Origin of the sequence: Novosphingobium olei (assembly GCF_012927405.1) — a bacterium.
Lineage (GTDB): Bacteria > Pseudomonadota > Alphaproteobacteria > Sphingomonadales > Sphingomonadaceae > Novosphingobium > Novosphingobium olei.
The window spans coordinates 225,442-268,893 of the sequence record NZ_JABBGM010000006.1 but is presented as its reverse complement, the minus strand read 5'-3'; the positions used below and the strand labels follow the sequence as shown (position 1 = coordinate 268,893).

Below are 43,452 nucleotides of genomic sequence, written 5' to 3'. Positions count from 1 at the left end.
GAGGCGGTCACCAGCCCGGAAATCTATTTCGGCTCGGACTACAAGGTCGGCGTGAATCCCTGCTCACCTGACCAGATGTATCTGTTCGCGAACGTGAAAATGCCCGGCAATCCCCATATTCCCTATGACGAGTTGCTGCCCCGGATGCGCGAACTGCTTCCTCCGCTCGCCGGCACGATCAGGACCGTGCACGACGAGCTGAGCGTGCGCTCCTTGCGTTCTCCTGCTTAAGGCCCCCCCCCCGATTGCGGCCGGTTCAGGCAACGGTGAAATACGCGCCAATTTTAAGCCCGATCACACGCACCGCTTCCAAGCCACCTTCTGTAGAAGGTACCGCGGTTGAGCGGACTGGCCCGCATCTCTCACCACCTTTCGAAAGTGCGCGCACCGGTATCACAGTTCGATTGTCCAGTGGAATTTGGGCGTCCTCGAAACTTTCCTTTATTTTCAAAGCGTAGCGTACTCAAAAACAAAATTTTACCTGACATTTCCTGACAAAATTGGACAAAATTGGACATTCTCTGCTCCGGAGACACGCGCCGAGGCCCGCGGAATCGCACGGTTGGTAGCCGTGTTTCTCTGGTTCGCTGAAATTCCAGGACTGCTTGGCGGAGCGGGAGTCCGCCTAACTAGCGTCCAGCCGCATCCGAATACCTCCACGATAACGGCTAAAATAGGCGAATTTGGTGGGGCCTGCACGTTCGCTTGTCCGAATGCGTCCCGTTGCGTTCCCATAAAACCGCGCTATTATCGGGGAACAGTTTTGGGAACGCGGTGCCGCGACGCCATTGGGGCAGTCTAGGGGCAGGTTCGGTTCCCTGACAGGGAGCTATAATGCCCAAGAAGCTCAGCAACGTGCTCACGCCCTTGGCGGTGAAGAATGCAAAGCCCGGTCGCCATGCCGATGGTGGCGGGCTGCATTTGCTGGTGAAGGAAAGCGGTGCCCGATCATGGGTCTATCGATTCATGCTCAGCGGCAAGTCGCGGGACATTGGTCTTGGCGCGGCTGGACCGGACGGCATTCCCTTGTCGCAAGCCCGCGATGCCCGAGACGCGCTGCGCCTCAAGGTCAAGGCGGGGATTGATCCCCTTGAGGAACGCCAGCGGGAGGCCGCTGAGGCCCTTGCAGCGGCTCAGGCGGCACAAGTCGCCGGAATGACGTTCAAGGCCGTGGCGGAAACCTACATCGGCGCGAATGAGGGAAGCTGGCGCAATGACAAGCATCGCCAGCAATGGAAGAACACGCTCGCCACTTACGTCTATCCCGTGATCGGGGAGTTGCCCGTTGCCGAGGTCGGAACTGCGCACGTCCTGAAAATCCTTGAGCCGATCTGGAAAACAAAGGCCGAGACTGCCAGCCGCGTGCGCGGTCGCATGGAAACCATCCTCGATGCCGCCAAGGCGCGGGGATACCGGGAGGGCGAAAATCCTGCCCGGTGGCGCGGCCATATCGCGCAAATCCTGCCTGTCCGGTCCCGGCTCACACGTGGCCACCACAGGGCCATGCCCTATGAAGCGATCCCGGTATTCGTCGGCGCGCTGCACAAGCGGGAGGCCATCGCGGCGCTGGCGCTGGAATTTACGATCCTGACCGCTGCCCGCACCGGGGAGGTGATCGGCGCGAAGTGGGATGAGGTCGATTTGGAGAAGGCAATCTGGACGATCCCTGCCAGCCGCATGAAGGCGGGCAAGGAACATCGCGTGCCCCTGTCGCCGCGCGCGGTGGAGATTTTGAAGGCCACGCAAGGGCTGCGCAAGGAATGGCTGTTCCCGGCGACCAAGGGCGGGAAAATGTCCGGCATGGCCATGGCCATGCTGCTTCGCCGGATGAAAGTTGACGTGACTGTGCACGGCTTCCGCTCGGGCTTCCGCGACTGGTCCGCCGAATGCACCGGCTATGCCCACGAGGTTGCGGAAATGGCCTTGGCGCACACTATCGAGAACAAGGTGGAGCGGGCCTATCGGCGCGGCGACCTGTTCGACAAGCGGCGGCGGCTCATGGATGATTGGGCCACCTATTGCGCCACGATCCCGGCGGCTGGTGCTAACGTCACGCCTATACGAACTGCGGTCTAGCCAGCGGTGGCAATTTCCTCCCTGAGTCTTTCTGCCCCAACGTCGGCATCATCTTGTTGTATAAATCCACGCTCAACCATCATTCGCTGCGCTTCGTGAAAAAGCGCCTTTCGAGCGGTGCCGCGTCCGCTCAAAACCCCGCGATAGGTGTGGAAGTGGCCGCTCCCCAAATCTCGACCACAGAGATTCACGATCAGGTTTAGCGCAACATGCAACGGCGGCAACCCATCAACGATAACCTGCCGCTTGACCGTTTCGGCATTGGAATAAAGCGCATCAATTGCAGCTTGGGCAATCTCCGAAAACGAGAGATTGTTGCCAAGCGGGCCGTCATTCAAACTGCTGATGGCATACGCAACGTCGCGGACTTCTTTTGCAGAAAACAAACTGCGGAGTATCGACATTTCGCCGCCTTTCAATTGATCCAGGGTCGGTGCAGAGGATTCACAATAGCGTCCATCACTCTGCTTGAGGACTTTGCGCTTCGCTACCATATTTCGGCGGGGATAGGACGGCCATCCGACAAGCGCGCTTCCCACGTGCTTCCCCGCCCACCTTTGGGGAGCCGCTAGGGAGGCGGTTGTATGGCAACGCATGGGGGCAGTGTCCGCCCCAATTCAATATCTTGCCGGGATGCGATCCGCGAATTGCACCAGCGCGTCAAAGCTGCGGTGCCTGATGCCGATCCCGCGCCATGGCTCGATGTTTCGCCCGTCCTTATCGAAATGTTTTCCGAGGACGATGAAGTCGCATTTGTCCGCCGAAAGAAGATGGAAGATCGTTCCATGCTTGTGTTGCAGCGAGGCCTGCTCGCGGGCGCGGTGCGGGCGCATTTCAGCGACGGATTGGAATCCCGCGATGTTCCGGGCTGGGCATGGGTAGGGGCAGAGCGGAATGAGCATGTCTGGTTTGAGGGGCGTTTGCCCTTGGACGTGTTCCTGCCGGACGAATGGCAGCGCTGGTCATGTCACTCGGTATATCTGGACCGCGACGCTTTCACGAAGTGGATGGATAGCCAACCCTTGCATGATCCCGCCGACTTGCCCGCACTCCCGCTCCCGTATGATGCCCAATCGAAGCCGGAGCCGGTCAAGAAACGGCTTCCCTCGGATGCGCCGTTTGTCACGCTGTCCGAGGCATTGACGTGGATCGCATTCGGCTTTGCGCTGGACCGTGACAGCCTCGACCGCGCAATTTCCGGAAACGCCTTCGATGCAACCGATCCTCAGGCAGCGCTTTCCGATGCCATTGCTAGGCTGGCAATCCGGGCAAGCGGTGGCCAAATCGCGGCGCGCGGCAAGTATGTGGAAAGCAATTCGACTGACGAAAGCAAGGTGCTCACTGCTCCGATTGACCCGGTGCGATTTGAGGATTTTGCTCAATTCGACATTCTCTATGACGGCTTGCGATACGGCACGGGCGTGACTTGGAACAAGGAAGGTAGCGCCCTTGAACGAGTGTTGCAGGATCGCAGGGACGCGTTCCGCTCGGTCAAGGTTAGCCGCGCCGACCTATTGAAGCTGTTTCCCGATCAGGACGATACGGCGCGGGCGTTCTTTGTCCCGTTACCAGCGGCATTGCCTGAGATTGGCACCGTCATGCCGCTGGACGAAGCGTTGTCATGGCTGGCGCATGGCAAGCCGTCACACGACATTGAGATTTGGCAGAATGCTGCTGGCGATTTGATTTTTCGCGATCCAAGTGGCGCAGTAATCGAGCCGCGCGTGGATGGCTCTCCCCCGCCGTTCATGGAGACGTATCGCCAAGCCAGCCGCACCCTCCACGGCGCGCTACGGGAGGGCAGTTTGCCAGCCTATGTTGCGCCGACGAATGGCGGTCCGCTGCTTGTGCCTCGGTTCTATTGGAATGGCGTAAACCCGGAAAGCCTGCACCACGTCTATCGCGGGATGGCACCTGCGGATCATGGCGCGGGATGCCCCATTCTACTGTCGCGACTGGCATTTGGTGACTGGCGAGCGGCAATGGCAGCTTCCCCAAGTGCATTTGTTGATCGTGCGCCATCTGTGAAGGCGGGCCGTCCGCCGAGCGATGACGAGATTCTGGCCAAGGCGGATGAAATGAAAGCTCGCGGTTTGGATGGACGGACAATTGCCAAAAGGATGCGGCTTGAGCCGGGCTTTGCTAACGTAGCGACTACGACAGTGAGGTACTTAATAAAGGGACGGTGGAAGCCTGCCGGGAGGCCCAAAAAGGACGCATGAAAACCGGCATACCCTTCCGCACATGGGCAATTTGCTGCGGATTTTTCAGTGTCGCTTGATTGCCTCGGTTCAAACCAAACCGAGGTAATCCAATGCAATCCGTCAAGCACGATCCCCCGAAGATCGGTTACAGCATTCGGGAAGCCTGTCAGGCGTCCAGCCTTGGCAGGACCACGCTCTACAATCACATTTCGGCTGGTCGCCTTCGCGCTGTTCGCGTCGGTGGCAGGACGATTATTCCGGCAGAGGCTTTGCACGCCCTGATTGCGGGGGAGGCTTGAGCCATGCCCCTGAAAAGCAAAACCCCGGCTGGCACCGGGGCTTCGCGCAATCAACTTGGTGGCTGGTTGCGTACCCCCTCTACCGCATCGGATTGGCAGGCTCAAACGCTTTCCTCCCGTTTCTGCCTCTCGCCATGGATGGCGCGGGATATGGCGCGGCTCTGCTTTGGGGAGGGCCGTTGCAATGACTAATCGCCCCTTCCCCGATCACCGCGCAGCGGCCCTTGCCCTGCTTAACGGCAATTATCGGCTCAGCCGTAAGGCCGGGCAATTCCTTGGCCAGCTTGCCGTCGATTCCACGCCCATGAGCAAAGCGCAGGCCGATTGGCTTGCGAAACTGCTGGACCGCGCGGGCTTACCGCCGTTGGCAGAGGAGGGCGCGGCATGAGCACCTATCCCAATGCACCGGGGCACCGGAATGTGGAAACCTCGATTGCCGCTGCCGATGCCCTTGCGCCTAAGCTGGGGCGGCTCCAGCGCATGGCAGAGGGCGCAATCCGCGATGCTGGCGCGCGTGGTCTGACTGCAGATGAACTGGCGGCACGGCTCGATATGGACCGCTGGTCTATCCAGCCGCGCACCAGCGAATTGAGACGCAAGGGACTTATCCGTGACAGCGGGCAGCGCAGGCCGAATAGCACCGGCAAGCTGGCCATTGTCTGGATTGCCGCGTGATGGCCACTGCCGTTGCTTCGCGCATTCCGCGCGCGCGCGACGGCAGCGCTTTGAAACTCCACCGGGATTGCGGTTTCGGTGGAGTTTCAATTGCACCGCTCCATCCGCAGTCACCAGCAAATCCGCCGGTTGCTCGAACTGGCACGGCGCTTGCGATTAATTACCTTACCTCTGGTGTGGCAGCCCTTTCCGCTAGCACCAATGGCAGAGGTGGCGCGCGCAACCGTGCCGACCGGGAGAGCCATGCACTGACAGCCGCTCAGATTGGCAATCTCAAGGCCGCTGAGCGCCACGCCGAAAAAATCGGGCTGCCCTTTACCCGCATGATCTCGATTCACTGGCAGGCCGCTGGAGTGCCCTTGGCGGGCATGGCGAAGGCCACCTACCGCTTTACCGATCTGCTGACGAAGGCGCTGGCCCGGCATGGCAGCCGCACGGCGTGGCTCTGGACGCATGAAAACGTCCCCGGCAACACCCATGACAAGGGCGGGCACTGTCACTTGCTCATACATGTACCTGCCGATCTCGTGCCCATTGTTACGGCGCTACAGCGGGGCTGGCTTCGCCGGATCACCGGGCAGCCTTATCGGGCGCGCGTGATCCACAGCAAACCGATAGGCGGGCGGCTGGGGCTGGAGACGGGCAATCCCGATCTCCACGCCATCAATCTGGGGGCGGCGCTTACCTATGTCCTGAAGGGGGCAAGCCATGATGCCGCGCAACAATTCAACCTGGAGCGGCTGGAGCCGGGCGGGCGCGTTATCGGCAAGCGTTGCGGAACCTCTCAAAACATTGGCGCGAAGGCGCGCAAGACAAAGGGATGATTATGGCAAAGGGCAAGAAAGCCGATGATGGCATGAAACCTGAAAACGTCCTGACCGTGGAGCAAACACCCACGGAAACCGGCGCGAGAGCGATGGCACGCAAGCTGCTACAGCCTCAACTGCGCAACGCGGCGACTGCCTCAACATTCGCCATGAAGGTGCTGGGCGATGACGTCGAAAAGCCCGGTATCATGGACTTCCTCGACCACGTGCAAAAGGCGACGGTGAAAGCAGAGAGCGGCGATCTGGCGATTGCCAGCGCGATGCTTGCCTCACAAGCGGTCACGCTCGACGCGATGTTTACTGAACTGGCCCGGCGCGCGGCGGTCAATATGGGCGAATACATCAACGCTGCCGAGCGGTACGGGCGCTTGGCGCTGAAGGCTCAGAGTAATTGCCGGGCAACCTTGGAGGCATTGGCGAAGCTACACCAGCCGCGCGAGCAAACCGTGCGCCACGTGCATGTGAATGAGGGCGGGAAGGCCGTCATTGCCGATCAATTCCACCATCACGCCGGGGGAGCGGAAAATGGAAAAGTCGCCGATCAATCCCATGCAGCCGGAGCGGCTGGCACAAGCCCCTCGCTGTCTTGCCCGGACGCGTTTGGGAACGGAGTGCCAATCCCCAGCCGTGAAAGGGCGGAAGCGGTGCCGTATGCACGGGGGCACGAATCCGGGTGCGCCTGAGGGGAATTGCAACGCACGGAAGCATGGCGGGCGGTCTGCCGAGGCGATGGCGGCGGCTCGATACCTGAGGGAGATTGCGCGGCTGGTGCAGGAAACCGGCAAGGTGTTCAATCAATAGGGACAGGGCAATTGGCAGATTGGCGGCAGCGCGTTAGGCGTCGTTCAATATGGCGTTACCCTATCATCCCCGCCCCGGAACTATCGTCGTTTGTGATTACGCCAAAGGCGGTTTTCGACCGCCGGAAATGGCCAAACGCAGGCTTGCGGTAACAGTGTCGCCAAAACTGAAGCGCCGGAATGACCTTGTAACTGTTGTTCCGCTTTCGGCCACCCCACCGTCGCCCGTGGAGGCGTGGCACGTTGCCCTAGAACTGGCTGTGCCGGACCCTTGGGGCGACGTGCCTCGATGGGCAAAATGCGACATGGTGGCGACCGTTGGATATGATCGGCTGGATTTGCCTCACTTCCGACACCACGTTACCGGCTCTAGGCAGTATTGGCAGCATGAACTTTCCGCCGAGCTTGTCGCCGAATTGCGGCGTGCCGTCGCCAGCGCGCTCGGCATCGTCATTGCAGGTTAAGCATTATCGGATTATATGCACAGTGTTCCTGCGCTGCCGAAAGGCATCAGGCTTAAGTCCAAGGAAACTTGGCATGACCCTCGGCGATAACAAGCAGGGGGTCCGTTCCGGCCCCGAGACCCTTTGGTTTCGGGGCCGTTTTCGTTTTGGCGCACTCCGCCCGCGCCTATCTGCGTTGCCTCGACACCTGAGCGGGATTCTGCGGCTGGTTCGGGAAGTGCCCCGCGCCTAACCTTTGTGTTTCGCTAGCGTCGCTTGGAAGGTGTGAACCTCATCCCCGGTTCGCACCTCTATGGTGATCGGCACCGGTGCCTTGCTGGACCGAACCGTCGATGGAATCATATACTGGACGATGCCCCCAAAGGCCTGCCCAGGATCAACGGTGGTCATTTTCATTATCTGAGCCAAGTCCTCGCGCCTTGCGGCTTGGCCCAATTGCATCGCCTGTAGGTCGCGCTGGTTTTGCTCATTGGCGACCGACTGCGCAGCAAAGGCAGCGCCAGCATTGTAGCCCGAATAGGTCGCCGTCCCGTAGCTGTTGGCGGTGTATGGCGTGGACCCGAAAGACCCGTAGGTATTTCCGGAGTAGGTCGCTGAGCCATAGCTATAACCGGCTTGGCTGGCCTGCATGTTCCGGCCAGCGGCGGCCAGTCCGACCGCGAGCGCTTGCCACGCTTCCCGACGCTTCTCTTGCTTGAGCAAGTCCTGATAGGTGAGCATCGCAATGGTCGTGCCGTCCTGCATTTTGACCGTGATGCTTTCGGGTCCGAAATTGAACGGCTTTCCGCTGTTGTTCACGACATAGACGCGGAAGCCGCCTTGCTTGGGAGTCTGCTGCCGAGGTTCCAATATGCGGACGGAACTTGTCGGCGTTGCATCGTCCACGGCTTCCCGGCCATCTTCAAATCGTGAAGTTTGCTCAGGCTTGGCGGTCACGTCCAAAACGTATTCCGCCGCCATTGCCGGTGCGCTGATAGACGCGACGGCGAATATCGACGTTGCAAGAATGCCCCGTTCCATGTGATTCCCCCTGTAGCGTCCACGATACTATGGCGGGGGCAATCCATCGGCAACATTTGTAGCCAGTCGATATTGATTGGTCTGCATTGCCCGGTTTTCCGCGCTTTCAGTCATATCCAAATCACAAGTCACTTTTGACTGAGAAGCTGCCACCGCTCGAAACCCGCACAATCCAGCCATTTCCAGCCGCGATTTGTCGCGTTCGGTGTGTGTGTGTATGGGTTTCCAGCTTCCACGGCTGGCACCGGCATGGCTGCCCGATTAGCATGACGGACGCTAGCCCCGCCCCTGTTAAAAAGTGTTGAGGCCCGTGCCGAATGAGCGAATCCAGCCGCTGGCGTTCGCCTCAAGCGCAGCGCCTATCGGGGAGCGGTTATGGGAACCGGCGGCATAGCTTGAATTTAATCCAGGAAAATCAATGGCCGGTGGCGGAGCGGGAGGGATTCGAACCCTCGATACGCTTTTGACGTATACTCACTTTCCAGGCGAGCGCCTTCGACCACTCGGCCACCGCTCCGCACGAGCCTGATCGGTTCGTGACCTGCACGGACCGTGAATCAGGCGACCATCCAATCGCACTGGAACGGCGCCCCTAGCCGCACGGCGGCGCTTTCGCAAGGGCGCGAAGGCTGGCACAAGCGTTTCATGCACAAGCCGCTTCTTGCCGCCGCCCTGCCCCTGCTGGCCGCCCTCGCCCCGACCCTCGCCGCCGCCGCGCCCGCTAGCGAGCCCAAGCCGCTCGCCCCGCTCGAAATCGTTGGCCAGGCGCCCGTCGCAGACTGGAGCGCGATCGCGCCGGCCGACCTGCTCGTCATGGACCTCGCCCCCGATGCGGCGGGCAAGCCCCGGCGGGTGGTGATCCAGCTGCTGCCGGCGCCCTTCTCGCAAGGGTGGATCGGCAACATCCGCACGCTCGCCGCCGCGCGCTGGTGGGACGGCACCAGCATCAACCGCGTGCAGGACAACTACGTCGTGCAATGGGGCGATGCCGATGGCGAGGATGCCGCGAAGGCGAAGGCGTTGCCGCAGGGGCTGCTGGTGGTGCCGCAGGACCAGTACACCGCCAAGGCCGCCCCGGAGGGCTGGGCCAACGCCCAGCGTGACGCCTATGCTGCCGGGACTGGCGTCGTACTGGGATGGCCGGTTTCCTATGCACCGGGTGGCGTCGCGCCCGTCCACTGCTACGGCACCGTCGGCGTCGGCCGCAACATGCCGCCAGACACCGGTACCGGCGCCGAACTCTACGCCGTGATCGGGCACGCGCCGCGCCAGCTCGATCGCAACATCGCCGTCGTCGGCCGGGTGATCGAAGGGATCGAGCACCTCTCCAGCCTGCCGCGCGGCACGGGCGATCTCGGCTTCTACAAGACCGCCGCCGAACGCACCCCCATCCGCGCCATCCGCCTCGGCACCGACGTGCCCGATCTGCCGCGCTATCAGTACCTCTCTACGGAAAGCGCCAGTTTCGCCCGCTATGCCGATGCGCGCGCCAACCGGCGCGATCCGTTCTACATCCGCCCGGCGGGCGGCGCCGACATCTGCAATATCCCCGTCCCCGTCCGCCGCGTGCCGTGAACCTGCCTGCCATGGACGAACTGCATGCATTGTCGCCGCCGCTGTGGCGCTGGACCGGCGGCAACGGCGGTGACTGGTTCTTCGTCACCATCGACGGCGCGGCGGGTGAAGCGCTCAGCGCCACCGCGCTGATGCGCCGGCTCGAAACCGGCCGCCGCGCCGGCTGGGGCTCGGTCAAGGTCGCAATCGAGGTGGGCGAAAGCCGCTGGTCGACTTCGGCCTTCCCGTCGAAGGACACCGGCTGGATCGTGCCGATCAAGGCCGCCGTGCGCCGCGCCGAAGCGCTTGCCGAAGGCGCGCCCGTGCCTTTGACGCTGCGGATCTAAGCCGCAGCGCGCCGCGTCAAATTCGCTCGGCCTGCGCCACGGCGTCGCTGGCGCGCAGCGCGCTGATGATCCGCGTCAGGTGCGCCAGATCGCGAACTTCCAGGTCTACCTCATAGGTATGAAACGGATTTTCGCGCTGCGTCATCTCCAGGTTGACGACGTTAGCGTGGTTCTTGGCGAAGATGCCGGCCATTTCGGCCAGCGTGCCCGGGCGGTTGTACAGCTCGGCGCGCAGGCGGCCGATCGCGCCGTCGGTGCGCGCATCCCAGCTAAGGTCGATCCAGTCGGCATCGACCCCGTCGGCCAGGCTCATGCAGTCGATCGCATGGACCTCCACGCCGCGCCCCGGCCGGCGCAGGCCGACGATGCGGTCGCCCGGCACCGGGTGGCAGCATTCGGCCAGCTGGAACGCCATGCCCGGGGTCAGCCCGCGCACGGCGATGGCGCGCTGCTGCTTGGGCCATTCCTCGCTCGCCGGCAGGTTCGCCGCGCTGCCCGGCACCAGCGCTTCCATCACCGCGCGGTCATCCAGCTTGGCCGAACCGATGGCGACCATCAGGTCCTCTTCCGAAGCCAGCTTCAGCCGCTTCACCGCATCGGCCAGCGCCTTCTTGCCGATCTTCGAAGGCAGCCGCTCGGCAATCTCCTCATAGAGCTTGCGCCCGATCGCGGCGATCTCGGCGCGCTCCTTCTGGCGCACGAAGCGGCGGATCGCGGCGCGCGCCTTCCCCGTGACGACGAAGCCCAGCCACGACAATTGCGGCTCGGAATTGCGGCTCTTGATGATCTCGACCACGTCGCCATTGGCGATCGCGGTGCGCAATGGCACGTGGCGGCCGTTGATCTTCGCCCCCACCGCCTGCGCGCCCAGGTTGGTGTGCACGGCAAAGGCGAAGTCGATCGGCGTCGCGCCCTTGGGCAGCTGGAACAGCGCGCCCTTGGGGGTGAAGGCGAAGATGCGATCCTGGTAGATCGCCATCTTGGTATTCTCGAGCAGTTCCTCGGCATCGTGGCTCGCATCGAGGATCTCGACCAGGTCGCGCAGCCAGCCCACCTGCCCATCGGGCCGCCCGCCCTGCTTGTAGGCCCAGTGCGCGGCGAGCCCGTACTCGTTGAGCCGGTGCATCTCCTTCGTCTTTATCTGAACTTCCACGCGCATCGCATTGCTGTAGATCAGCGCGGTGTGCAGCGAACGGTAGCCGTTCATCTTCGGCGTGGAGATATAGTCCTTGAACCGCCCGGGGATCATCTGCCAGGCCCGGTGGAGCACGCCCAGCGCCTTGTAGCAATCGTCCTCGCTGTCGGTCAGCACCCGGAACGCCATGATGTCGGTGATCTGTTCGAAGCTGACGTGCCGTTCGGCCATCTTCTTCCAGATCGAATAGGGGTGCTTTTCGCGTCCCGAAACTTCAACCTTCATGCCAGCTTCGGCCAGCACCTGCTTGATCTGCAGGGCAATGGCGTCAACCTGCGCGCCTTCCTCACTGCGGATCGCGGCGAGCCGGCCAGTGATCGTGGCATAGGCTTCGGGCTCCAGCTGCTCGAACGCCAGCAGCTGCATCTCGCGCATGTATTCGTACATGCCCACGCGCTCGGCCAGCGGCGCGTAGATATCCATAGTCTCGCGCGCGATGCGCCGGCGCTTGTCCTCGCTCTTGATGAAGTGCAGCGTGCGCATGTTGTGCAGCCGGTCGGCCAGCTTGACCAGCAGCACGCGCAAGTCCTCGCTCATCGCCAGCAGGAACTTGCGCAGGTTCTCGGCCGCGCGCTCGTTCTCCGTCATCGTCTCGATCTTGGAGAGCTTGGTCACCCCGTCGACCAGTCGCGCGACATCGCCGCCGAACAGCCGCTCGATCTCGTCGGTGGTCGCGAGCGTGTCTTCGACGGTGTCGTGAAGCAGCGCGGTTACAATGGTTTCCTGGTCAAGCTTCAGCTCGGTCATGAGGCCCGCGACCTCGACCGGATGCGAGAAGTAGGGGTCCCCCGAAGCGCGCTTCTGGGTGCCGTGCTTCTGCACGGTGTAGACATAGGCGCGGTTCAGCATCGCCTCGTCCGCATCGGGAGCATAGGCGAGCACACGTTCGACAAGTTCGTACTGACGGAGCATCTGGCCCTTAAAATGGAGGCAAAGCCCCCGCTTCCGCAAGGGAAAAGGCGGGCAAAAGGCTTTGTTTACCCCTTGTTTGCCATAAACGCCGGCAACCAGCGGCAATCCAGAGCGATCCTTGACGTCACCCCGTGCCATCCCTGCCCAGCCCGCCGCGCCGTCCGCCGCACCCCTGGCCGCGCTGCGCTCGCTTGCGTTCCTGAACCTTGGCCGGGTGCGCGCCTATGGCCTGATGATCGCGCTCGCCTACCTGCCGATGCTCGCCAAGGTCTATGTCGAGGCGACCGGCCATATCGGCAGCGATTTCCTCGCCTTCTGGGGCGCGGGCAAACTCGTTGTGGCGGGCACGCCTGCCCGGGTTTACGATATCGCCGCCGAACAGGCGGTGCAGGCGCTTTCGGGCACCGGGCAGCTCGTCGTCTTCGTCAATCCGCCGCCCTACCTGTTCGTCGCCGCGCCGCTCGGCCTGCTGCCCTATGCCAGCGCCTGGGTGGCATGGGTGATCGCGGGCTGGGCCGCCTGGTTCCTGCTCTGCCGACGCCTGCTGCCCGAAGCGCCCATCGCCGTGCTCGCCTTTCCCGGCGCCTATCTCGCGGCGAGCCATGCGCAGAACGGCTTCCTCACCGCGCTGCTGCTGATCGGCGGCTGCCTCGCCCTGCCGCGCCGTCCGCTGCTGGCGGGCGCGCTGCTGGGCGCACTTATCGTCAAGCCGCACCTTGCGCTGCTGGTGCCGTTCTGGCTCGCCGCCGGGCGCAAATGGAGCGCCTTTGCCGCTGCCGCCGCGAGCGCCATCGCGCTGTGCCTGGCCAGCTGGCTGGTATTCGGCAGCGTCACCTGGCTCGCCTATCCCGAAAGCTTCAAGGCCAGCGCCACGCTGATGGCCGATGACAGCGGCCCGTTCTTCCTGCGCATGGCGACCGTCTATGCCGGCCTTCGCTACCATTTCGACGCCACCACCGCGCTTGTCGGGCAGGGCTTCGTCACCATTGCGACCGGCGCGCTCACCTGCCTGTACTGGCGTCACGCCAGGGACGATCGCGCCGCCGGGGCCATGCTGCTCGCCGCCACCGCGCTAGCCTCGCCTTACCTCTTCTCCTACGATCTCGCCTTCCTCGCCCTGCCGGTGTTCTGGCTGGTGGGCGAAGCACGGCGCGAAGGCTGGCGGCCGTGGGAAAAGCTCGCGCTCGTCGCGCTATGGCTCGCCCCTCTCGCCACGCGCGCGGCGGCGCTGCCACTGCACCTCAACCTGATGCCGCTCGCCTCTGCGGCGCTGGTCTGGATGGTCTGGCGGCGCGGCGTCAGGCCACCGGCACGGGCCTGAGCACCGGCTGCTGCGGCGCGCTGTCTTCGGGCAGCACGCCGGCAAGGCGCGGATCGGGGAAGATCTCGACATAGCGGGCGAAGGGCACGAACCCCTGCCCCATGTAGAACGGCAGCGCCTGCGGCCCGTCGAGCGTGCAGGTGTGCACCCACACCCGTTCCACGCCCGATGCCCAGGCCAGCTGCAGCGCGCGGCGCATCAGCCACTTGCCCAGCCCCTTGCCCGTCGCACCCTTGACCAGCCCGAAGAAAGCGATCTCGCATTCGCCCGCCACCCGGAAATCAAGCTCGAGCATGCCGACCTCGACACCCGCGCGGTCGGCCACGGCAAAGACCTGCACCTGCGGATCGTGAATGATCGCGGTCAGCTCCTCGTCGCTTTTCGCCAGGCGCGACCACCAGATCCACGGCGACCCGACCCGGGCATAGAGCATCCGGTACTTCGCCGGCGCCGCCGCTTTCCACCGCACGAGTTGCAACGGCACCTCCGGCTCGGGCACCAGACGCCGCAATCCCTCGGGCGGCGCCCGCATCTCGAGCGCGGTCACCACGCAGGCAAGATCTCCCGGCGCCACGGCGTGATAGCCGGACGCCAGCGGTTGAGTATGGTCAGGCACGATCATGTGCAGCGCCATGCAACATTTGCCCAGCGGAGGGTAGAGGACCTGTCCAAAGAAGAGAGCGATCCTTCGACAAGCTCAGGATGGGCGGGGGTAAGCGTGGCGCCGACCTCCGCCCATAGTGTCATCCCAGCGAAGGCTGGGATCGCTGGCCGCCAAGCGCTTCCCAACCGTTCCGCAAACCGCCAGCGATGCCAGCCTACGCTGGCATGACGAGCCCGGAAGCAGACCACACCCCCTCCCCCCACACCGCCTGCCCTGAGCCTGTCGAAGGGCCGCCCTTGTTCTTTCAGGCGCAACAGCGAGACAGCACCCAACACCCCCCCAAAGCGCTGGCCTAGCGTCGGAAGACCTCCCGGGAGCGCGAGGGGGTGACCCCCTCGCATCTGTCTCTTCCTACCCAACCTTGACAAAACGTACCATATAGGTTATATGCCCGCCCACGGACCGGGAGCGGCATGGCCGGCTTGCTCTTCGCTCCTTCGGGCCAATCTCCACGCAGGGAAAGGCCCGACGCGACCGGCGCGGGTCGGCGCTGCGGGAGCCGCATTCCTCTCGGGGGATACGGCAGAGAGGGCGTTAAGCCCCAAGTCCCTCAGGGCAACCCAATGCCACTGCAACGGACGGGCGGATGTGGTGCGGTAGTTCAACCGCGTGTATGCGCTCTTGCGAGTCCGGTTCCAGTCCGGTCCGGCCCTTCATGCGGCCGCGACCAATCCCGGAACTTATCCTCGCGGGACTTATCGCTACGGACCGGGCCGCCTTGCGAGCCGCCGCCCGGGTTTCGAGCCCCCGTCCGAATTCAGGCTGAGCCGATCCGGGATAGCCAACGCCCCGCCGGCCACTCGCCACAGCGTTCCTCTTGCCCTCCACGCGCAGCGCCACGCATGGCGCCCGCGCCGGTCGCGCAGGTCCGTACACTTCCCAAAGGCGTTATCGTCCGGGCTCGCCGCCGGATGCTTTCTCATGCGCAGGCAGCGCGCGCTTCAGACCGGCCGCTTGCCCTCGTGCGACTTGCACAGCACGGTCGAGGCGATGAATTCGTCGAGCAGCCACTGCGCGGCGGGTCCGGGCGGCAGGTCGCGCCGCCAGATGCCCCAAAACCCGTAGAGCCCTTCGGTGCTGTCAGGCATGATCAGCCGGACCAGCGCGCCCGATTGCAAATCGCCTTCCACCATGTGCATCGGCATGTTGCCCCAACCGATCCCTTCCTTCAGCAGCGCGTGTTTTGCCGAAAGATCGGCCAGACGCCAGGTCTTGGGGCTGACCACCGAAAAGTCGCGCCCTTCGGTAAAGCGCGACCGGTCGGACAGGACGAGCTGCGTGTAATCGCGGGCGGCACCGGCCGGGATCGGATCCATCCGGGCGAGCGGGTGGTCCGGCGCCGCCACCGGCACCATCAGCGCCTGCCCTGCGGCGATCCGTTCGACCCCTTCGGTGATCGGGCCGGAAATGCCCACCGTCGCCTTGCCGTCGAGCACCATGGCGGTCACCGCGCCGAGCGCTTCGACATGGAGGCGCAGCTGCACGGTGGGGAAGGCCCGGGCGAATTCGCGCAGCACTTTGCCCAGGCGATCGGACGGCACCATCACGTCGACCGCCACGTCGATCTCGGCCTCCAGCCCGTCGAGCAGGCCCTTCACTTTCGCGCGCAGGCCATCGAACCCCGCCGCGATCGCCCGCGCCTCGGCCAGCAGCGATCGTCCCGCCGTGGTCAGCGTCGGCTTGCGCGTGCCTTCGCGGTCGAACAGCATGACGCCAAGCTGCGCTTCGAGGTTGGCGATGCCGTAGCTGATCACCGATACCGCGCGGTTGAGCTTGCGCCCCGCCGCGGCAAAGCTGCCGGTATCGACGATGGCCAGGAAGATGCGGAGCTGGTCAAAGGTCGGCGTGCCGGGATTGGCCATCAGATCGTTCCACTTTATCGAACATTTCGCATCATTTTATCCCCCTGATCAGAAATGCGCGCAAGGCCTATCTGGGGTTCAACGAAGCAAGGCGCTTCCGCCCGCTTCCCGCCGGAGACCACCGATGATCGAACTTCGACCCTTTGACAGCCTTGGCGGCGAAAACCACGGCTGGCTCGATGCCAAGCACCACTTCTCGTTCGCGGGCTATCACGATCCGGCCCGCGTCCACTGGGGCAACCTGCGCGTGTGGAACGACGATACCATTGCGCCCAAGACCGGCTTCCCGCCGCACCCCCACCGCGACATGGAGATCGTCACCTACGTCCGCGAAGGCGCGATCACCCACCAGGACAACCTGGGCAACCAGGGCCGCACCGAAGCGGGCGACGTCCAGGTGATGAGCGCAGGCACCGGCATCCGCCATTCGGAATACAACATGGAGGATGTGATCACGAAGATCTTCCAGATCTGGATCATCCCGACGCGCCAGGGCGAACAGCCGAGCTGGGGTTCGCGCCCCTTCCCCAAGGGCGATCGCACCGGGCAGTTCGTCACGCTGGCCTCGGGCTATGAAGGCGATGGCGATGCCCTGCCGATCCGCACCGACGCGCGGGTCGTCGCCGCTTCGCTGAAGGCGGGCGATACCGCTGAATATCCGCTCGGCGCGGCGCGCAAGGGCTACCTCGTCCCCGCCACCGGCAAGGTGCGGATCGACGAAGTGACCGTGAACGCCCGCGACGGCGCGGCGATCAGCGATCTCGAAGTGCTGCGCGTCACAGCGCTCGAAGACAGCGAGATCGTATTGGTCGACGCGGCCTGATCCCGTCTGGCCGACACATCCGGGGGGCGTCCCAACAGGCGCCCTCCACCCTCCTGCACGCGGATCCATGCCATGACGCCTGCCTCACCCCAATGGCCGCACCTCGCCCAGCCCGAATGGCACCGTGTCCGCCAGGCGATGCTGGCGATGGGCGAGGCCGACTGCCGCACGCGACCGGGATTTCTCTCGCGCGTACTAGGCCGGAAAGCACACGCCGATGAACGCGACGCGGCGGCCCCGCTCGACGTCTTCGTCTGTCGCTCGCGCCGTGGCCGGCCGACCCCACAATCGGTGGTCGATGCGCTGATGGCCGATGGCTTCAGCAAGGACCAGCTGGCGGCGATTGCCCTGCTGGCGCTTTAGGCGCGCGTTCAGGCCGGTTCGACCAGCGCGCCATCCTTGGTGAGCTTGAGCACCGGCGCGCGCCGCGCTTCCTTCAGCGCGTCCTCGAGCAGAGAGACGATGCCGCCGGGACTGCAATCACGATCGCAAGCAAAGTCGATCGAGCGACGCAGCCAGTCCCGCACATGCCCTTCATCGTCAAGTTCCACCTCATGGAGCACGAAATGCTCTCCGTGATCTACGATGCGGTATGTCCATGGCATTGGTACTAGTTCCTGGAATTCGATCCTTACTGCGCAATCCACAGCGATTACGATCGTTCCCACTGAGGGTTGCAACGTAACGTCAAATCTATGGTTTCTAAAGATTATTTAAGGAAACAGCACTGTTGATTGTCCCGACGTTCTGATAAGCCCCGGCAACACGCCAGCCCTTTGGACATGTCGCATGAGCTTTGATCTTCCGTCCGAAATGCACGATCGCGTCGGTCGCGAACACCGTCGTGCGCGGATCGTCCGCGCAACGCTCGTGACCGATACGGGGGAGGAGCGCGACGTCATCATCCGCAACCTGTCCGAATTCGGCCTTGGCGGAACCTGCCGCAGCATCGCCCCGGTCAAGGGCGAATCCGTGCTGGTCCGCCTGCCCGGAGACGTCGCGGTCCACGGCACCGTGCGCTGGGTGAAGGGACAGGCGTTTGGCGTGGCGCTGGACGACAAGCTGGCGGCGACCGATGTCGAGGAGGCGATCCATCGCAAGGCGAGCGAGCCCGCGCCGGGATCGACCTGGCAGATCGAGGACCGCCACCGCGTCTACACCCCGCGGGTCGACCCGACGCGCCTGCGCCGGGTCTGACCCACGATCAGGCCTTCAGCCGCTCGGCGTGCCAGGCGACGTGGTCGGCCATGAAGGTCGAGATGAAATAGTACGAGTGGTCGTAGCCGGCCTGCATGCGGATCGTGGCGGGTTGCCCGGCGCTGGCGCAGGCTTCTTCGAGCAGGTGGGTCTTGAGCTGATCGGCCAGGAAGCCGTCGGCATCGCCCTGATCGACCAGCAGGTCGGGCACCCGCGCCCCGTCCGCGATCAGCGCGCAAGCATCGTATTCGCGCCAGGCCGCCTTGTCGGGGCCGAGGTAGCCGCCCAGCGCCTTTTCGCCCCAGGGGCAATTGAGCGGGCTGACGATCGGTGAGAACGCGCTGACCGAACGGAAACGGCCGGCGTTGCGCAGGCCGATGGTGAGCGCGCCGTGCCCGCCCATCGAATGGCCGGTGATCCCCTGCCGCGCCATGTCGACCGGGAAATGCGCGGCGACAAGCGCGGGCAATTCCTGTTCGATGTAATCGCGCATGCGGAAGTTCGCCGCCCAGGGGGCTTGCGTTGCGTTGACGTAGAAGCCCGCGCCCTTGCCGAAATCGTATCCCTCGTCATCGGGCACGTCATCGCCGCGCGGCGATGTGTCGGGGCAGACGAAGACGATCCCGTGCTGCGCACAGGCCGCACGGAATTCGCCCTTTTCGGTGACGTTGGCGTGGGTGCAGGTCAGCCCCGAGAGATACCACAGCACCGGCAGCTTTTCGCCTTCGGCATGATCGGGGACGAACACCGAAAAGGTCATCGGCGTGCCCGTCGCCGTGCTGTGATGGGTGTGGACGCTCTGGATACCGCCGTGGCTGCGGTTGGCGCTGACCTGCTCGATCGTCATCTCGCTATCCGGCCGATCAGAACACGACGACCGAACGGATCGACTTGCCCGCGTGCATCAGGTCGAAGGCGGTGTTGATTTCCTCCAGCCCCATCACGTGGGTGATCATCGGGTCGATCTCGATCTTGCCGGTCATGTACATGTCGACGATCTTGGGCACGTCGGTGCGGCCCTTGGCGCCGCCGAACGCCGTGCCGCGCCAGTTGCGGCCGGTGACGAGCTGGAACGGGCGGGTCTCGATGGTCTTGCCCGCTTCGGCCACGCCGATGATGATGCTGGTGCCCCAGCCCCGGTGGCAGGCTTCGAGCGCGGTGCGCATCACTTCGGTGTTGCCGGTGGCATCGAAGGTGTAGTCCGCGCCGCCGTCGGTCATCGCCACGACCTTGGCGACGACGTCCTCACGGCTCATGCCCTTGCTGTTAAGGAACTCGGTCATGCCGAACTTGCGGCCCCACTCCTCGCGGTCGGGGTTGATGTCGACGCCGATGATCTTGCCCGCCCCGGCAAGCCGCGCGCCCTGGATCACGTTGAGACCGATGCCGCCGAGGCCGAACACCACGACATTGTCGCCCACCTGCACCTTGGCGGTGTTGATCACCGCGCCGACGCCCGTGGTCACGCCGCAGCCGATGTAGCAGCTGGTCTTGAACGGCGCGTCCTCGCGGATCTTCGCCACTGCGATTTCGGGCAGGACGGTGAAGTTGCTGAAAGTGCTGCAGCCCATGTAGTGGAACACGGTCTGCCCCTTGTAGCTGAAGCGCGACGTACCGTCGGGCATCAGCCCCTGTCCCTGCGTGGCGCGGATCGCGGTGCACAGGTTGGTCTTGCCCGAAAGGCAGCTTTTGCACTGGCGGCATTCGGGCGTGTAGAGCGGGATCACGTGATCGCCGGGCTTCACGCTGGTGACGCCCGCACCGACTTCGCGCACGATCCCCGCCCCTTCGTGGCCCAGCACCGAGGGGAAGATCCCTTCGCTGTCGAAGCCATCGAGCGTGTAGGCATCGGTGTGGCACACGCCGGTCGCCATGATTTCGACCAGCACTTCGCCGGCCTTCGGCCCTTCCAGATCGAGCTCGACGATCTCGAGAGGCTGCTTGGGAGCAAAGGCAACTGCGGCGCGTGTCTTCATGGAGAACCCTTTCGAGTGGATGCGCGCCGCTTAACATTGCTGCGGCCCTGCGATAAACCGTGAAATCCGATTTTCACTTTTGCAATCTGGGGACAATGCGGTGTCGCGATGGGACGGGCTCGACGAAGTGGTGGCGATTGCCGACACGGGGAGCTTCGTTTCGGCCGCACGGCGCCTGGGCGAATCCACCTCGATGATCAGCCGGGCGGTCGCGCGGCTCGAGGAACGGCTTGGCCTGCGCCTGTTCGAGCGCACCACGCGTTCGGTGGCTCTGACCGATGCGGGCCGCTCGATCGTCGAACAGTTCCGCCGGATCATCGAGGAGCGCGACGAGGCGCTGCGCCAGCTGCGCGCGCAGGGCGAGATGCGCGGCGAAGTGCGGCTGACGTCGTCCGTCGCCATCGGGGAGCGTTTCGTGGCGCCCGTGGTGGAGGAATTCCTGCACGACCATCCCGGGCTTTCGGTGACGCTGGAGACCACCAACCGCATCGTCGATCTGGTCAGCGAAGGCTTCGACATCGCGATCCGCACCGGCAGCCCGCTCGATGCGCGTCTCGCCGCGCGGCAGGTGGCCGAACGCACGCTGGTGACCTGCGCCGCGCCCGCGTACCTGGCGCAAGCCGGCCATCCTGCGCATCCTTCGGACCTGGCGGCGCACCAGTGCCTGGTGGGCACCAACACCAACTGGCACTTTCGCGTCGACGGGCAGCGGCTCAGCATCGTGCCCACCGGGCGGCTGCGCTGCAACAGCGGGGTGGCGGTGATGCGCGCGGCGCAGGGCGGGATGGGCCTGTGCCAGCTGCCCGCGTTCTATGTGCAGGATGCCATCGCGGCGGGTTCGCTGATCCCGGTGCTCGATGCCTTCGACGATCTGCCCGAACCGATCTGGGCGGTCTATCCCCAGCGCCGCTTCGCCGTGCCCAAGGTGCGCGCGCTGATCGACTTGCTGGAACGGCGGCTGCCCGCGCTGATCGCCTGAAGGATCAGCCCGGCAGCACCAGCGGTCGCCCGCGATAGGCGTGGGTCCAGCTGTCGAGATCGTCGGTCAGGAGCGCGGTGACCCGGCGCACGCGCAGCAGCAGCCGGTCGAATTCGACCGGTTCGGCCAGGATCGCCTGTTCGAGCCGGGCAAGATCGCGCTCCGTCGTGTGGCTGCGATCGGCCACCCCGGCGAAATCGCCCTGCATGCGGATGCCGTGGAGCGCCGCACCCAGCGCCGGGAACGCGGCGGTCGCCACGGTGACCCACACCGCCGCATGATGCAGCGCCTCTTCGTCCATCTGCACAAGATGGAGGCCGAGCAGCGCCTCCCACCCGAGGAACGCGGCGCAGACCAGCGCGGTGGCGGCAAACAGCAGCAGTCCGACGCGATGGAGACGATGATCGAGCCGGTGCATCGTGCGGCTTTCCCGCGCGAAATAAGCGCGCTGGCTTGCCATCAAAGACAGGAGATCGCCCCGCACTCCTTCCAGCCAGGGGCGATCGACGCGGACATCGGGCAGGCCGACCGCACGCGCGACGGCTCTGGCGCTGGCCTGCACATCGGCGGCGGTCCTTGCTCCGTGCGCACGCAGCCCAAGTTCGCCGAGCCGCGCCGCGAGGCCAAGGCAGCGCAGCCGCTCTGCCAGTTGCCGGCTTTCCATCCAGCGGCGGTGCCAGTCTTCGCGCGTGCCGATCCGCGTGATGGCGAGGATGCAGCCGATCAGCGCCAACTCGCTGGCGAGCAGCACCGGCTTGAACCCCACCGGGAACAGCAGCCCCGACAGCGCGACCAGCACCGCTGCGGCAGCGAGCGTGAAGTTCGCGACATAGGCCCCGCGAAACGCCGATCCCGCTGCGCTGGCAGTCCGGTCGGCGCGGCTGAAGGCCTCGGCAATTTCGGGGGCGAGCGGCAGTTCGGCATGGGCCGCCCCGGCCGCGCCGGGATCACGCGCGCCGGTCAGGCTTAGCATCAGGCGATAGGGCACGGCGAGGAGGCGCGCCCGCAAGCCCATCGCATCACTGCCTTGCGGCGCTGGCGCCGACGCGACGCCCGGCAGCGCACGCAGCACATCGCCGATCCTTTCGAGCGGAAGGCGCGCCACGGTCTGCAGGGTATCGCCGCCCGCATCGCTTTCCCCGCCGCTTCCCCACAGCAGGACCGGCGCGGCGGCGGCCGTGGTCGGCAGATGGACGACGGGGATGCCGTCGCCCACCGCTTCGGCAACGATCTGCCCGGTGCCGCCGATCCCGGCCGCGGGCCCGCCGTTCCATATAGCGATGACGATGTCCGACTGCGCCAGCATGACCCGGCCCGCGCGCTCGTACGCCTGCGCCGCGGCATCCGCATCGGTGCGCGCGCCATCTAGCGCGAAGGTGTGGGCTGCGCCTGCCAGCGTTGCGTCGAACTGCGCGCGCTCCGCCCCTTCCGCAAAGTCGAGCGCGAAGTCGGCGGGTGCGAACGGAATCACCAGCTCGTGCCGCCAGCCCAGATCGAGCGCGCAGCGCGCGGCCAGCTGGTCCGCCCCGGCAGCGCCGCACGAAACCACCGTGATGGCGGCATCGGGGCCCAGCTGCGCGGCGATGGCGCGCATCGTGGCGGTGATGCGGGTGCGCAGGTCGGCGGGATCGCACTGGTCCAGCAGCCGGGGGCGATGACCCGTGACGCCAATCCGGACAAGCGCAGCGCCGGCCATCTCCAACCTTTCGCAACGGGTTCGTGAACCTTCACTCCTTAACCCAGCGGCGGGCGAGATAAAGCCTGCTCGCTGCGTATCGGGCGTGGAAAAAACGATCGCCGGCAAAAGCGTGACCACCGTCACGCGCAGCGCGAATCGCACCGGCGTAGACGTCTCCTTGTCGAGGGAAACAACCCCGGCCCCAAGGACCCAGGAGACGCACGATGACCAAGACCTTCTTCCGCCCCGCCCTGATCGCCGCGCTGATCGTCGCCGCCCCGGCAGGCGCTTTCGCCCAGGCTTACGAAGCAACCGGCAGCCAGGCGATCAACATCGAACGGCTCACCCTTGCGCAGGCACAGGCGCAGATCGAGATCGCCGCGCGCAAGGTGTGCAAGCCCGCCGACCTCAGCATGGCCGAAGTGCGCGCTGCCCGCGATTGCTACCGCCGCGCCAAGGCAGGGGCCCAGGCCCAGCTCGCCAGGCTCGAAGCGCAGAAGAACGCCAATGGCCAGGCGCTCGCCGCCGCCACGCCGCGCACCCTGCCGGTCGGCAACTGACGGCCAGACCGATTGCCGGACCGGGCGGTCCGGCAACTGGACGGGAAAGCACCAGCCCGCTTTCCCGTCCAGCACGATTCCGGGCTGCTCAACCCAGGCGTGTTTGCACAATGGTGCTTCTTCCGGCATACCGCGCGCTCATGAAAATCGCGCAGCGAGCGCCGACCCTGGCGCAGGTGGTTACCGCAGCGAGAGCGGGTGCGCTGGGCCATGCGACCGCGCTTTTCGAGGCTGGCGGCTTCGGCTCTGCCACCGATGATGCCGCTGCGCTGGCGGTTGCCGGACGGCTTGCCCGCGACCGCGCGCTGCAGGCCCCCCAGGACCGCAAGCCGCGCCTGTTTGCCGAGGCGGCCGCCGCTTTCGCCGCCGCCAACGCGCTCGATCCGCAGGCCTATAGCCAGATCAACCAGGCCACGATGACCTGGCTTGCCGGAGAGCGCGAGCGCGCGCAGGAGCTGGCCCGCGCGCTGCTCGCCGCGCTCGATGGCGGCGGGCCATTGCAGGAAACGCCGAGCTGGCTCGCGGCAGCGCGGGCCGAGGCGCTGCTGCTGCTGGGCGACACTGCCGGAGCGAAGGTGCAGCTGGCCAAGGCCGCCGCGCTATCGCGCGACGATCCCGAAGATCACGCCGCGACGATGCGGCGCCTTTCGCTTATCCTTGCCGCCGCGGGCGAGGATGCCGCCTGGCTCGATGCCTATCGCCCCACCCGCGCGCTGCATTTTGCCGGCCATCTCGGCGTGGCGCAAAGCGCGGCTGCGGTGCTGGGAGAACGCGTGGCTGCCGTCATCGGCGATGAAAACATCGGCGCGGGGTTCGGCGCGCTGGCGGCCGGGGCGGACCTCGTCGTCGCCGAAGTGCTGCTCGAACAGGGGGCCGACCTGCACGTGGTGCTGCCGACGCCCCCCGATACCTTTCGCGCGCAATCCGTCACGCCTTATGGCCCGGCCTGGGAACGGCGCTTTGCCGACGCGATCGAGCGCGCGACGAGCCTGCGCTGGGTGACCACGATCGATGGCGGCTACCAACCGCTGGCGACACGGCTTGCCGCCGATGTGGCGATGGGCGCCGCCCGCGTCCATGCCCGCCGTCTGCAGACCGAGGCACACCAGCTGCTGGTGATCGACGATGGCGAAGGGCCCTTCGGCCTGGGGCTCAACACCCGCTACATGGGCGAGCGCTGGAATGCCGGGCGCGGCACCGGCGGTTCCGGCCAGGTGTGCCTGCGCGTGCCCCGCTCCGCCCCGGTCACCGCATCGGGCGCGAAGGCCCCCGAAGGGCGCGGCGACCTGCAGCTGATCGCGATGCTGCAGATCGGGTTCGAAGGGCTGGACCAGCTGGACGACAACGCCTTTGCCGATGCGCTCGATCTCGTGGTCGAACCCTTCCGCGCCCGCGCCGCGCGGATCGAGCCGCGCCCCGACCTGCTGCTGCCGGCCGGCAACGCGCGCATCGTCGCCTTTGCCGATCCCGACGCTGCCTGGCACCACGCCGCCCGCCTGCTCGATGCCGCGGGCGCTGCCGAAAGCTTGCGCATCGTTGGCCACTATGGCCTTGCCCACCGGCTGCGCGATCCCGATGCGCTGGTCGGCAATGCGGTGGCGCAACTCGACGCGCTGTCGCGCCGGGCGCTGCCGGGGGTGCTGGTCGCGACCGAAGCCTTTGCCGCCGCCGCCAGCGTCAATTGCGCCGAACAGATGGAAATCGAGGAAGTGGGCATGCTGGACGAAGCGCCGCTGTTCGCGGTGCGCGCGGCTCAATAGACCAGTTCTTCGAGCCGGCGCACCGAAACGATGCTGAGCGCACCCTCGTCGCGCCGGATCAGGCCCTTCTTTTCCAGCTGCGAGATCGTGCGCGAAACCGTCTCGCGCGTGCTGTCCACGCTCAACGCCAGCTGCGCGAGCACGGGCGCCGGAGCGATCTTCACGCCATCGCCGCTGCGGGCAAGGCGCAGGATTTCGGAACAGACCCGGCCGCGCACCGACAGCGTCGATCCTTCGGCAAGCCGCCGCTGCGCCTGATCGAGCCGCGCCACCAGCAGGCGCGAAACGGCAAGGGCCACGGCCGAGTAGGTGTTCATCAGCGACAGGAAATCGCCGTTGGCAAAGGCGCCGATCTGCGAATGGCGCACGGCCACAACATCGTGCGCCGAACGCGCTTCACCGAACAGGCCGCGTTCGCCGAACAGGTCGCCGTCGACGTAGTCCTCGATCACGCTGGAGCGCCCTTCCATCGCGATGGCGATCATCCGGGCGTGGCCATCGACGACGAGGTGGACGTGATCGGCCTCGCTTTCGCCAGCGACGATGGTGCTGCGCGGCCGATGCGCGCGAACGCGGGCGCGACCGGCGATGACGCCGGCAAGGTCTTCGGAACATCCGAACGTGCGGCGGACAATGGCGTGCAGGCCGTCGGTAGGGACGTTGTTCGCCGCTGTGGTGTGCTGCATTGTCCCGCCCCCCTTCGAGGGCGAAGGCTATCGCGTTGCGAAGGGGCGGACAAGTGGTGCGGTCGGGCCCTAGGCGGCGTTGACACGCCGCCTAGCAATTACGCTATTTCCCCGGTGTTCAGAGGAAGGCTATGCGGTCATGAAGCTGCCGGAAAACAGGCCATAAAAATCGGAGAGAAAATGCCAAGCGACGTTGCGGAATGGCTGGAATCGTTTTCGGGCGCGCTGGATTCGGCCGATGATGCGGCGGTTGCCGCCCATTTCGCACCGCACGGCCTGTGGCGCGATTTCCTGGCCTTCGACTGGACGCTGGCAACGCACGAAGGGCGCGAGGCGATTGCGGCCTTCGCCGCCCGCCGCGCCAAGATCACGCAGGCCCGCAACTGGACCAGCGAGGCAGCCCAGGGTGCGAGCGAGGGCTTCTTTTCATTCGAGACCGCGAGCGGGCAGGCCAGGGGCTATCTGCGCCTGGTCGATGGCGTAGCGCTGACCTTCCTGACCGTGCTGCGCGATCTGCGCGGGCACGAGTTCCCGTTCGGCCATCGCCGGCCGAGCGGCGCGGAGCATGATCCGACCGGACCCAACTGGCAGGACCGGTTGCGCGCCGAACAGGCCGCCATCGGGCGCGAGGTGCAACCCTACGTCCTCGTCGTGGGCGCAGGGCAGGCCGGGCTGGCGATCGGGGCCACGCTGCGCCTGCTGGGCGTGCCGCACCTGCTGATCGACAAGCATCCGCGGGTGGGCGACCAATGGCGATCGCGCTACAAGTCGCTGACCCTGCACGATCCGGTGTGGTACGACCACATGCCGTACCTGCCCTTTCCCGAACACTGGCCGGCCTACACGCCCAAGGACAAGATGGGCGACTGGCTGGAGCACTATGCCGCGATCATGGAAGTCAACGTCTGGACCGAGACCGAACTCGTCCGGGCGGAACGCAACGAGGCCGACGGCACCTGGATCGCGAAGATCCGGCGCGAGGGCGAGGAGATCGAGCTGCGCCCGGCGCATCTGGTGATGGCGGTGGGCAATGCCGGGTTCCCCGTGGTACCCACGATCGAGGGACAGGAAAGCTTCCGCGGGGCCCAGTACCATTCGAGCGCGCACAAGGGCGGCGAAGGCCTTGCCGGCAAGCGCGTGGTGGTGATCGGGGCCAACAACAGCGCTCACGACATCTGCGCCGACCTGGTCGATCACGGCGCGCTGCCGACGATGGTGCAGCGATCCTCCACCCACATCATCCGCCAGTCGACGATGAGCGAAGTGATGATGCGGCCGCTGTTCTCGCAGGAAGCCGTCGACGAAGGCGTGACGACCGAGACGGCGGACATGATGGTCGCCTCGCTGCCGCTGCGGCTGATGGAAGCGGGCAACCGCGAGGCGTGGAAGATGATGCGCGAGCGCGACAAGGACTTCTACGCCGGGCTGGAACGGGCGGGATTCCGGCTCGATTTCGCCGAAGACGGAGCGGGGATCGCCGCCAAGTACCTGCGGTCGGCGTCGGGCTATTACATCGACGTGGGCGCCAGCGCGATGATCGCGGACGGCCGCATCGCGCTCAAGACCGGGACCGAGATCAGCCGCATTACCGAAACCGGCGTCGAATTCGCCGACGGCACGCACCTTGATGCCGACATCATCATCTATGCCACCGGCTTCGGCGCGATGGAGCAGTGGGTGGCCCGGCTGATCGGCGAGGACGTGGCGGAAAAGGTCGGCCGGTGCTGGGGCTATGGCTCTGGCTTCAAGGGCGACCCCGGCCCGTGGGAGGGCGAGCTGCGCAACATGTGGAAGCCCACCGCGCAGGACGGTCTGTGGTTCATGGGCGGGAACCTGTCGCAGGTGCGCTTCTATTGCCGCCTGCTGGGCATGCAGCTGAAGGCCCACTACGAAGGGCTGCTGCCCGAACGCGCCTGACCCCGCCAGCGTCGCTGCCCCCGCAGGCAGGACGCGCGCGCCCTTTTCCGCAAACGATTGCCAAACGCTTGGAGCTGTGCCAGTTATCCTGCAAAACGGGATAAGGCTGGGAGAGAGCAATGAGCACGGGTCGACCGCACCTGCCATGGTGGCGCATCCTCGAGATGAACCTGGGGTTCCTGGGGCTGCAGTTCAGTTTCGGCCTGCAGCAGGGCAACATGGGGCCGATTTACAGCTACCTCGGCGCGGACGAGGCGGCGCTGCCGATCCTGAGCCTTGCCGGTCCGGTCACCGGCCTGCTGATCCAGCCCCTGATCGGCGCGATGTCCGACCGGACGCAGAGCCGCTGGGGCCGGCGTACCCCCTACTTCGTGGCGGGCGCGGTGCTGTGCGCGGCGGGGCTGCTGGCCATGCCGTTCTCCTCGTCGCTGCTGATGGCGGTGTCGCTGCTCTGGCTGCTCGATGCCGGCAACAACATCACGATGGAACCCTATCGCGCCTATGTCTCGGACCGGCTCGATCCCGACCAGCGCCAGTTCGGGTTCCTGTCGCAGAGCGCGTTCACCGGGCTGGCCCAGATGCTCGCCTACCTCACCCCGTCGCTGCTCGTCGCGCTGGGCATGAGCAAGGACTGGGTCGACGATCACAACATCCCCTATACCGTGCACGTCGTCTTCATCTTCGGCGCTGTGCTGTCGCTCTCGACGATCCTGTGGTCGGTGCTGCGCGTGCCCGAACTGCCGCTGGGGACTGAGGAACAGGCGCGGATCGCGGCCGCCCCGCGCGGCGCGGCTGCGACGCTTGCCGAAATCGGCGAGGCCATCGTGGAAATGCCGCGCGCGATGCGCAAGCTGGGGGTGATGAGCCTGTTCCAGTGGTTCGGCATGTACGGATACTGGACTTACGTCACCTACTCGATCGGCCGCACCGTCTATGCCACGGCCGATGCGCAGTCGCCCGCGTTCCACAGCGCCGTGCTGACCAATGGCGAAGTGGCGGCGTTCTACAACGCGGTGGCGTTCGTGGTGGCCTTTGCCATGGTGCCGCTGGTGCGCCGGCTTGGCCCGGGCATCGTCCACGCGCTGTGCCTGACGCTGGGCGGCATCGGCATGATCGCCCTGCCCCACATCGCCGACAAGGCGCTGCTGTTCCTGCCCGCCGCCGGGGTCGGCTTTGCCTGGGGCAGCATCATGGGCAACCCTTACGCCATCCTCGCCAGCTCGATCCCGGCCGAGCGGACCGGCGTGTACATGGGCATCTTCAACATGATGATCGTTATCCCGATGATGCTCTTCTCGATCCTGATGAGCTCGCTCGACCTCGGCTTCGTGACGCTGGGAATCGGGCTATATGGCAAGCTGCTGGGCGGCGATCCCGGACAGATGCTGACGCTATGCGGCGTTGCGCTGATCCTCGCCGCCTTGTCGGTGCTGTGGGTCAAGGAAGGGCGGCGCGCCTGATCGGGGCCGCCGGAAGGCTCGGCCGCCCGGAGCGTCAGTCGCCGAGCCAGCGGATCCACGCGCCATAGGGGTGGGCATGGGCCAGCACCTCGCGCGTGCCGGTGGGCCAGGTGGTGAGGACAAGCTCCACCACGCTGCGCGATGGCGTCCATTCGAGCGAAATGCGGGCCAGCGGCGCGGCCTCGGTCGCTGCTGCCCCCGCCTCTGCGAAGATCGCCTCGACGTCTGCCTTGTCCTCGTCGCCGAGATACTGGTGGAACATGGTGTGGACGATGCACTGGACGACGCCGCCGGTGCGCGGTGCGGCCAGCTTGTCGCGCAGCCATTCCACCGCGCTGCCGGCCTGAAGATCGACGGTGCGATGCCGGGCGAGCTGGATCGCCAGGCGCAGCCGGCGCAACCGCTCCGCGCGATCGGGCCAGACATAGGAAAACAGTCGTTCGCAATCGCCGGGATCGCGGAAATCGAGCGGCGTGCGATCGACCCCGCAGGCCTGCACGATGGTGGGCTGCGCACCGCGCGGGGCCTGCCCGGACCAGCGCGGGCGGATCACCAGGGGGCTCGCCGGATCGCCCGCGCGCACGCCGCCCAGATCGAACGCATAGCCATCGAGCAGCAGGTTGAGCCCCGCGCTCGCGCCCATTTCATGCAGGTGGATGGGCAGCCGGAAGCGCCCCGCCACGACCCGCAGCGCCGCCATCGTCGCGGCACTGCGCGCCACCTCGTTGGTCTGCGTCGGGCGCATCAGCCATGGCGCGATCATGGCATCGCCTGTCGCCAGAGCCAGGGCGACCGCCTGTTCGCAATCGGGATCGAGCGTGGCGAACGCGGCGGACAGTTCGGGGACGACGCCCCGGCGCGCCAGGTTGTGCAAGCCGGCGAGCAGCCGCAGCGGCAGCGCGGCGGAGCGGCGATCGCCGGACCAGCCTTCGAACATCGACAGGCAGAATGGAGCCTGGGGCAGATGGATCGCCGCTGCATCCATGACGCGGGCCGAGAACGGCGCGTGCTGCTGGCGCATGAAATCGGCTTGCCGCCGAAGATCGATCCCTGTCCACTCCTGCGCGGTCGCCGAGGTCAGATTTGCAAGTATACCCATGGCGTCCCACTGAAATTCAACGGAAAGCTATCGGTGCCGCGGTGCATATTTGAATAACCGGCGCTACGCAGAAGCCCCGCTTGCGCGGTAATCACCCGTTTCCCATCACGAATACTAAGATAAAATGCATACTTGCCGATATCCGCCGGCTTTAATCTGCGCCCTTATGCATGACGGCCAATCTCCAGCGAGGATGCAGATGGCAGCATGGCACTATCCACCGGCGACAGGGTGAGCGATCCGGCCCGCGGACCCGGCATTCGCCGACCCGGCACTCGCCTGCCCTGAAGGATCCGCGCTCCGATCCCGGACCCCTGACCCCGATCCTGCCCACGCGCTCTCGTGCGGATACTCTAGAAAACAAAGGTGCATCGTGTTCGATCGCATGAACATTCCCCGCCGGCTTGGCATGTCGTTCGTGGCCGTGATCATCTCCGCGGTGGCGATGATGCTGGTCTTCGGCATCAGCCTGGCGATGATTTCGCGCATCGCGGTCCGCAACACGGAAAGCCAGTCGATCCTGGCCGATGCGCTGACGCTGGAGACCGCGCTGCTGCGCCAGAACAGCCAGATGCGCGGCTATCTGGTCACGGCGGATGAGAGCTACCTCAAGTCGTACTACGAAGGCCGTGACGACTACGACAAGACGTCGCAGCAGCTGGAGGCGCGGCTGACCGATCCCGCGCGCCAGGCGCTGGTCCGCACCTCGCGCGAGGAAACCGCCAAGTGGCGCCAGGCCTGGGGCGACCGCTCGATCGAAACCGTCAAGGCCGGCCATCTTGACGACGCCGTCGCCGCGATCCGCGCCGGGGGCAAGGCCGTGCTGGTGAGCGATGCCGTCACCCCGCTGCGCGACCTGCGCAAGGCGCAGCAGGCCGAGATCGATTCCGACACCGCATCGCAGGAACGCGCCGTGTTCTTCGCGTGGATCGCGCTGGTGCTGGGCGGTGCGACGATGATCGCGCTGGCCGTGCTGCTGTCACGCAAGCTGGCGCAATCGCTGGCGACCCCGATCGGGCAGCTAACCCAGACGATGACTGCGCTTGCCGACGGCAACAACGCGGTGGTCGTGCCGGGCACCGAGCGCACCGACGAACTGGGCGACATGGCCCGCACGGTGGAATACTTCCGCGATGCCGCCATCGACCGGCAACGGGCCGTGGCCGATCGCGAAGCGGCGATGGCCAAGATCGGCGACAACCTGCACGCGGTGGCGATGGCGGATCTTTCGGTGCGCGTCACCGATGTGCCGCCGGCGTTCGAACCCGTGGCCCGCGATTTCAACGACGCCATGTCGCGCCTGTGCGAAGCGATGGGCCAGGTGCAGGAAAGCATCGGCAACATCGACCTGACTTCCAACGAAATCCGCCAGGCAACCACGGACCTCGCCAGCCGGAGCGAGATGCAGGCCGCCAGCCTGCAGGCATCGTCGAACGAGATGGACTCGCTCACCCGCCAGATCGAGGACTACGCCAAGATCGCCGCCGACGTCAGCACCTCGATGGTCGAAGCGCGCGGCCATGCCCAGACCGGCGGCGCGGTGGTGACCAAGGCGATCGACGCGATGGACAAGGTCGACCGCGCCAGCGCCGAGATTTCCGACATCACCGCGATGATCGACGGGATTGCGTTCCAGACCAACCTGCTGGCGCTCAACGCCGGTGTAGAAGCAGCGCGAGCAGGTGAAGCCGGCAAGGGCTTCGCCGTCGTCGCCTCGGAAGTCCGCGCACTTGCTCTGCGGGCGACCGAAGCTGCCAGCGCGATCAAGCAGCGGGTGGAAGCAGTGACGCAGCACGTTCGCGCGGGCGTTGCGCTCGTCAACGAAACGGGCGAGGCGCTCGAGACGATCATCGGCCAGGTCGGCACGGTGACGATGTCGATCTCCACGATCGCGGACACGGCGGGCCAACAGTCGGTTGCGCTGCGCAAGATCAGCGAATCGATCAGCGCAATGGACCAGATGACGCAGCAGAACGCCGCGATGGTCGAGGAAACGAATGCCGCGACCAAGAACCTGACGCAGGAAGCATCGCACCTGTCGAAGACGTTCGCGAGCTTCCGCATCGGCGACAGCGCGCCCAAGCCGGGCGCCCTGCCCGGCCGCGCGATCGGCGATCGCGCACCCGCAGTCGTCGCGTTCACGCCCCCGCCCCCCGTCTCTCCGGTGGCTCGCCCCGCGGTCAGCCGCAGCAGCCAGGCGCTCGCCGAGGACTGGTCGGAGTTCTGACGTCAGGCGACCGAGGTCGATTTCTCCTGGGCCGGGGCGGCGACCGAGTCGCGCTGGACCAGATGAAATTGCAAAGTGCGCAACGCCGGCTGGGAATCACGTCGATCGAGCAGGAAGGTCGCCGCCGCGTGCCCCATTTCCTCGATCGGTTGTGAAATCGTGGTGAGGTATGGCCACACCGATTTGGCGATCCAGCTGTCGTCGAACCCGCACAGCGACAAGTCGGCTGGAACCGCCACGCCCGCCTGGCTGCAAGCCACCATCACGCCCGCGGCCGAATCGTCGTTGGTCGCGAAGATGGCCGTCGGCTTGTGCTGCGCGGCGAGCAGCTGCTGACCGGCCGTGATCCCGCCTTCGAACGAGAAACCACCGGCGGCTTCGGCCACCGGTTCGGTTAGGCCGAGTCCCGACAGCATGTCGAGAAAACCGGCGCGTCGCTTTGCCGCGGCACCGTGCTCGACCGGGCCAGTGACCAGCCCGAAACGCCTGTGTCCCAGGTCCCACAGGTATCTGGCAACGCTGCCTGCGGCAGCCTCATCGTCGATCAGCACGCCGGGCGATCTGTCCACCTCGACCGAGGGTGCAATGCGAACGTAACGAACGCCACGTGCGTCGAAGAAATCGAGGACCTGCGGATTGTCCGTCAGCGGCGGCGTGAGGACGAAGCCGTCGCAACGGCTGTTGCGCACGATGGCATCCAGCCGCGATTCGAGCACCGCCGGCGAACACGACGAATCCACGTTGTCGATCCGCAGATGATAGCCATGCTCGGTGCAGGCGCGGTAAACCCCGGCCTGCAGCTTCATGGTGTAGTTCGGACTGGGATTGTCGAACAGCAGGCCGATGATGAACGTGCGCGATCCTGCGAGCGAGCGCGCAGCGATATCAGGAATATAGTTGAGGTCCGCGATCGCGGCTTCGACCTTCATGCGGAGCTTTTCGGAAACGTGTGGTTCCCGATTTACCACGCGACTCACGCTCTTGAGCGAAACCCCCGCATGACGCGCGACATCCTGCATGGTTGCATGCCCGGCACCCGCCAAATCGGATTCGATTTTAGCCTTCATGATCCTCTTCATGGTTCATCTTATGGCCGCTTGTGGGGCCGCCGTCACCCACCCTGCGAAAAAGGACAGCAATTGACAGCGCAATCTTGACAGCGTTGCCAATCGGCATCAAGACCCTCGCTCGAAGCGGACGAGACAGTCCGTCGATGGAGAGGACAGCCCCTATCCCGGCATGGCGATGCGACCGCATCTCGCCACGTCCGGACCTCCGCCGACGAGCTGCCTGACCGTTTCGATCGCTCGTGGGGAGCGATGGTTTGGCGGCTTGCGAGCCGTCGACAGCCAAGGGAGGAACAACCAATGAAGCTTATCAAGACCGCCTGCCTGGTCTCGGCGATCGCGCTTTCCGCGCCGGCCTACGCCCAGGATGCAGCGCAGACCACCGCGCAGCAGAGCGCCGATGCCGTGCCGACCGGCGACATCGTGGTGACGGCGACCCGCCAGTCGACCCTGTTGTCCAAGACCCCGATCACGCTTTCGGCCATTACCGGCGACGGCCTGAAGAGCTCGGGCATCACGGACGCGCGCGCACTGACCACCGCCATTCCGAACCTTGCGCTGACCGAAAGCGGCGATGCCGTTCGCATCTCGATCCGTGGCGTGACCAGCACCGACACCACCGAAAAGGGTGACCCTTCGGCCGCCTTCCTGCTTGACGGCATCTACATCGCCCGCCCCGCCGACACGCTGGGCAGCTTCTACGACGTCGAGCGCGTCGAAGTCCTGCGCGGGCCGCAGGGCACGCTCTATGGCCGCAACACCACGGCGGGCGTGATCAACGTCATCGCCAACCGGCCGGTCGATGCCTTCCACGCCTCGGTCGATGCAAGCTACGGCAACCTGAACACCGTCGATGCATCCGCCATGGTCAACGTCGGGCTCGGCAACGGCCTCGGCATCCGTGCTGCCGCCAACTATCAGCGCCAGGACCCGTACTACACCGTCGAAGGCGCGTCTTCGCGACTGAACCCGTTCCGCGACGTGCTGTCGGGCCGTCTCTCGTTCGGTGGCGAGACCGGCAATCTCAAGTTCGTCATTCGCGGCGACTACACGCAGACCCGTGGCACCGGCACGAACGGCAATCTCGTCACGCTTGATCGTTTCTTCGATCCCGCGACGGTGACCCCAACCAACAACCCGGTCTATGTCAATCGCAGCAGCGATGAACAGCGCCTGCTCACCGTCAACCCCACCTATCGGAACTGGCGCAACAACAAGGCCTACGGCATCATGGGTGAGTTCACCTATGATTTCGGTCCGGTCCAGCTGACCTACCTCGGTTCGTATCGCAAGACCGACCGTGACGACACGCGCAACCTGCTGCTGTTCAGCGCGCTCAACAATCCCGCGTTCTTCTTCGGCCATTTCAAGCAGGACAGCCACGAACTGCGTCTGGCGTTCGGTCAGGGCTCGCCGCTGCACGGTCAGGTCGGTGGCTATTACTTCCACGAAAAGTCCGACCTTGAATTCAACCTGGGTGCCCCGCTGTCGAGCCTCGTCGTCGCCGGCGCGACTGGCTTCGCCTTCCCGCAGGGCCCGACCGTTTCGCGTTCGAAGGCCGTGTTCGGCCAGGTCACCTATGACCTGACGTCGGACCTGCACGTGACGGGTGGCGTGCGCTACACCAACGACTTCAAGTCGCGGAACGGTGCCACGGTCGTTGACTTCCCAACGGTGGCATCGTCGTTCTGCGGCGCGCTGCGCTGCACGCTCAACGAAAACATTGCCAAGAAGACCTGGAACAAGACCATCTGGAAGGTGGGCGTCGACTACGATGCGCCGGGCCTCGGCCTGTTCTATGCCAACGTTTCCACCGGCTACAAGGCGGGCGGCTTCAACGACGGCTGCGTGACCGGAAGCGGCGTGGGCTGTTCGCTGACCGCCGATGCGCTGTACTACAACCCCGAGAACCTGACCTCGTACGAAGTCGGTGCAAAGCTGCGCTTCTCGAACGCGTTCCGGCTCAACGCTTCGTTGTTCCACTACGACTACGACAAGCTGCAGGTCAGCCAGGTCGTGACCGTGCCGATCCCGGCCACGCTCATCAGCAACGCCGCAAAGGCCAAGGTCGATGGGCTTGAGCTTGAAGCCACCCTGCAGCCGGGCGACAACGACCGCTTCGATCTGGGCTACACCTACACCAATTCGCGTTACACCAACTTCACGCCCAACCCGGTTGCTTACCCGAGCTTCAACTTCAATGGCGCCCTGCTCGACCATGCTCCCAAGCATGTCGCGACGGCCGCCTGGACCCACACGATCGTCCTCGGAGACGCGGGCAAGCTGGACCTCGGCGTGCGCAGCCGCCTCAGCTCGGAATACTTTATTCTCGATCTGAACAACCTGTCGCAGTTCCGTCAGCCGGCCTTCACCAAGACCGACGCGACGATCACCTACACCGCCCCGAACGACCGTTTCTATGTTCAGGGCTTCGTGAAGAACATCGAAGACAACATCACGATCGCGCATGCCGCGTCGGGTCTTGGCGCCGGTGTGACGATCGAAGCACCGCGAACCTACGGCGTGCGCGCCGGGGTCAAGTTCTAAGCAGATCCACCCTGAACTGGGCCGCAGTCTTCGGATTGCGGCCCAATTATTTGGGGTTCCCCCCGATTCCAGATTTCATCCAAGGAGTTCGCATGACCCTCTCCCGGATTCTTGCCGCCGGCGTCGCCCTTGCCGCGCTTTCGCACGGTGCGGCAAACGCCCAGCAGGCGCCTGCTGTCGATCTGAAGGCGGCCGAGGCCCGCGCTGCTGCGACCGTCAAGCAGATGACGGCCGAAGAGAAGGTCATCCTGACGCACGGCCCGATGCCCCTGCCCTTCTTCCCGGGCACAGTCATGCCCAAGGAAGCGATCCCCGGCGCTGGCTATATCGCTGGCGTGCCCCGGCTGGGGGTACCCGCGCTCACCGAAACGGACGCCAGCCTTGGCGTCGCCTGGGTTGGCGGGTTGCGCAAAGACGGGGCGACCGCCCTCCCCTCAGGCCTCGCTCAGGCCGCGTCGTGGAACCCGCAGCTGCTTTATCAGGGCGGCGCGATGATCGGCTCGGAAGCGCGGGCCAAGGGTTTCAACGTCCTTCTCGCCGGTGGTGTCAACCTGATGCGCGATCCGCGCAACGGCCGCACTTTCGAATACCTTGCAGAAGACCCGCTGCTTTCGGGCATGCTCGTCGGCGCGGCCATCCGCGGGGTCCAGTCCAATCACATCATCTCGACCATCAAGCACTTCGCGCTCAACGGCCAGGAAACCGGGCGAAAGTACGTCGACATCAAGATCAACGAAGGCGCCGCGCGCGAAAGCGACCTGCTCGCCTTCCAGATCGGCATCGAGCAGGGCCAGCCCGGCTCGGTCATGTGCGCCTATAACCGCGTGCATGGAGACCAGGCCTGCGCCAGCGACTGGCTGCTGAACAAGGTGCTCAAGCAGTCCTGGGGCTGGAAGGGCTTCGTCATGTCGGACTGGGGCGCCGTCCCCGGTCTGGACGCGGCGATCAAGGGCCTAGACCAGCAGTCGGGCGAGCAGCTCGACAAGGGCGTGTTCTTTGCAGACCAGCTCAAGGCGAAGGCTGCCGCCGATCCGGCCTGGAGCGCGCGGCTCGACGACATGAACAAGCGCGTCCTGACCGCGATCTACGCCGCGGGGCTGGACAAGAACCCCGCCAAGCCGGGCGGCGCGATCGACTTTGCGAAGAACGCGCAGGTGGCAGAAGAAACCGCCAAGCAGGGTATCGTTCTGCTCAAGAACCGCGAAGGCTTGCTGCCGCTGGCCAAGACCGCCAAATCGATTGCGGTGATCGGCGGCTACGCCGACAGCGGCGTGGTTGCAGGCTCGGGATCGAGCCTTGTCCACGACGAAAAAGGCCCTGCGGCCACGCGTTCGCTGGGCGGCGATGGCCCGTTTGCCGCGCTGATGCAGCAGTCCTACCACCGGTCTGCCCCTTTGAAGGCGATCAAGGCGCTTGCACCGCAAGCCACCGTCACCTTCCGCGATGGCCGCTACATTGCCGATGCGGTCGAAAAGGCAAAGCAGGCGGAAGTCGCCATCGTGTTCGCCACCGAATGGCGCACCGAAGGTCTCGACCAGCCCGACCTGTCGCTGCCGGACGGCCAGGATGCGCTGATCGCTGCCGTTGCCGCCGCCAACCCGAACACCATCGTCGTCCTCGAAACTGGTGGTCCCGTCGCGATGCCCTGGCTCGACAAGGCCGGCGCCGTGGTCGAAGCCTGGTATCCCGGTGCGCGCGGTGGCGAAGCGATCGCGTCGGTGCTGTTCGGCGATACCAACCCGGGTGGCCGCCTGCCGGTCACGTTCCCGGCCAGCGTCAACCAGCTGCCCCGGCCCAAGCTTGACGGCAGCGACTGGGTCGAGCCCAATTTCTCGGGCGATCCGGAGCCGGGCAAGGACAAGCTCGTCGCGGATTACGACGTCGAAGGTTCGGACGTCGGATACCGCTGGTTCGCGCGGAACGGGGCCAAGCCGCTGTTCCCGTTCGGTTACGGCCTCAGCTACACGACCTTCTCGCGCAATGCGCTGAAGGTTGCGGGGCTTTCCGCAAGCTTCACCCTGACCAACACGGGCAAGGTTGCCGGCGATGACGTCGGGCAGGTCTATCTCGTGTCGCGCCCGGACGGCGCCAAGCAGCGTCTCGTCGGGTTCCAGCGGGTGAGCCTTGCGCCGGGCGCGTCGCAGAAGGTTACCGTGAAGATCGATCCGCGCCTGCTGGCCGACTGGAAGGATGGCGGCTGGACGATGCCGGCGGGCGAATACGGGTTTGCGCTCGGCGCCAACGCACAGGACCTCGGCCCCGTGGTCAAGGTGAAGATGGCCGCGCGCAGCTGGAAGGACTGACCATGGCGGGCCCGGGCGTCAGTCGCAGGGAAGCATTCGGTCTCGTTGGTGCAGGTGCACTGGCGAGCGCGGTTCCGGGTCTCGCAGGAGCGGCCACCGGATCGCCCCCGCATGAACGTTCGGGCCCGCTCTGGTTTTCGACCCGGGCAGGGCAACCCTGGCGCTCCGTTGCAGTGCCCGAACTGACTGCGGCAGCGGCCAATCCGTTTGCGATGAGCGCGCAGATCCGGCTCGATGCGCCCAAGCAGACGATCGCCGGCTTCGGCGGTGCCTTCAGTGAAAAGGGCTGGGAAGCGCTCTCGGCCTTGCCAGCACCGGCCCGCGCCACGGCGCTCGAGCGGTTGTTCGGCGATGATGGCTGCGCCTTCAGCCAATGCCGCACGCCGATCGGGGCGAACGACATCTCGCGCAAGTGGTACAGCTACGACGAAACGCCCGGCGATTTCGCGCTGTCCCACTTCTCGGTCGCCAACGATCGCGAAACGCTGATCCCCTACATCAAGGCAGCAAAGGACTTGCGCCCCGACCTGAAGGTCTGGGCCTCGCCCTGGTCCCCTCCGACGTGGATGAAGAAGGGGGGCCACTATGCGCAGGCCCCGGCATGGCCCAACAATCCCGACAACGGCATCCGGCCAGACCAGCTGGGCAGGGAAGGAACCGATTCCTTCATCCAGGAAGATCGCTACTTCGAAACCTACGCGCGCTATTTCGCGCGATATGTCGAGGAATACGCCAAGGCCGGCATCCGCATCGACACGGTGATGCCGCAGAACGAATTCAACTCGGCACAACCGTTCCCGAGCTGCACATGGACGCCCGAAGGGCTCGCCAGGTTCATCCCGTTTGTGGGGCGAGAGATGGACAAGCTGGGCGTGCGCGTGTTCTTCGGAACGCTCGAGCGCGGCAACGCCGATCTGGTCTCGGCGGTGATGGCGCATCCGGAAGCGGCGGCGGTCATCAAGGGCCTGGGCGTGCAGTGGGCCGGAAAGGCGGCACTTCCCGCCCTCGCCGAACGCTTCCCCAAGCTTGAGCTCTGGGGTTCGGAGCAGGAATGTGGCGTCGGCACCAACGACTGGCACTATGCGCGCTATGGCTGGGCAACGATCAAGCGCTATTTCCAGTACGGGGCGAGTGCATGGACATACTGGAACATGGCCATGCCCAAGGGCGGCATGAGCGGGTGGGGTTGGCCGCAGAACAGCCTTGTCGAAGTGGACACCGCTGCGGGCACGTATCGGCTGACCGAAGACTATTGGCTTATTCGACACCTTGCCGCGTTCGTGCGCCCGGGCGCCCGCTTCGTGCCGGTCGACAGCTTCCTGGGCTTCGATGACCAGCTGGCCTTCCGCAATCCCGACGGTTCGCTCGTGCTGGTGACCAACAACGCCATCGCGCAGCCGTTGACCGTGCGCAACATGATCGGCGGCAGGATGCTGTCCCTTGAACTCGCGCCCGATTCCCTCAACACGATCGTCCTGCCGGCGAGCATGATCGGCTGAAGCCCAAGGAGTTGCGCGTGGATCGACGGTCATTTCTCGGCACGTCCGGCGCCCTGCTTGCCGGCCTCGCCGCAATGCCGGCATTCGGTGAACGGCCCGCGATTGCCCGCCTTGTCGTCGACAACGACTTCGGTGGCGATCCGGACGGGCTGTTCCAGCTTGCCCATCAACTGCTGTGCCCGGCAACCCGGACCACGCTCATCGTCGGCACGCATCTTCAGCCCGGATCGCCTTTTGATCCGAGCAGTCGGCAGGCCCGCAATGCTGCCGACAAGGCCAAAGACCTGCTTGCCCTGCTTGGCATGCAGACGCCGGTGATCGCTGGCGGAGAGACCGCCCTCGCCTCGCTGCAGGATCGCACGAGCAGCCCGGCCACCAGCGCAATTGTACACGAAGCGCTGCGCGAGGATACCGGCGAACCGCTGATCTATGCCGCCGGCGCCGGACTCACCGAGATCGCCCGCGCCTGGCGCGCCGATCCGCGCATCGGCAAACGGTTGAAGCTGATCTGGATCGGCGGCAACGAGCACGCAGGGCTTGGCCCCGTGCTGCCGGGACCGCCCGAAGTCGAATACAATCTGACGATCGATCCCTTGGCCGCGCAGGTCATCTTCAACGAAAGCGACATCGAAATCTGGCAGGTGCCGCGCAACGCCTATCGGCAGATGCTGGTCGATATCGCCGAAATTCGCGCGCTCGCCAGCAACGGCCCACTGGGCGCCTACCTCCATGGCGAGCTTGAAGCATTGCTGGGGAAACTGGACACCATGCCCCCGGCGATCGCCGCAACGCTTCCTCGAACCGAGACTTACGTGCTCGGCGACAGCCCGCTGGTCACGCTGACGGCGCTGCAAACGCCGTTCCAGCCCGACGCGGCATCCAGCGACTATGTCACCATGCCCACCCCCCGGCTCGGACCTTCGGGCGAATATCGGGCCAATCCCGGCGGCAGGCCGATGCGCATCTATACGCGGATCGATGCGGGGCTGACGTTCCGCAGCATGTTCGCCCGCATCCGCGCCCAGGATGGGCGCTCTCGGTCCGCCTCCGGGGCCTAGCGCACGGCAGGCAGTCTTGCGCCGGGATCGGCCTTGGGAAACGCCTGCCCATACGCCGCCTTGACCTCGGAGATAGCACCGGCTGCGGCCTGCTGCGCGGTGCGACCGGATTTGTCCGCGATGTCGGTGCGCGCGCGATGGTCTGCCAGCAGCTTCAGCATCGCGCCCTGCTGCGGGTGGTAGCCTCCATCCAGAACGCGGTGCAGCGCCGTCTTACCGCTCGCATCCTGCACGTCGACATTGCCGACAAGTTCGATGGCCAGCGCCACAGCCTCAGGGCTCTGGCTGGAAGCTGCGGCCAGCAGCACGTTGGTCCCGTCCGCGGCGACGAAGGTCTTGTCGGCGCCGCCTGCGACAAGTCGCCGCATGACCGCGGCCTGTCCCGACTGCGCCGCCCGCAGCAACGGCGGCGTCGGCGGAACGGGCGGCGGCGGCACGCCGAAGTTCGCCTCGGTCACCCAGGTGATCCGAGAGGGTCCGGTCAGGCCATTGGCATCGGCCCCGTGTGCCAGCATCGCGGCGACGAGCGCGTCCGCCCCTGCGGCAGCGGCGACGTGGAGCGGGCGGTTGCCGTTGCGGTCGATCTCGGCCAGATCGCCGCCGCGTTCGATCAGCTTCTGCGCCACGGCCCAGTTCTTCTGGTAGAGCGCCATCTGCAGCGCGCTGGTGTTTTCCGGCCCACGGCGAGAAAGGTCGGCACCGGCCGCGACGATCGCATCGAACACCGCCGGGTTGCCGCCGGCGATGGCGAAGAACAGCGGGGTGAAGCCGCCCTTCGCTTCCCGTTCGACCTTCGCGCCGGCCTTCAGCAGGAGCGCCACCGCTTCAGCCTGTCCGGCAGAGGCAGCCCACATCAGCGGGGTCTGCCCGCGCGGGTCAAGGCTTTCGACCGGGGCGCCGCGATCTAGGAGCGCCCGGACCGTGGCGGGGGTCGAAAAGCGCGCGCACAGCGCCAGCGGCGAGGCGCCCTCCGCCGAGGCCCGGTGCACATCGGCGCCGGCGTCGACAAGCGCCAGCACGATCGCCGGATCGCCGCGTTCGCAGGCAAGCCCCAGCGGCGTAAGCCCCGAGGCATCGGCCACGCTGGCTTTCGCGCCATGGGCCAGCAGCATGCGGACAAGGTCTGCGTCCTGCACCTCCACCGCGCGCGCCAGCGGGGTTTCGCCATAGGCGAGCCGCTGGTTCGCATCCGCGCCCCCGGCGAGTGCCGCCCCGAGCGCGGCCACATCGTCGCGCCCAATCGCATCGGCCACGCGATCGTCCTGCGCATGCGCGGCACCGGCCGTCACGCTCGCCGACAAGGCCACCGCCAGCAGCAGCCTACGCATCGGTCAGTTCTCGCAAGGGGCCAGTGCTGTCGCCGAACCTGTCGGTCTGGACGCCCAGCAGGTTGAGCCCGGCGAGCATCAGGTTCGACATCGAAGTGCCCTTGGCCACTTCGACATGGCGCCCGCCCTTCACCAGCCCGCCCGCGACGATCACCGGCAGATCCATGAAGTCGTGATCGTTGGAATCGCCGAACGCCGATCCCCGGATCACCAGCGTGCTGTCGAGCAGCGAGCCCGCGCCATCGCGCGTGTCCTTCATCCGCTGCAGCGCGTAGGCGAAGAATTCCATGTGATAACGGTTGATCTGCGCCAGCTTGGCCATCTTGTCCGGGTTCTTGCCGTGATGGCTCAGCATGTGGTGCGAATCCGGCACGCCGATCTCGGGGTAGGTGCGGTTGGAAATCTCGCGCCCGATCATGAACGTGCCCACGCGCGTCAGGTCGGCCTGCATCGCCAGCACCTGCAGGTCGATCATCAGGCGCACGTGGTCGGCAAAGGTGGCGGGGATGCCCGCCGGCTGCTGGAGGCCGGTCTGCACCACGGCGGGCCCGGCTTCGGCCCGCTGGATGCGGCGTTCGATCGCGCGCGAGGCTTCGAGATATTCGTCGAGCTTGTGCCGGTCCTCAACACCGAGCGCGCCCGAAAGCCGCGCCGCATCCTCGCGCACGAAGTCCAGGATCGAGGTCTGCCGCCGCGCCTGCGCGGTGCGGCTTTTCGCATCCAGCGCCTCGCCATCGCCGAACAGGCGCTCGAACACGTCGCGCGGGTTGGCGGTGACCGGCAGCGGCACGGTGGGCGTCAGCCAGGAAATGCCGTTGGTATAGGCACAGGAATAGTTGATGTCGCAGCTGCCCAGCAGGCTCGCCTGGTCGATCCCCAGTTCGAGCGAGGGGATCTGCGTCGCATCGCCCAGATGCGCGGCGAACACCTGGTCCATCGACACGCCGCAGCGGATATCGGGCCCTTCGGTCTGCTTGGCGTGCGCGCCGGTCAGGAACGCGGGGCAGGACCGGCCGTGACCCGCCGGACGATCGCCCATCGCCGCCGCCTGCGGATGGCCCAGCCCGG

Annotated in this window: 39 protein-coding genes, 1 tRNA gene and 1 pseudogene (1 of these 41 only partly in view); 26 read left to right on the top strand and 15 right to left on the bottom strand. The window is 65.6% G+C overall.

Going from position 1 to position 43,452, the window contains the following annotated elements:
• Together HHL27_RS14975 and HHL27_RS14970 are read left to right on the top strand one after the other, a co-directional pair.
• Positions 1 to 231: pseudogene (locus tag HHL27_RS14975) on the top strand (hypothetical protein); the annotation flags it as partial.
• Positions 232 to 834: 603 nt separating this feature from the next.
• On the top strand, positions 835 to 2,076 hold the full coding sequence (locus tag HHL27_RS14970; protein WP_169494242.1) for a tyrosine-type recombinase/integrase: 1,242 nt from the start codon (positions 835 to 837) through the stop codon (positions 2,074 to 2,076).
• Here the strand turns inward: HHL27_RS14970 and HHL27_RS14965 are convergent.
• Positions 2,073 to 2,615, bottom strand: a complete 543-nt coding sequence (locus tag HHL27_RS14965; RefSeq protein WP_169494241.1) for a hypothetical protein — start codon at positions 2,613 to 2,615, stop codon at positions 2,073 to 2,075. The two genes, HHL27_RS14970 and HHL27_RS14965, sit on opposite strands and share 4 nt — an antisense overlap.
• Positions 2,616 to 2,660: 45 nt before the next feature.
• Here HHL27_RS14965 and HHL27_RS14960 point away from each other — a divergent pair, with 45 nt between their 5' ends.
• From HHL27_RS14960 to HHL27_RS14930, 8 genes are all read left to right on the top strand, one after another.
• Positions 2,661 to 4,298 carry a hypothetical protein gene (locus HHL27_RS14960; protein WP_206069638.1) on the top strand — a complete coding sequence of 546 codons (1,638 nt, stop codon included), beginning with the start codon at positions 2,661 to 2,663 and terminating at the stop codon, positions 4,296 to 4,298.
• Between the two features lie 92 nt (positions 4,299 to 4,390).
• Positions 4,391 to 4,579: a helix-turn-helix domain-containing protein gene (locus HHL27_RS22940; RefSeq protein WP_169494239.1), complete on the top strand. Its 189-nt coding sequence runs from the start codon at positions 4,391 to 4,393 to the stop codon at positions 4,577 to 4,579.
• Between the two features lie 184 nt (positions 4,580 to 4,763).
• Positions 4,764 to 4,967 carry a hypothetical protein gene (locus HHL27_RS14950; RefSeq protein WP_169494238.1) on the top strand — a complete coding sequence of 68 codons (204 nt, stop codon included), beginning with the start codon at positions 4,764 to 4,766 and terminating at the stop codon, positions 4,965 to 4,967.
• Positions 4,964 to 5,254, top strand: coding sequence for a hypothetical protein (locus HHL27_RS14945; protein ID WP_169494237.1), 291 nt, complete (start codon positions 4,964 to 4,966; stop codon positions 5,252 to 5,254). Before HHL27_RS14950 ends, HHL27_RS14945 begins: the two co-directional genes overlap by 4 nt.
• The gene (locus HHL27_RS14940) at positions 5,254 to 6,078 is read left to right on the top strand and encodes a hypothetical protein (RefSeq protein ID WP_169494236.1); all 825 of its coding nucleotides are present in this window, start codon (positions 5,254 to 5,256) and stop codon (positions 6,076 to 6,078) included. Before HHL27_RS14945 ends, HHL27_RS14940 begins: the two co-directional genes overlap by 1 nt.
• Before the next feature lie 2 nt (positions 6,079 to 6,080).
• A complete protein-coding gene (locus HHL27_RS14935; RefSeq protein WP_169494235.1) occupies positions 6,081 to 6,764 on the top strand; it encodes a hypothetical protein in 684 nt (227 codons plus the stop codon).
• Positions 6,709 to 6,882: a hypothetical protein gene (locus tag HHL27_RS22935; protein ID WP_420874067.1), complete on the top strand. Its 174-nt coding sequence runs from the start codon at positions 6,709 to 6,711 to the stop codon at positions 6,880 to 6,882. Before HHL27_RS14935 ends, HHL27_RS22935 begins: the two co-directional genes overlap by 56 nt.
• Before the next feature lie 49 nt (positions 6,883 to 6,931).
• On the top strand, positions 6,932 to 7,345 hold the full coding sequence (locus HHL27_RS14930) for a type II toxin-antitoxin system PemK/MazF family toxin (protein WP_169494234.1): 414 nt from the start codon (positions 6,932 to 6,934) through the stop codon (positions 7,343 to 7,345).
• A gap of 228 nt (positions 7,346 to 7,573) precedes the next feature.
• On the opposite strand, the gene HHL27_RS14925 is transcribed toward HHL27_RS14930, so the two are convergent.
• Positions 7,574 to 8,365, bottom strand: coding sequence for a hypothetical protein (locus HHL27_RS14925; RefSeq protein WP_169494233.1), 792 nt, complete (start codon positions 8,363 to 8,365; stop codon positions 7,574 to 7,576).
• Between the two features lie 426 nt (positions 8,366 to 8,791).
• Positions 8,792 to 8,882, bottom strand: a tRNA-Ser gene (locus HHL27_RS14920).
• A gap of 128 nt (positions 8,883 to 9,010) precedes the next feature.
• Here HHL27_RS14920 and HHL27_RS14915 point away from each other — a divergent pair.
• Both HHL27_RS14915 and HHL27_RS14910 read left to right on the top strand, forming a co-directional pair.
• Entirely contained in the window at positions 9,011 to 9,940 is a 930-nt protein-coding gene (locus HHL27_RS14915) for a peptidylprolyl isomerase (protein WP_169494265.1), read from the top strand.
• 11 nt (positions 9,941 to 9,951) lie between these two features.
• Positions 9,952 to 10,266 carry a DUF1905 domain-containing protein gene (locus HHL27_RS14910; protein WP_169494232.1) on the top strand — a complete coding sequence of 105 codons (315 nt, stop codon included), beginning with the start codon at positions 9,952 to 9,954 and terminating at the stop codon, positions 10,264 to 10,266.
• Positions 10,267 to 10,282: 16 nt separating this feature from the next.
• On the opposite strand, the gene HHL27_RS14905 is transcribed toward HHL27_RS14910, so the two are convergent.
• Entirely contained in the window at positions 10,283 to 12,373 is a 2,091-nt protein-coding gene (locus HHL27_RS14905; protein WP_169494231.1) for a RelA/SpoT family protein, read from the bottom strand.
• 118 nt (positions 12,374 to 12,491) lie between these two features.
• Between HHL27_RS14905 and HHL27_RS14900 the strand changes: the two genes are divergently transcribed.
• Positions 12,492 to 13,694 (top strand): glycosyltransferase family 87 protein, encoded by a 1,203-nt coding sequence (locus tag HHL27_RS14900; protein WP_240959833.1) that lies wholly within the window; start codon positions 12,492 to 12,494, stop codon positions 13,692 to 13,694.
• Here HHL27_RS14900 and HHL27_RS14895 read toward each other — a convergent pair.
• Together HHL27_RS14895 and HHL27_RS14890 are read right to left on the bottom strand one after the other, a co-directional pair.
• Positions 13,672 to 14,316 (bottom strand): GNAT family N-acetyltransferase, encoded by a 645-nt coding sequence (locus tag HHL27_RS14895; protein WP_169494263.1) that lies wholly within the window; start codon positions 14,314 to 14,316, stop codon positions 13,672 to 13,674. The genes HHL27_RS14900 and HHL27_RS14895 overlap by 23 nt on opposite strands.
• 983 nt (positions 14,317 to 15,299) lie before the next feature.
• A complete protein-coding gene (locus HHL27_RS14890; RefSeq protein ID WP_169494230.1) occupies positions 15,300 to 16,220 on the bottom strand; it encodes a LysR family transcriptional regulator in 921 nt (306 codons plus the stop codon).
• A 124-nt stretch (positions 16,221 to 16,344) separates the two neighbouring features.
• On the opposite strand from HHL27_RS14890, the gene HHL27_RS14885 reads away from it, so the two are divergent.
• Complete coding sequence (locus HHL27_RS14885; protein WP_169494229.1) at positions 16,345 to 17,043, top strand: pirin family protein; 699 nt, start codon at positions 16,345 to 16,347, stop codon at positions 17,041 to 17,043.
• Positions 17,044 to 17,115: 72 nt separating this feature from the next.
• Positions 17,116 to 17,406, top strand: coding sequence for a hypothetical protein (locus HHL27_RS14880; RefSeq protein ID WP_169494228.1), 291 nt, complete (start codon positions 17,116 to 17,118; stop codon positions 17,404 to 17,406).
• An 8-nt stretch (positions 17,407 to 17,414) separates the two neighbouring features.
• Here HHL27_RS14880 and HHL27_RS14875 read toward each other — a convergent pair whose 3' ends face one another.
• Complete coding sequence (locus HHL27_RS14875; protein WP_169494227.1) at positions 17,415 to 17,648, bottom strand: hypothetical protein; 234 nt, start codon at positions 17,646 to 17,648, stop codon at positions 17,415 to 17,417.
• 184 nt (positions 17,649 to 17,832) lie between these two features.
• On the opposite strand from HHL27_RS14875, the gene HHL27_RS14870 reads away from it, so the two are divergent.
• Positions 17,833 to 18,240, top strand: a complete 408-nt coding sequence (locus tag HHL27_RS14870; RefSeq protein ID WP_169494226.1) for a PilZ domain-containing protein — start codon at positions 17,833 to 17,835, stop codon at positions 18,238 to 18,240.
• A gap of 7 nt (positions 18,241 to 18,247) precedes the next feature.
• On the opposite strand, the gene fghA is transcribed toward HHL27_RS14870, so the two are convergent.
• Complete coding sequence (gene fghA / locus HHL27_RS14865; RefSeq protein ID WP_169494225.1) at positions 18,248 to 19,087, bottom strand: S-formylglutathione hydrolase; 840 nt, start codon at positions 19,085 to 19,087, stop codon at positions 18,248 to 18,250.
• 16 nt (positions 19,088 to 19,103) lie between these two features.
• Positions 19,104 to 20,216 (bottom strand): S-(hydroxymethyl)glutathione dehydrogenase/class III alcohol dehydrogenase, encoded by a 1,113-nt coding sequence (locus HHL27_RS14860; protein WP_169494224.1) that lies wholly within the window; start codon positions 20,214 to 20,216, stop codon positions 19,104 to 19,106.
• A 100-nt stretch (positions 20,217 to 20,316) separates the two neighbouring features.
• Here HHL27_RS14860 and HHL27_RS14855 point away from each other — a divergent pair, with 100 nt between their 5' ends.
• Positions 20,317 to 21,195, top strand: coding sequence for a LysR substrate-binding domain-containing protein (locus HHL27_RS14855; RefSeq protein ID WP_169494223.1), 879 nt, complete (start codon positions 20,317 to 20,319; stop codon positions 21,193 to 21,195).
• A gap of 4 nt (positions 21,196 to 21,199) precedes the next feature.
• Here HHL27_RS14855 and HHL27_RS14850 read toward each other — a convergent pair whose 3' ends face one another.
• Positions 21,200 to 22,891, bottom strand: coding sequence for a hypothetical protein (locus tag HHL27_RS14850; RefSeq protein ID WP_169494222.1), 1,692 nt, complete (start codon positions 22,889 to 22,891; stop codon positions 21,200 to 21,202).
• 206 nt (positions 22,892 to 23,097) lie between these two features.
• On the opposite strand from HHL27_RS14850, the gene HHL27_RS14845 reads away from it, so the two are divergent.
• The gene (locus tag HHL27_RS14845) at positions 23,098 to 23,433 is read left to right on the top strand and encodes a UrcA family protein (RefSeq protein WP_169494221.1); all 336 of its coding nucleotides are present in this window, start codon (positions 23,098 to 23,100) and stop codon (positions 23,431 to 23,433) included.
• 110 nt (positions 23,434 to 23,543) lie between these two features.
• Positions 23,544 to 25,193: a hypothetical protein gene (locus tag HHL27_RS14840; protein ID WP_206069636.1), complete on the top strand. Its 1,650-nt coding sequence runs from the start codon at positions 23,544 to 23,546 to the stop codon at positions 25,191 to 25,193.
• Here the strand turns inward: HHL27_RS14840 and HHL27_RS14835 are convergent.
• Complete coding sequence (locus tag HHL27_RS14835; RefSeq protein WP_169494219.1) at positions 25,187 to 25,879, bottom strand: Crp/Fnr family transcriptional regulator; 693 nt, start codon at positions 25,877 to 25,879, stop codon at positions 25,187 to 25,189. The genes HHL27_RS14840 and HHL27_RS14835 overlap by 7 nt on opposite strands.
• Before the next feature lie 180 nt (positions 25,880 to 26,059).
• Here HHL27_RS14835 and HHL27_RS14830 point away from each other — a divergent pair, with 180 nt between their 5' ends.
• Both HHL27_RS14830 and HHL27_RS14825 read left to right on the top strand, forming a co-directional pair.
• Positions 26,060 to 27,796, top strand: a complete 1,737-nt coding sequence (locus HHL27_RS14830) for a flavin-containing monooxygenase (protein WP_169494218.1) — start codon at positions 26,060 to 26,062, stop codon at positions 27,794 to 27,796.
• Between the two features lie 119 nt (positions 27,797 to 27,915).
• Positions 27,916 to 29,256 carry an MFS transporter gene (locus HHL27_RS14825; RefSeq protein WP_240959831.1) on the top strand — a complete coding sequence of 447 codons (1,341 nt, stop codon included), beginning with the start codon at positions 27,916 to 27,918 and terminating at the stop codon, positions 29,254 to 29,256.
• A gap of 34 nt (positions 29,257 to 29,290) precedes the next feature.
• Here HHL27_RS14825 and HHL27_RS14820 read toward each other — a convergent pair whose 3' ends face one another.
• Positions 29,291 to 30,355 carry a DUF2332 domain-containing protein gene (locus HHL27_RS14820; protein WP_169494217.1) on the bottom strand — a complete coding sequence of 355 codons (1,065 nt, stop codon included), beginning with the start codon at positions 30,353 to 30,355 and terminating at the stop codon, positions 29,291 to 29,293.
• 373 nt (positions 30,356 to 30,728) lie between these two features.
• Between HHL27_RS14820 and HHL27_RS14815 the strand changes: the two genes are divergently transcribed.
• On the top strand, positions 30,729 to 32,582 hold the full coding sequence (locus HHL27_RS14815) for a methyl-accepting chemotaxis protein (protein ID WP_169494216.1): 1,854 nt from the start codon (positions 30,729 to 30,731) through the stop codon (positions 32,580 to 32,582).
• A 2-nt stretch (positions 32,583 to 32,584) separates the two neighbouring features.
• Here HHL27_RS14815 and HHL27_RS14810 read toward each other — a convergent pair whose 3' ends face one another.
• Positions 32,585 to 33,601 (bottom strand): LacI family DNA-binding transcriptional regulator, encoded by a 1,017-nt coding sequence (locus tag HHL27_RS14810; RefSeq protein WP_206069635.1) that lies wholly within the window; start codon positions 33,599 to 33,601, stop codon positions 32,585 to 32,587.
• A 348-nt stretch (positions 33,602 to 33,949) separates the two neighbouring features.
• On the opposite strand from HHL27_RS14810, the gene HHL27_RS14805 reads away from it, so the two are divergent.
• The 4 genes from HHL27_RS14805 to HHL27_RS14790 all read left to right on the top strand — a co-directional run bounded on the left by HHL27_RS14805 (position 33,950) and on the right by HHL27_RS14790 (position 41,056).
• On the top strand, positions 33,950 to 36,196 hold the full coding sequence (locus HHL27_RS14805) for a TonB-dependent receptor (RefSeq protein WP_169494214.1): 2,247 nt from the start codon (positions 33,950 to 33,952) through the stop codon (positions 36,194 to 36,196).
• A 92-nt stretch (positions 36,197 to 36,288) separates the two neighbouring features.
• Positions 36,289 to 38,499, top strand: coding sequence for a beta-glucosidase family protein (locus tag HHL27_RS14800; RefSeq protein ID WP_169494213.1), 2,211 nt, complete (start codon positions 36,289 to 36,291; stop codon positions 38,497 to 38,499).
• A gap of 2 nt (positions 38,500 to 38,501) precedes the next feature.
• Positions 38,502 to 39,998, top strand: a complete 1,497-nt coding sequence (locus HHL27_RS14795; RefSeq protein ID WP_169494212.1) for a glycoside hydrolase family 30 protein — start codon at positions 38,502 to 38,504, stop codon at positions 39,996 to 39,998.
• Between the two features lie 17 nt (positions 39,999 to 40,015).
• Positions 40,016 to 41,056 (top strand): nucleoside hydrolase, encoded by a 1,041-nt coding sequence (locus HHL27_RS14790; RefSeq protein WP_338114916.1) that lies wholly within the window; start codon positions 40,016 to 40,018, stop codon positions 41,054 to 41,056.
• Here HHL27_RS14790 and HHL27_RS14785 read toward each other — a convergent pair.
• Both HHL27_RS14785 and HHL27_RS14780 read right to left on the bottom strand, forming a co-directional pair.
• Positions 41,053 to 42,384 (bottom strand): ankyrin repeat domain-containing protein, encoded by a 1,332-nt coding sequence (locus HHL27_RS14785; protein ID WP_169494211.1) that lies wholly within the window; start codon positions 42,382 to 42,384, stop codon positions 41,053 to 41,055. The two genes, HHL27_RS14790 and HHL27_RS14785, sit on opposite strands and share 4 nt — an antisense overlap.
• Positions 42,377 to 43,452, bottom strand: the 3' portion of a protein-coding gene (locus tag HHL27_RS14780) for a DUF1552 domain-containing protein (protein ID WP_338114915.1). The gene runs 262 nt beyond the window's last position; the window shows 1,076 of its 1,338 coding nt (coding positions 263-1,338); its start codon lies off the right edge, out of view; it ends in the stop codon at positions 42,377 to 42,379. The genes HHL27_RS14785 and HHL27_RS14780 overlap by 8 nt, the downstream gene beginning before the upstream one ends.

Coding starts and splice junctions, on each gene's coding strand:
- HHL27_RS14970 (WP_169494242.1), top strand. CDS start 835: ATGCCCAAGAAGCTCAGCAACGTGCTCACGCCCTTGGCGGTGAAGAAT.
- HHL27_RS14960 (WP_206069638.1), top strand. CDS start 2,661: ATGGCAACGCATGGGGGCAGTGTCCGCCCCAATTCAATATCTTGCCGG.
- HHL27_RS22940 (WP_169494239.1), top strand. CDS start 4,391: ATGCAATCCGTCAAGCACGATCCCCCGAAGATCGGTTACAGCATTCGG.
- HHL27_RS14950 (WP_169494238.1), top strand. CDS start 4,764: ATGACTAATCGCCCCTTCCCCGATCACCGCGCAGCGGCCCTTGCCCTG.
- HHL27_RS14945 (WP_169494237.1), top strand. CDS start 4,964: ATGAGCACCTATCCCAATGCACCGGGGCACCGGAATGTGGAAACCTCG.
- HHL27_RS14940 (WP_169494236.1), top strand. CDS start 5,254: ATGGCCACTGCCGTTGCTTCGCGCATTCCGCGCGCGCGCGACGGCAGC.
- HHL27_RS14935 (WP_169494235.1), top strand. CDS start 6,081: ATGGCAAAGGGCAAGAAAGCCGATGATGGCATGAAACCTGAAAACGTC.
- HHL27_RS14930 (WP_169494234.1), top strand. CDS start 6,932: ATGGCGTTACCCTATCATCCCCGCCCCGGAACTATCGTCGTTTGTGAT.
- HHL27_RS14925 (WP_169494233.1), bottom strand. CDS start 8,365: ATGGAACGGGGCATTCTTGCAACGTCGATATTCGCCGTCGCGTCTATC.
- HHL27_RS14915 (WP_169494265.1), top strand. CDS start 9,011: ATGCACAAGCCGCTTCTTGCCGCCGCCCTGCCCCTGCTGGCCGCCCTC.
- HHL27_RS14910 (WP_169494232.1), top strand. CDS start 9,952: ATGGACGAACTGCATGCATTGTCGCCGCCGCTGTGGCGCTGGACCGGC.
- HHL27_RS14905 (WP_169494231.1), bottom strand. CDS start 12,373: ATGCTCCGTCAGTACGAACTTGTCGAACGTGTGCTCGCCTATGCTCCC.
- HHL27_RS14895 (WP_169494263.1), bottom strand. CDS start 14,316: ATGATCGTGCCTGACCATACTCAACCGCTGGCGTCCGGCTATCACGCC.
- HHL27_RS14890 (WP_169494230.1), bottom strand. CDS start 16,220: ATGGCCAATCCCGGCACGCCGACCTTTGACCAGCTCCGCATCTTCCTG.
- HHL27_RS14885 (WP_169494229.1), top strand. CDS start 16,345: ATGATCGAACTTCGACCCTTTGACAGCCTTGGCGGCGAAAACCACGGC.
- HHL27_RS14880 (WP_169494228.1), top strand. CDS start 17,116: ATGACGCCTGCCTCACCCCAATGGCCGCACCTCGCCCAGCCCGAATGG.
- HHL27_RS14875 (WP_169494227.1), bottom strand. CDS start 17,648: ATGCCATGGACATACCGCATCGTAGATCACGGAGAGCATTTCGTGCTC.
- HHL27_RS14870 (WP_169494226.1), top strand. CDS start 17,833: ATGAGCTTTGATCTTCCGTCCGAAATGCACGATCGCGTCGGTCGCGAA.
- fghA (WP_169494225.1), bottom strand. CDS start 19,087: ATGACGATCGAGCAGGTCAGCGCCAACCGCAGCCACGGCGGTATCCAG.
- HHL27_RS14860 (WP_169494224.1), bottom strand. CDS start 20,216: ATGAAGACACGCGCCGCAGTTGCCTTTGCTCCCAAGCAGCCTCTCGAG.
- HHL27_RS14850 (WP_169494222.1), bottom strand. CDS start 22,891: ATGGCCGGCGCTGCGCTTGTCCGGATTGGCGTCACGGGTCATCGCCCC.
- HHL27_RS14845 (WP_169494221.1), top strand. CDS start 23,098: ATGACCAAGACCTTCTTCCGCCCCGCCCTGATCGCCGCGCTGATCGTC.
- HHL27_RS14840 (WP_206069636.1), top strand. CDS start 23,544: ATGGTGCTTCTTCCGGCATACCGCGCGCTCATGAAAATCGCGCAGCGA.
- HHL27_RS14835 (WP_169494219.1), bottom strand. CDS start 25,879: ATGCAGCACACCACAGCGGCGAACAACGTCCCTACCGACGGCCTGCAC.
- HHL27_RS14830 (WP_169494218.1), top strand. CDS start 26,060: ATGCCAAGCGACGTTGCGGAATGGCTGGAATCGTTTTCGGGCGCGCTG.
- HHL27_RS14825 (WP_240959831.1), top strand. CDS start 27,916: ATGAGCACGGGTCGACCGCACCTGCCATGGTGGCGCATCCTCGAGATG.
- HHL27_RS14820 (WP_169494217.1), bottom strand. CDS start 30,355: ATGGGTATACTTGCAAATCTGACCTCGGCGACCGCGCAGGAGTGGACA.
- HHL27_RS14810 (WP_206069635.1), bottom strand. CDS start 33,601: ATGCAGGATGTCGCGCGTCATGCGGGGGTTTCGCTCAAGAGCGTGAGT.
- HHL27_RS14805 (WP_169494214.1), top strand. CDS start 33,950: ATGAAGCTTATCAAGACCGCCTGCCTGGTCTCGGCGATCGCGCTTTCC.
- HHL27_RS14800 (WP_169494213.1), top strand. CDS start 36,289: ATGACCCTCTCCCGGATTCTTGCCGCCGGCGTCGCCCTTGCCGCGCTT.
- HHL27_RS14795 (WP_169494212.1), top strand. CDS start 38,502: ATGGCGGGCCCGGGCGTCAGTCGCAGGGAAGCATTCGGTCTCGTTGGT.
- HHL27_RS14785 (WP_169494211.1), bottom strand. CDS start 42,384: ATGCGTAGGCTGCTGCTGGCGGTGGCCTTGTCGGCGAGCGTGACGGCC.